The organism is Lysinibacillus sp. Y5S-8, assembly GCF_036894365.1.
Lineage (GTDB): Bacteria > Bacillota > Bacilli > Bacillales_A > Planococcaceae > Lysinibacillus > Lysinibacillus fusiformis_D.
In genome coordinates this window covers 120,001-177,671 of sequence record NZ_CP145889.1, presented here as the reverse complement: position 1 = coordinate 177,671, position 57,671 = coordinate 120,001, and the positions used below count along the sequence as shown (strand labels likewise).

Below are 57,671 nucleotides of genomic sequence, written 5' to 3'. Positions count from 1 at the left end.
TGCTGTTTCGTCATAGCAAGCCATGTAGAGGGATTTGTTACTACAACCCCGCTGTCCTTTAAAATATCCTCAACAAATTGAAAAAGTCGCAAATTAGTATGAACAGTGTCTTCGGATTGGAGTGAGCATGTATCTCTTGTAGATGGAAATGGCAGTAATACTAAACATAGTGCGGATAAAAAATAAAAAATAAATGAGAACATAATAATCGTTTTGGACATAGATAAATATCCATATTTACGATACGTATAAATAAGCCATGGAATAAAAAGTACAAATGATAAAATAATCGTTATAAAAAACGCTATTAAAATGGAATCTGTGTAAGTTGACATATAAGCACCTCTCTCTTTAAAATGCCCGTTTTTATGAACACTAAAACTAAGTTTAGTTCTCCAACACAACATATTTATTTCAGTAAGCTTACATAATCCTTAATTCAATCAAATATGGCTGATACGTACGAGGAGTAGTTAATCTAAAGAAATCATGTCCTGTGGCAGCTACTACAGCAAAATAAAAAACAGGTAAAGAATATACTCTCTACCTGCTCCTATTTATTATAATTTAGCAATTTCTTCTTTACAGAATGTCAGAATTTCCTCTAGTTCATCATCCTCTAAAGCAAAATCTAAGTATTCACCTTCAGCCTTTTCCAGAATGAAGTAATTTAAAATAAATGGCGATTCGCCCTTTTCACCGATGAGAACACGAATTTCAATGCCAGCTTCGTGATATAATTCGTCCTCTTCATCAATTTCTACATCCAAAATAAATTCATAGCGCTTACCCTCAATAATATTTGTAGGGTCTAAAATTTCTTCCATTGTGAATTGTGTAATTTCCATTGTTCTAGCTCCTTTTTCTTTAGCTGTTCCTTTTTATATTAAATCAATTTCAGCATGGGTCAACTAGAAAAGCCATATACACTTGTAAGTAATTATGCCAGAATAAAATGGAATTGTTTTAGAATTAAGAATCCCTACATAAAAAGGAGGCTTTTTCATGAAAAAGCTATTATATTATCAAGACGTTATGTTACACGAGTTTAATGCTACTCTTGTAAGCAAAGGAATGGATGAAGCTGGTCGTCATTATGTTGTCCTATCCAATACCGCATTCTATCCAACTGGTGGCGGACAGCCTCACGATACAGGCACTTTGGATAATGTAGATGTCATAGATGTTGAAAAAGTGGATGATGAAATTCGTCACTATATTCAAGGTGATCCATCAACTTTAGACGGTGTAGTACGTGGCAAAATCAATTGGTCAAGACGATTCGATCATATGCAGCAGCATGCTGGACAGCATATTTTAACAGCGGCATTTATAGAGCTTTTTGATGCACAGACTGTAAGCTTTCACCTAGGTAGTGAGCAGGTCACAATTGATATTGCTGTAGATACGCTGACTGAACAGCAGCTTGCAGCGGCGGAAGCAAGAGCCAATGACATCATCTTAGAAAATCGTCCAATTCAAACAACATGGATTACAGAAAATGAGCTTGTTAACTATAATCTTCGGAAAGAAGTTGCTGTAACCGGGGACATTCGACTGGTCATTATCCCTGATTTTGATTATAACGGCTGTGGTGGCACTCATCCAACATCCACAGGGCAGGTCAGTGCTATTAAAGTACTAAGCACTGAAAAAATGAAAGGCAATGTGCGCGTTTCTTTTGTCTGTGGACAACGTGTTTTAGCCGAGCTTGCCATGCGGAAAAAAGTATTAGCAGATGTTGCTCGACAATTAAGTGTTCCAGAGATTGAGGCTGCTACAGCACTTACAAAAGTTCTTTCTGTCCAAAAAATGACAGAGAAAGCACTTGCTACTGCGAAAGAGGAGTTACTAACATACGAAGCAAAGGCACTAGTGGCTAATAGTGAAGGTGTAGTAACGGCTGCTTTTAATCAACGAACAATGCAGGAGCTACAAAAAATCGCTCGTCTGATTATCTCTGAACAGTCAGATGCTATGACCTTACTAGTTTCTGAAAATGAAGGCAAACTACAATTTGTTGCAGCAAAAGGTAAAAATGTTACCAAAAGCATGAAAGATATTGCCGCGAAGGCATTACCTCTTATTAATGGTAAAGGCGGCGGAAGTGACCAAATGGTCCAAGGCGGTGGCGATTGTATGATTTCCAAAGAAGAACTACTGCTAGCTATGGAAAAAGCTTAATTCTACTATGAAAAAGGAGCCGTCATTATGAGACAGCTCCTCCTTTTTAATACTTAAATTTTTGAATGGCTCCATATAAACGTTTCGCCATTTCTGATAGTTTTTCAGTTTGACCGTTCATGGTTTCTACTGTATTCAACTGTTCTGTTGTTGCATCTGTTACCTCATGCACATAATCACTTGCTGCATGTGCTGTTGCTGCCATTTCTTCCATAGATGCTGAAACTTCCTCTGTATTTGCAGACATTTGTTCAGCTGAAGCGTTCATTTCTTCAATTTGACCTGCTATCTCACCCACCGCTCGAACCATTTCCTCAAAACGTTCACCAACTGCCTCAATAGAAGCTAATCCGCGTTCAACATGAACTTCGCCCGATTCTGCCGCCTTTACTACCTCTAATGTGTAGGATTGAACGCTTTCAATTAATACATTAATTTTGGTAGCTGACTCTGCTGTCTGCTCCGAAAGCTTGCGAACTTCATCCGCTACAACAGCAAATCCTTTACCTGCCTCTCCTGCACGAGCTGCTTCGATGGAGGCATTCAATGCTAATAAATTTGTTTGATCGGAAATATCTGTAATCATTTTAGAAATTAAACTAATTTCCTCTGACTCTCTTTCTAGCTTGTGAATAATTGTCAGCTCAGCTGTCGTCCCCTCCTGAATCTCATTCATACGGCGAATAGATTGCTGGACAGCTTCATTGCTCTCACTAATTTTCTGGGAAATAAAATCTGTATTGCAGGCAATAGCTGAGGCTACTTCGGCAACATTTTGTATACCCATAGCCATTTGTTCCATTGCAGTGGCACTTTCTTCTGCCATCACGGTTTGACTCTGTGCCCCCCTGTCTACTTCACAGATTGCACTAGCTATTTGCTGAGAATGCTTTGTCACAGCAGTGACATCTCCCATTAAATCACACGAGGCTTCATTCACAGCAGTTGCTTCCTGACTCACTTTCGCTACCATTTCTCGCATATTATCAGTCATGCGATCTAATGCACGCGCCATTGTCCCCATCTCATCAATACGCTTTAAATACTTCTCTGGGATCTCCTGTGTAAAGTCACCTTCTGATAAGCCTTCACTAATACGAAGCACATGACGAAGTGGTCTACTGACCGAACGTGAAATAGCAAATGAGATGAATAGCCCTAGTATCGAAACAATGATGGTCGTGACAATAAAGTTCGTCTTAAGCTTAGAAAGCCCTGAGAACATCTCATTTTCTAATGCAATAACCCCCATTTTCCAACCATTATCAAGGGTATGGTAGCCCATTAAGTTTGTACCAGCATCCTCTGTTTCGAACGAAAAATAGCCACTTTCATTGGCAATCATTTCTTTTGCAGCTAATGCCCTGCCCGTCATAACACCTGTTTCTTCCGCTTCTTCGATTGGATTATTTTGCTCCTTCACATAGGAATGATTATTATGTCCAATAATCGTTCCTTTAGCATCCAGCATAAATGCATAGCCACTGTCTCCAACCTTAATGTCCTCAACAATATTAGATAAATAATAACCATCAATACGAGCCAATAATAGTGCTGTTTCACCTGTAGCTGTAGTAATTGGTGAAACGATTAAAATAACTGGCTCTCCGGTTACACGGCTAATCGTTATTTCAGACATTACAGACTTGCCAGTAAAACCTTCTTTTACATAATCACGATCGCCTAATTCAGCAGTTGTATCATCTAAATAATGGGCTACCCCATCAGCTTTTATAATGCCAAAACCTAAGTAGTTCTTATTATTAGCAAGGCGTTTTGACAAATATTGTTTTGGTTTTTCAAAATCCATACTACGAACTGCCTCTTGCTCTGCGATTGCTTCTACCTCTACCAGTGTTAGTTGGAAGTGTTCTTCTATGTATTGTGAAACATCCTCTGCTCTAGATACTAAATTGGATTCCACTTGCTCATTCATTGCATTCGTACTATTGATCCAAGTTGATAGTCCAAGTGTGCCGCAAGTCACAAAAACAAGAGCAATAATTGCAATAATTAATTTACCACCAATACCTTTTATCCACATATCCTTTTTCTCACTTCTTCCGTTTTTAGCTATATTATTCGAATATTTATGCATAACTTCAGAGTAAAGTCACAAAAAGTAGAAGTCAACAAAAGTTTTCCAATATGATTAATAAATGTATAATAATACCATTTTCACTATCTATATAGTGCTAACAATTTTCTACAAATTTTTTAATTCATAGATATAGTTTGCTATAGAAAGACAGAATACTCGCTACATTGGATGAAATTAAAACATTTTCCAATAAAAATTGATTATAATTCACAATTTTTGCTGATTATTAACAATAGGATCGGTTTAAAACATTTTGAGGGGAGGATTCCTATGAGTTCAGACAAAAACAATGTTTCTCGTCGAGACTTTTTGAAAACAACAGGTATTGCTGCTGGTACATTAGTCGGTGGTGGATTAATAGGAGGGCTAGTAGGCTACAACATCCAAGGTAAAGGGACTTCCACTCTGGAGCATGGTGGGCATGAAACGAATGAGGCTACTGGTTCACCTAAGGCTAAGATGTTTTTTAGAAATGAAAAAGATTTTAGTATCTTATCAAAGGCTACAGAGCGTATCTTCCCAGAAGATGATTTAGGGCCCGGCGCTATAGGCTTAGATGTTCCCTATTTTATCGATCATCAACTGGCAGGAAATTATGGGAGTAACTCTAAAGAATATATGCAAGCTCCATTTGACGTAGGTGCCCCTACACAAGGCTATCAAAGTCGTTTAACACGAGCAGAAATTTTCAGGCAGGGCATTCAAAAATTAGAGGACGAAGCTCAAAAGCGTTATCAAAAGAGCTTTAATGATTTAGAAGGTAAACAGATGGATGAAATTTTAACAGCCTTTCAAAAGGGTGACATAGAAATGGTTGGGGTGACATCCGCATTCTTCTTTACGCTGCTACGTGCGGCTACATTAGAGGGTGCCTATTCTGACCCTATGTATGGCGGAAATCGTAATATGGATGGCTGGCGCATGAAAGGCTTCCCTGGCCACCAAATGGCTTATATTGCACAAATAGAAGATGCGAAATTCCAAAAAATTGAGCCTAATCCATTAGGCAATCATTAAGGGGGGTTAGAAAATGGCTAAAACATTACCTAGTGTAGACGTTGTAACAGTTGGCGTAGGTTGGACAGGCGGTATCGTTGCTGCTGAATGTGCCAAAGCCGGCTTAAAGGTGGTCGGTTTAGAGCGTGGTCAAAAGCGTGGTACCGAAGATTATTTAAATGTTCACGATGAATACCGTTATGCCATTCGATATGATTTGATGCAAAATCTATCTAAAGAAACGGTAAGCTTTCGAAATGACCGCAATATGAAGGCATTACCAATGCGACAGCTTGGCTCCTTCCTACTTGGAGAGGGTCTTGGAGGATCAGGGACGCACTGGAATGGTATGACTTATCGATTTTTACCCTATGATTTTCAAATAAAAACATTAACAGATAAACGTTATGGACCAAACAAGCTTGGACCAGATTATCTAATACAGGATTGGGGTTTAACATACGATCAACTAGAGCCCTATTTCGATAAATTTGAAAAAACAGCAGGTATTTCAGGTGATGATAAAAATCCATTTAGCGGCAAGCGTTCAAATCCCTATCCTACACCACCTATGAAAAAAACACCTATGCTTACGCAGTTTGAAAAAGCGGCACAAAGCTTAAAGCTAACACCTTATATGGTGCCATCTGCCAACGTATCCGAGGTTTATAAAAATCCTGATGGTGAAACGATCAATGCTTGTCAATATTGTGGTTTCTGTGAACGGTTTGGCTGTGAATATGGCGCAAAATCCTCTGCAGAAATTACAGTCGTCCCTACCGCTTTAAAGACAGGAAACTTTGATTTACGCTTCAATTCCAATGTTGTCGAAATTTTAAAGCAGGGCAATAAGGCTACTGGTGTAAGATATATCGATACTGTGTCGGGAGAAGAATTTATTCAGCCTGCTAATGCGGTTGTATTGACTAGCTATGTCTTTAATAATGCCAAGTTATTAATGGTCTCAGACATCGGTGAACGATATGATCCTACTACTGGTAAAGGCACACTTGGCAGAAACTATTGCTATCAAATCTTACCTGGTGCTGCGGGGTTCTTCGATGAACAATACAATACATTTATGGGCGCAGGTTCATTAGGCATGTGTATAGACGACTTCAATGGGGATAATTTTGACCATAGTGATTTAGATTTTATTCACGGAGGAAACATTGCTCTTACACAGACAGGTACTCGACCAATCGGTTCCAATCCAACACCACCAGATACGCCTACTTGGGGACCTGAATTTAAAAAGCAGTCTATTTATTACTATACACGCTCATTCGGTATTGGTGCGCAAGGAGCATCTATGCCACATAAGCAAAACTATTTATCACTGGACCCTACCTATAAAGATGCTTATGGCTTGCCATTAATACAATTAACATACAATTTTACTGAGCAGGATCGTGCACTTCATAAATATATTTCCGCAAGAGCAGCTGACATTATGAAAGAGATGGGTGCAAAAACAATTGTTCCTAACGCTGAAATTACCGACTACAATATCGTACCTTACCAAACAACGCATAACACAGGTGGAACAGTCATGAGTTCAACGCCAGAGCAAGGTGTCGTGAATAATTACCTACAGCATTGGGATGTTGATAATTTGTTCGCGGTAAGTGCGGGCAACTTTGCACACAATAGCGGCTACAATCCAACAGGTACATTAGGAGCACTTGCTTATCGTTGTGCAGAGGGAGTTATTAAATATAGTCAATCAGGCGGTTCTTTAGTGTAAAAAACTTAAATTTAAAGGAGGTAAAGCTTATGGGAGGTCTTGGAGCAATTGGAGTACCTGGATTAATCATTATTTTGGTCATTGTGTTAATTGTATTTGGTCCCAAGAAATTGCCAGAAATCGGCGGAGCAGTTGGCAAAACGTTTGCAGAATTTAAAAAGTCTACTAAAGGGCTTATGGATGATGAGGACGATTCCGAGAAAAAGGTCGAAAAAAAATCTGATGCTTCGTAGGAGGGGTTCCTATGGATCCATATGAAGACGGAAAAAGAAAATATTTAAGCCCTCTTGATAAACCACAAGCTGAGCTTCCATCACCCGTGGAGGCTTTAGCTGAAATACCTGTAGTAGCAATTGAAGAAGATCATGTAGCAGATGAACCTCTGATACCTGTTACCTCATTATTGGAACATCTTTCTGAGCTGCGTAAGCAAATTATAAAAGGGCTAACAATTTTCATTTTATTTTTTATTGTAGTCTTTTCGACTATAAATATTTGGTTTCCATTCATAACTCGAGGTCATTCTCTCGTTATTTTAGGGCCGCTTGAGGTTGTTAAATTTTATATGACTATTTCTACTACTTTAGCATTTGGTCTTGCAATGCCTTTTCTCGTTCATTTTCTGTGGAGCTTTGTAAAGCCTGGCTTAAAGGAAGAGGAAAGTCGATTTTTAGGTCTCTATGCACCGATTATGCTAGTTCTTTTTTTAATAGGAATAGCTTTTGGCTACTTTGTTGTCAATCCACTTAGCTATACCTTCTTAGTAAGTATCGGAGCTACCAATTTCGATGTTATGGTATCAGCTAGTGAATATATGCATTTTTTAATCATGACCACCGTACCGCTCGGTTTATTATTCGAGTTACCCATTGTTGCTCTCTTTTTATCAGCCATTGGTGTACTAACTGCTGAATCCATGAAAAAAATACGAGGCTGGTCTTATATCGCAATGGGCGTAGGCTCTGCTGTTATCACGCCACCCGATTTTATCAGTCAGCTACTCGTATTAATACCTATGATTATTTTGTATGAAATTAGTATCTATCTTGTGAGACGTACAGAACGTAAACAAATTGAAAGCACTGCGTAAAGTTTAACGCAGTGCTTATTTTTTCTTTAATTCCATCACAATAATTTCCGGAAGATTAAAAATGCGATATGGTACTGAGCTATTACCTAGCCCACGACTAACCACCATTTCAGTCGACCCTGCTTCGTAGACACCAGCTGTATATTTTGGAAACAGCCCCTGTCCTGGCGCAACAAGTCCACCAAGTCCAGGAATACGAACTTGCCCACCATGCGCATGTCCCGAAAATACTAAGTCCATGTGATACTTTACATACGTATTAAACACCTCAGGTCGATGTGCCAGTAACAGCTTAAACATATCGTTTGGTAAATAAGCTGTTGCTATGTCTAGCATGTCTTCCGTGGATCTACCCATTAACGGATCCTCAATTCCAACAATCGCCAAGCGCTCCCCGTTGCGCTCTAGTACGGTCGATTCATTGGCCAGTATATGTACCCCTAACGATGACAGCGCCTCATAAATTTCATCAACCTTATTCGTCGCTACTTCATGGTTGCCCAGTACATAATAAACATCCGCTATTTCAACTAGTCCTTTCACTGCCTGTAGACTTTGCTTTAAATCGTAGCGATTGCTATCTATCACATCACCTGTGATAAAGATATAGTCAGGATTTGTATCCTTAACCTTTGCAATCAGCTTTTGCTGATTGTCACCAAAGAGGGCATCATGTAAATCCGATACCTGTACAATGCGTAGCCCTTCAAAGCTGGCAGGCACTTTTTCTGATTCGAACACATGCTTACTTACGACTAGCCAGTGATTGTTTACGTACAAAAAAATGACTATAAACACAACAAAGAATACACTATATAATAATTTTTTCAATCGCAATCGCTCACTTTGCGGCTACTTTGTTCAGAGAAAACTCTGACTTCCTTATTATAAGCAAAAAACAGAGTGATTGTAAGCATATGCACTATAAATACATAAAATGCACAAAATCCATCTAAATCAGACTCGTCACAATAGGTATTTACGCACATCTCAACTAATGTTATTTAACTTTCACATGATATACTGCTGCTATAATTACATGTTTTTACCTTCGCTTCACTACTTAGTTCAATTCAATCAGATTGAAACGTGTCATCTTATCAAAACAACAAAAATCTGCAAAAGGTGCAGATTTTTATTGTTTCCTATTCATTTATTTGAAAGCGAGAGAATATCTTCCAGACTAATTCATTACGGTCTCCCACACCTACTTTTTGAAAGATTAGCTTTAAATGATCTTGTACAGTGTAGCTAGAAATGCCAAGATTATGTGCAATCACCTTTGTTGGTATGCCCCTCATCATTTCCACTACTACCTCTTTTTCTCTAGGTGTGAGTTGATAAGCAGTTAGTAAAAAAGCCAACATCTCTTTAGGAGACGCCTCATTTAATAAAATGGCTATTTGCTGCTGAAAATCGGTTGTCATAAGAAAAGAAGCTTGGATTGTAATATATCCTTTGTCATAGATAGGCACTAGTAAGGAAATAGGTGTATTGCCTTTTTCAGCCTGTAACTTAGCGCAGGATGCCTGTATGGGCTTGGGTAATTGCCCATCCGACAAGCCTTCATTACTTCTTAAAAGTGTTAGTATTTGAGAAGCCTTCGTACTCATAGATAAAATATGATAATCCTTATCTAAAATAACGATGCCACTCTCTCCTGCTTCTGTTGACAGCCGCTCTTCAATAATCGAATGGTAAAACGCCTTTAATGCCTCTCCCATCACTGGCATGAGTATTTTTACTTGTTCTAGCTCATCATCTTGAAAGAAGGGCTGTGCATTTTTCATCTTTTTAAAAAGAGTTAAAAAGCCATAGCATTGCCCCCCATACATTAATGCAGCTCGAATTTCATCACGAAAGCCGTTGGGCACTAATATCTCCCTATAACGCAAGCTCTGACTACTTGCATCACTTAATCGCCCTATACATTGGCCACTTTCCACTAGCTTTCTATAGTTATTCACATCTTCAAATGCATATTCTAAAGTCATTATTTGTTGATGAACATCCTCGATTGATTGCTCTGTTACAGCACCGATCGAAAAAAGGGTTTGCGTATCTGTCACTGAACAGCAATATGCATCAAAATCAATGAATTTCCGTAATTCTTCTACCATCATTTGTCGATATTGAAATGAATTTTGACTATTTTTTATACATCTCTCTGATATCCTTTGCCAATCATGACGATTTCTCATAAAACTCCTCCCCCCAGAATTATGGGATAGCACATTCTCCATAAGTATTTATAATTGAGAATAATTCTTAATTATATTGTACAACACGGAGGTATAAAAATGAAAAATCCACTACATGATTGGCACAGTCCCATTGTATCTACTTATCAAAATACCATTCGACAAAAAATTATAGGCTATGACCTCATCTATAACATGATGACAGATATACTTCGTGGTCACCCTGTCATTGATAACACTTTAGTAGTAGGGGCTGGCGGAGGTCAGGAACTTCTTACTCTAGGAGAAGCCTTCCCTTCCTCACATTTTACAGCCGTTGATACTTCAACAATCATGCGACAGGCTGCTGATCAGCGCATACAGCAGCTTGATCAAGACCTTCATATTGATTGGTATGAGGAGGATGTACTTTCCCTCAGATTCCACCATCCATATGATGTTGCTACCTGCCATTTGGTTTTACATTTTATAAAGGATCTCGAACAAAAAAAAGCACTACTGCAAAAATTGGCAACAAGCTTACAGAATGGGGGCGTCTTATTCATTTCTTCTATCAATGCTGATATGACAGACATAATATGCCAACAGCAACTCAAGTATTGGCGAAATTCCATGTACCAAAATGATGTTTCCGAAGAAAATTGGTTACGTTTTGAGCAGTCCTTTGACTCAACTATTTATCCAATTAAACTTGAATTATTGATTGACTTACTGCATGAGGTTGGCTTCACAAAGATTGTTCCCTATTTTAAATCATATTTAGTCGATGCATTAGTAGCCACGAAGGAAGAGGTAAATAAATGAGCAGAGAAAATATTTTAATTGTCGGAGGCTATGGTGAAGTCGGTAGTAAAATGGCAACTATGCTACTCACAAGCTATCCAAACAAAATATGGATTGCAGGTCGAAGCTTTGAAAAGGCAAAACAATTTTGCGCACAGCACCATCATCTTGCTAAGCCTATCCAAATGGATGTGTCCAAGACCGTAAACGCTCAGCAATTAGCCAATGTAGCACTTGTCATTATGTGTCTAGAGCAAAAAGATACTGCATTTGCACATCTCTGCTTGAAAGAAGGGATTATGTATATCGATATTACGGCAAGCTATGCCTTCCTAAAAAAATTAGAGGAACTCCATCCAATAGCTATACAGAATAATGCAACAGCCGTTTTTAGTGTTGGTATGGCACCTGGATTGACTAATTTAATGGCTATGCATGCTGCACAGCAATTAGCCTCCATCGAGAAACTCCATATTTCTATCCTACTAGGAGCAGGTGATACACATGGAAACGCGGCTATTCTCTGGATATTACACCAACTAAACATTCCGTTTTATAGTTATAAAAATAAAAAAACCACTAATTTTACTAATAGGAGAAAAGTTCCGTTTAAGGAGCTTGGAAAACGTAGTGTGTACCAATTCAACTTCTCAGACCAACATACATTAGCAAAGCATTTCCCTACTATTCCAATCATGACAAGATTGGGCTTTGATGTAGAGTCACTCAATTGGTTCGTATCCTTTTTGCAAAAAAGCCGAATTGCAAAATTGTTAAAATTCAACAAAATACAAACAACGCTCGCTTCTCTCATTCAAAAAATAAAAATTGGCTCAGAGGTATGTGGCATTCACGTAGAAGCCATTGGGGAAAAACATCATAAAGAAGCAGTCTTTACATTAGACTTTCTTGACCGTGATGAATCTCTTGTGACAGCAAAAGTTGCAACGGCGATTGCTAAAGAACTCCTGAACAACAAGCATCCCTTTGGAACTTATCATATTGAGGAACTGTTTACACTAGAAACATTACAAGCTCAATTCACATTTTCTTCCCAATAAAAAAGCATTTAGCACTCGCCTATACGGGAGAGCTAAATGCCTCTTATTATTTATAAAACTTTTTCCAAAAAATCCTTTGCACGCTGTGTTGATGGTGCTGTAAAAAACAGTTCTGGTGGAGCATCCTCAATGAGCTTACCACCATCAAGGAAAAGAATACGATCAGCAACCTCACGAGCAAAGCCCATCTCATGTGTCACAATCAACATGGTCATACCTGAATCTGCGAGGCTTTTCATAACTGCTAATACCTCTTTTACCATTTCAGGATCAAGTGCTGATGTAGGCTCATCAAATAATATAACTTTAGGGTCCATCGCAAGTGCTCGCGCAATGGCAACACGTTGCTTTTGTCCCCCAGATAATCGGTTTGGATATTCCTGGCGCTTCTCAAACAGTCCTACTTTCTTCAGTAGTTCTTCTGCTTTGTTGATAGCAGCTGTTTTATCTAACCCCTTCACATTGATTGGAGCATATGTTAAATTTTCTAGCACTGTTTTATGAGGGAAGAGATGAAAATGCTGAAATACCATTCCTACTTCGGCACGTATTTTCATAATATTTGTCCCTTTATCTGTAAGGACATCCCCTGCGATTGTTACCTTTCCACTCGTGGGGATTTCTAATAAGTTTAAGCAACGAAGGAATGTCGATTTACCAGATCCTGATGGTCCAATAATGGCGATTACTTCTTGTTCTTTGATTTCTGTAGAAATACCCTTTAGTACTTCATTTTGCCCATATGATTTGTGTAAATCTTCAATTTTAATCACTTTTTCTCATTCCTTTCTCGATTCGTTTACCAAGGAACGTTAAAACAAGCGTCATAAGGTAATAAATTACTCCCGCAAAAAGTAATGGCTCAAGATAACGGTATGTTGAACCTCCTACAATATAGGCACGACGCATAATATCTAATGCACTGATTACCGTCACAACGGCTGTTTCTTTATTTAATGTAATAAATTCATTAACTAAAGATGGTAAAATATTTTTTACTGCTTGTGGAATAATAATATCCTTCATCATTTTTGCATATGGAATACCAAGTGCTTGTGCCGCTTCCATTTGTCCTTTATCCACTGCATTAATACCCGCACGGATAATTTCTGAAATATAAGCACCAGAGTTTAAACCAAAAGCAATAATCGCTGTAGGAATTGGTTCAATTTGAATATCCAGTAATTGTGGTACTGCATAATAAATAATCAATAATTGTAATACAAGTGGTGTACCACGGAAAATCGACGTATAGAAATCAGCAAACCAACGTAAAACATTGACCTTACCAATTTTACATAATGCTAGTAGTATACCTACGATAAAACCGATGATGGATGCACCGATTGCAATTTGAAGTGTAACACCTATCCCTTTTAAAATATAAGGAATAGAGGGAACAATCGCCGTAAAATCTAAATTCACAGCGCTCCCTCCTTTCTTTTTCATCTTGATACAGCTATTGTTTTTTGTACAGAAGGTGAAACGTCGAGTATAGAAAACTCTCTCCTCTATAGGGGGAGAAGAAAAGCACAAGCGATAGCCCAAATAAGAGCTATCGCACGCTTTAATTATTCAACTTTTTCTAACCATTTTTCTTCTAACTCTTGAATTTTTCCTTCTTCTGCTAATTCTTTTAGTGCTTTGTTAATTTTATCTTTCAAATCGCTGCCCTTTGGAACTGCGATTGCTTTGAAATCTTCTGGTTGCTCTTCTACAGGAAAGGCTTCTAATTGGTCATTTGTTTTTAAATAACCTTTCGCAACGCCACCCTCTAAAATACCTGCGTCTAAGCGTTTAGACATCATATCTTGAATAATCTCAGGGATACGTGTACGTCCTTCTACTGCTACATCTACTTTTTTTGCAATATCATTACCTAAATTTTCTTGAATAGATGCTGTTTGTACACCAATCTTTTTTCCAGCCAAGTCAGCTTCTTTTTTAATGCCGCTATCCTTTTTAACAATGATTACTTGCTCTGTTTCATTGTATTGATCAGAGAAATCAACCACTTTTTCACGATCTGGGTTTGGCGTCATACCCGAAATAACTACATCAATTTTCCCTGCTTGTAATGCTGGTACTAAACTGTTGAAGTCCATATCTTGCACTTGCATGTCAACGCCTATTTTTTCTCCAACTAATTTGATTAAATCAATATCAAATCCAATAATTTCTTCGCCTTTAGCTGCATCAACATATTCAAATGGAGCATAGTCAGCTGAAGTACCAACCTTTAATACTTGCTTGTTCCCTGTATCAGTATTAGATCCTGTATCGCTTGCATTATTATCTTTAGTGCCGCATGCTGCAAGTACACCTATAACAAGTACAAGCATTACCATGAATAACTTGTTCTTCATAATCATTGATCTCCTTTTATTTATAATTTATTGTGTATGAGAATTCATTTCTCGAAAATAGTTGATTGGATATTTATTCATACTTAAGAATAAAAAATCTATCTGCTAATTAAGATATACTCTTTTGAAATAATAATCAAGATAAACTAAAAATATTTTAGCTAATTATTATATGCATAATTTTCAGATAAGTCAATTTATTTATATTTTAATTACTCTTTACTATACTATTTTCCGAAAGCACAACAATTATCCCATAAATATTGAATTAAAAATAAATAAAAAAAGACCCCCAATGAAATGGAGGTCCTCCAATTTATTTTTCCTCAGGAAACAACTTTGTCTTTAGCTCGTCCTCTCCAGAGCCCTCTGCTAATGGAACATGCGAACGATAAGCTGCGCGGCAGATTAAATGTCCAGCAACTGGTGCTGTTACAAAGACGAAAAGAATACCTAAAATGAGGCGTACACTGACAAAACCATCATGCACCCAAAAATAGATAAACGTACCTAATAAACAAGTTAACACTGATAATGTAGAGCTTTTCGTAGCAGCATGTGATCGTGTATACACATCTGGTAAGCGAATCATGCCAAATGCGCTAATAACGCTCACAATTGAACCTATCAAAATAAGGATGACGGCCGCCCATTCAATCATTTGATTTACGTTCAACAATCACACCTCTTTCAATATATTTGGTAAAGGCAATTGTACCAATAAACGCTAAAATACCTAAAATAAGAATGGCCTCCAAATATGCCTTCGTCTTTAAAATAATCGATACAATCGCAATGGCCGATAATAGATTTACACCAATTGTATCGAGAGCTATAGCTCGATCAGGCATTGATGGACCACGGATGACTCTATACAGCGACAGCGCAATGGAAATACTAAAAAAAGCAAGCGCTAGCAGTAGAACATTGGTAATCATTAGCGTGTCACCTCCATTATTGCTTGTTCAAATTTCCCAATTGAGCGTATGACAGCATCCTTAGACTGCTCAATGTCCATGGCATGAATATAAAAGACATCGCCCTCTTCTGATACTTCCATGACTACAGAGCCAGGTGTTAGCGTTAGCAGTAAGGCAAGAGCTGTAATCTCCCAATCGCCCTTAAGTACCGTTTTATACGTGAAAATACCAGGCGTAATGTTAAGCCTTGGAGTAGTTATTTGTCTTATAACGCTATAACTTGATAAAAATAGCTCCCAGTTAAACAGCCATAATAATTTTAAGATTGAAAAGACACGTCGCAAGTAAAATTGGGTGCCATAAAAGCGATGCATCGCATATAAAATACCCATACCTACAATAAAGCCCATTAAAAATGTCGAAAAATGTGGTGTCACTTCATCCTGTAAAAGTAACCAAAGTGTTGCGATAAATAAATTTAAGATAAACTGCATCGCCATTATTTATTCACCTCACCTTGCCATAAATCACCATCTAAAACAGCATCAATATAAATAGATGGTGTATAAAGTGTTTCCGCTGCATCTGTTACAAAAGGTGCCAATTTTTCAGCCCCAATACCTAAACCGAGTGTACATGCAGCTAATAGTGTTAATGGTAGTAGAATACGTTTTGGTAAAGGTTTTTCATCCTCTATACTAATGATGGTTTCTCCAAAAAAGGAAGAAAGAAATATTCGTAGCAGTGAATACAAAACAATTAAACTAGAGAAAAATCCTAGACCTAATAGAACAAAATTGCCACCTTCTATCGCACCTTGTCCAATTAAAACTTTTCCTAGAAAACCGCTTAATGGCGGTATACCAGCTAAAGAACACATAGCTACAAAGAATAACCATCCAAAAAAAGGATAATTTCGTATAAGTCCACTCATTTTATCTATTACCGTTTCTCCAGTGACATAAATCATCATACCAATTGCTAAAAACAGCATAGCCTTGGCTACCATATCATGCATTAAATAGTAGACAACGCCTTGCAAGGCTGATTCTGTACCAATCGCTAGACCAGCTACTATAAAGCCAACACCAATCAGCACATTGTAGGAGGCTATCGTTCTGACATCTCGTCCTGAAAGAGCGCCGATACAGCCTGCTATAATCGTGACTCCAGCCATTATGCCGAGTGCCATGTGTGTGACTTCCGTATTGTTAGGGAAAAGCAATGTAAAAGTACGTACAAGTGCATAGATTCCTACCTTTGTTAATAAAGCAGCGAATAAAGCAGCAATAGCAGTTGGTGGTACACTATAGGAGCCCGGCAACCAGAAGAATAATAAAAGTCCAGCCTTCAAGCTGAAGACAATTAAGAAAATAAGCGCCACTGTTGTAATAAGGGGATTAGTTCCTGCCTCCATCACACGAACAGATATATGGGCCATGTTTAATGTACCAACTGTGCCATATAGGAAAGCTAACGCCACTAAGAAAATCCAAGAGGCCACAATATTGATGAGCACGTATTTCAATGCTTCACGCAGTTGAATTTTCTCGCCACCTAAGCTAATAAGTGCATAGGAAGCAAGCAGCATTACTTCAAAACATACAAATAAGTTAAAAATATCGCCCGTCAAAAATGAGCCGTTAACGCCCGCTACCATGAGTAAGGTAAATGGATAAAAATACATTTTTTCATACCTTAACTCCATCGTAAAAATTGCATACAGTATACAAATAACAGCCACAAGATTAGCAACTAGCACTAATAATGTTGCAAATGAATCTGCCACAAATGAAATACCAAATGGCGGAGCCCAGCCACTAAAATCAATTCGCAATATACCTTGATGTTGAATCTCTAACAATAAAATAATGCTAATAATAACAATAAAGCTTAATGTCAATAAGCTGATGATACGTTGTAACATCACATGCTCTTTTAAAAAAACCAGTAAAATAGCTGTAATTACCGGTACAATTAATGGTAAGACAATTATATTACTCATCCGGCGTACCTCTCAATTCATCAAAATTCCCTGAACCATTTGTCTTGTACGCACGATAGCCTAAAACTAAAACAAATGCAGTAACAGCAAAGCTAATCACAATAGCTGTTAAAATTAACGCTTGTGGTAACGCATCTGTATAAGGGCCCTCTGATTCCCCTAATAATGGTACAGCTCCTTTTTTAAGACCTCCCATTGTCAGAATCAGTAAGTGGGCAGCATGTGATAAAACAGCAGTGCCTAATATAACACGCAATAACTGTTTCGAGAGGATTAAGTACGTTGCAACAGCTACTAATATACCTACTAAAACAAGTATTAAAGACTCCATTGGCTACTCATCCTCACTTATACTTAAAATAATTGTCACGACAACACCCACCACCGTTAAAGCTACACCCGCTTCAAAAATGGTTACGGTTGAAAAACCCATTTTCCCAAATATCGGCACATCAATATACGTATAGGCCTGTGTTAGAAACGGCACATCGAAAAACAACGAACCTATTGCAGTTCCAGTTGCAAGCAATACGCCTAATGCTGCAACCTTTTTAAAGTCAAATGGCATTCCTTTATGCACAGTTTCAATATCGTAGGCTAGGTATAATAAAACAATGCCAGAAGCTAACACGAGGCCACCTATAAAGCCACCACCTGGCGCGTGATGTCCAGCAAAGAACAAATACACGCCAAGTGTTAAAATAATGAACACGACTGTCTTTGTGACCGTCCTTAATATCACATCATTAATTTTCACGATCTGCTTCCTCCTTTCGTGGCTTAAGCTTTGTCAACATATAGACCCCTAAGCCAGCAATCAGAAGAACAACAACCTCTAACATCGTATCAAAGGCACGGAAATCCCCTAGAATTGTATTGACAATATTGGAACCCCCAGCCAATTCATAGGAATCATTGAAGTAAGTGGACACTGGTTCAAAGCGATCGTAGTGTACGACTGCCAATCCAACCATTGTTACGGTTGCCCCAACAAAAATGGAGATCATCGCTTTTGACCATTGAACCCTTTTGCGAGGAGCTTCCGGCATTAGATCTGGTAAATATTTAAAGCACAACAGGAATAAAGCCGTTGTTACCGATTCAACAACTAATTGTGTTAAAGCTAGATCTGGTGCACGGAAAATGACAAAGAAGAAGGCAATGGAATAACCTAATACACCATTTAACAGCATAGCTGTCACACGACCTTTTGCAAAAATCATCCAAACTGCTGCAAAAATCATGACAAATACAAGAATTAGCTCATAGTATTCAACAGTAGAGTCCATGTCAAAATGAAAGGTCATTGCGTCTGACCAAATAAAATAACCAGCAATAAGTGCAACGAAAAATACATATATATAGACAAAATAATGTGTTAAATTACCTGTCATATATTTACTAGTGAGCTTCTTAGAGCCGCTTTCACTCATCTCAATTATTCGATTGTAATACGTATTAAACGTATACTTTTGTGAAAATAGGCGATAAAGTGGCTTCCAGCTTTTTAATGTTTTGAATAAGATTATCCCAATAATAATGACACCTAGCGTCATTATTAATTCCGCATTGATGCCATGCCACGCATGGACATGTGGTGTTAATTCACTTGTTGTTGGGAATGTAGGATAAATACTTGCCATAGCAGGCTCTAAAATATAGTGACCTAGCACATTTGGGAAGAAAAAGATACCTATTACCAACAAGCATAAGATTATTGGTGAAATTAACATGCCAAACGGAGCTTCGTGTGGTTTTTTATCCATCTTCTCTGGCTGTAGTTTACCCAAAAATGTACGGCTAATTAATATCAAACTGTAAACAAATGTGAAGATACTCGCCACCCATGCTACTAATGGGAAAAACAGCCCTACATCAGCAATTGAGAATGCCTCTACATCTCGAATAGCCAATACCGCTGCAAAAAACATTTCCTTACTTAAGAAACCATTAAATGGCGGTAATCCTGCCATCGAGAAGCTACCGATAACTGCGATTGTAAATGTTATAGGCATTAAAGACATTAGGCCACCTAAACGGCGAATATCGCGAGTTCCTACTTCATGATCGACAATTCCAACCATCATGAATAAGGCTCCCTTAAATGTTGAGTGATTCACAAGGTGAAATAACGCCGCAAAGCTTGCTTGTGTATAGAGAATAGAATTTTCTGCATAGCCATAATAATGACCAACAGATCCAAGACCAAATAGACTCATAATTAAGCCCAGCTGACTCACTGTTGAAAAAGCTAATAAAGCTTTTAAATCCATTTGACGAACAGCATTAAAGGAACCCCAGAATAGTGTAATTAGACCAACGACACTGACTAGCCAGAACCAAATGGCTTCTCCCCCAAAGACTGGTGAAAAACGAGCGACTAAATAAATTCCTGCCTTAACCATTGTCGCTGAGTGTAAGTAAGCACTAACAGGAGTTGGTGCTTCCATTGCATCCGGTAACCAAATATGAAATGGGAATTGAGCAGATTTTGTAAAAGCTCCTAGTAAAATTAAAATTAGCGCTGGCGTAAACAGAGAATGATCACGTATTACTTCTACATTAGCTACAATTTCACGAATACTAAATGTTTGAGAGGCCACGTAAAGCATTAAGAAGCCTGCAAGCATCGATAGACCACCAAAGACTGTAATCATCATCGCCTTTTTAGCTCCTGCGCGTGATGCTTTTCTATGATGCCAAAAAGCAATTAATAGGAATGATGACACACTTGTTAGTTCCCAAAATGTGTATAATACCATTAGGTTATCTGAAAAAACAACGCCAAGCATAGCGCCCATGAATAGTAATAAATAGCAGTAAAAATGATGAAGAGATTCTTTCGTTGATAAATAAAAAATAGAATATAAAATGACTAAACTACCTACTCCTGTAATCAGTAAACCAAAAATCATACTGAGTCCATCAAGGTAAGTTGTGAAATTTATATTAAAAGAGGGAATCCACTCATATGTATGGATAAATGTTTTACCCTCGGCAAGTTGAGGAATATAGCGCGCGAGTAAAAGAAACAAGATAAGTGGAACAGATAAAACAAACCAGCCAAGATGTGTGACACGCCTTAGTCGCCTATAAAGCAATGGGATTAGTGCAGCACAAACAATTGGCAAAAGTATTGCGATGAGAACAGTAACCAAATGAAAACCTCCTACTATCAAAATCATCTAGCAAATTTTTGTGGTGATTGGAATGGTAAGTGCTAAGACTCTAGAAATTTGTTCAAGCTAAGTAACATATCAGATCTATTCTTGAAATTTTTTAAATGGAATGTGGTGGGGTGTGAAAAAGTGCCTTGTCGTTTATCAAAAATGGTTATTTTAGTTATTTAGTCACTTCTAACCCGATGCAAGCCTAAATAACTTGTGGAAAATCAGATAATTTATACAGTTGCAGCTTAGGTTATATCAGTACAATGAAGACACTTGACTATCTATTTAACACACTGCATAATAGTGTGGCATATGAAAGCAATTTTGCTCAGATGCACATAATGCATAAATTAAATAATTTTAAATTATTGATTTAAGCTTAATCCTTCAAGGGTTTTCCAATATATTTCCGTTAACTTTTATACGTTTTTAAGTATACAATATAAATGAGCATAATGCACTGTAACAGCATCAATTTTAGCTGTTTTAGGATAATTTTTTCGATACAACAGTGAAATTAACAAAATACCAACAGATAAGAGGTGTACATTTTTTATGAAGCATGTAAAAGGGCGTTTGGATGAAAGTATATTAGTTTGTGTTTACTACGGCTTAAATGGCGAACGTTTAATACGTCGTGGTCATAAGATGGCCACAATGCTAGATTGTCCACTCTATATTCTTTCAGTCGATTCGCAACCCCTTGATGCATTTGACGCAGAAAAATCTAGTTATATAGAGCAATGGAAGAAGCTATCAGATGAACTTGAGGTTGAAAAATTCATTTTGCAAGATAATGAAAAACGCCCCATTCAAAAAGTTATTGCAGAAGTCGCAAAGAGTTATGGTATTTCGCAAATTATCGTAGGGCAAAGCGCACAAAGTCGTTGGGAGGAAATCACTAAAGGTTCTTTCCTAAACGTACTGTTAAAAGAAGTTCCTTTTGTAGACTTTCATATTGTGGCTGTTCAACGTCCAACAGACGATGATGCAAATGAAACATATGAAAAAGGAGTGCGTGCTTACTTAATTAAAGAGCAGGATCACTTTAAAGTAGCATTTACTTGCCCTAAATATGTATCCATCGAAGGTATATTTTTCAAGGAAATTGGCACGGACTTTGACAATGGCATCTTTAAATTTACTTACAATGATAAAATGCATGAAGTTCATATTTCAGAGGGTTACGTGATCGATCAAGAGAAGTTGCCAGCAGAATTTTTAGCTCCATTAAGACAATAAAAAGACGCGTACCTCTTAAAGAGGACGCGTTTTTTAAACTGCAGTGGATGCTGGTTTATCCTTCGGTAAAAAGAAGGCAATCAACAATAATAACGGTAATAAGGAAACGACCATCATAGTAAAATCAATCCCTTTATGATCCATTAAAATGCCGATAACCATCGCGCCTATTGCTCCCATACCAAAAGCAAAGCCCGTTGTTAAGCCAGCCATTGTACCAATTTTTGTTGGTACTAGCTCTTGAGCATAGACCACCGTTACGGAGAAGCTAATCATAATCAATGTACCGATAATGACTAAAAATATCATAGCGGCCCATAATGGTACATAGGGCAATGCTAAACAAAATGGCATTGGCACTACAACAGAAAGAATAATGACATTCTTTCTACCAATACGATCTGATAAAGAGCCTCCGAAAAATGTACCTACTACCCCAAATGCCATGAAGGTGAATATTAATATTTGTCCTAGTCGCAGGCTGACATCATAGTGATCCATCAAATAAAACACATAAAAGCTTGTTATATTTGTTGTATAAAATGATCGTGCAAAAATAATTGTAAATAATAATGTTAACGCAATTCCTACTTGTTTCTTTGTTAAAGGAGGCAATGTTGAGATTAGTACACGTTTTTTCTTCGCTATACGCTCTTGCTCCAATTGTTTTTTATACCATGTAGCTATTTTACTCAATAAAATGATACCGAACGTTGCAACGACTAATACGATTGCAGCACCACGCTGCCCGAAAATATCAAAGATGTACGCACTAATTAACGGTGCAAGAGCTTGTCCTGAATTTCCCCCTACTTGATAGATAGACTGAGCAAGTCCTCTTTTAGAACCAGCTGCCATAAATGAAACTCGCGATCCCTCAGGGTGAAATATAGCTGAACCAAAGCCGATAAATAATACCGCAATAATAATAATCCAATACTGTGTTGTAAACGCGATAATGGCGATACCTATAAAAGAACTAATCATACCTATTGGTAAAGCATAGGGCATTGGTTTTTTATCACTGATAAAGCCTACAGCAGGCTGTAATGCAGAAGCAAATATGTTTAAAACAAAAGAAATCATACCAATTTGTGTAAAGGTCAAACCTAATTCACTCTTAAATATCGGAAACATCGCTGGGATAACAGCTTGCATCGTATCATTGATAAGGTGAGCAACACCGATTGCAACCATAATTGGATAGATTGGATTTGTTAAATTTAATTGTTTATTCATGTTGCCACCTCGCTCATATTTTGTTTATACAGGATTGTCGCATACTATCGACCATTTTGCACAAGCTATAGTTCGACAGCTGTAAAAGGAGTTGATATATGCATGGAAAGCTTTATTCATGCTCACTTTTGGGAAATGATTCTTCGAACAACACTTTCTTTTTTTGCATTACTCATTCTGGCACGTATACTTGGGAAAAAACAATTGGGCCAGTTAACATTCTTCCACTATATTACAGGTATTACATTTGGTTCGATTGCTTCAGAAATAGCCTCACAGGAAGAAACACCTTTTTTAGATGGTATGATATCCCTCGTTTGGTGGAGTGCTTTAACCTATTTGATGACCGTCATTACCATTAAATCTAAAAAAGCTCGTGTTCTCATCGATGATAAACCTACCATCGTTATTCAAAAGGGGCTCATATTAGAATCAGCTCTACAAAAAAATCGTCTTCATTTAGATGAGCTAACAATGATGCTACGTGAACAAGCCATTTTTTCTGTACAGGATGTTGAATATGCTATGTTAGAAACAAATGGTAAACTCAGTGTTTTACAAAAAACTTCTGAGCAGGTGGCTACAAAGCAGGATGTGAAAGCGGATGTATCACCACCTACTTATCTGCCTACAGAAGTCATTTCGGATGGTCAACTTATTACAGAAAATATAGTTGAGCTTGAGCTAACAGAAGATTGGGTATTGAAAAAATTGAAAAAACAAAATGTGCAATCAGTAGAAGAAGTTTATTTTGCTCAAGTCCAAACAAATGGATCCTTATACATTAGCCTAAAAGACAAGTCGAGACATTCAAGCCCTTAATTGTTTGTCTCGTTTCTTTGTTAGTCGATCTTTACTATATCTAATGGTGTAATGATACCTAGTAATTTTTGATGTGGTTCGCCATGCTCTGTTATTAGTAAGGCCTCGAAGCGCCTTCCCCTTTCGACCCCTTGTTTAAAAATCTCCTCAGCCTCATAGATCGTTAATGATCTACTGATAAATTTGTAATTTACTCTATTTTTCTCATGCCTTAAAATATCATGCAACGTAGGAATCCTTTTTGGTAGATGGTCACCACCCATTTTTGAAGCAAGCCAATTGGTAATTCCTACTGTCGTGATAAGCCCTTTAAATTGCTTATTATAATAAACGGGGAACTGCGTAAATTTGCGTTGGCGTATTACTTTTAGCACATGTTTCAATGAATCGTTTTCCTGAAAAACCAGTACTCTTTTACGGAACATTTGTCCCACCAGCGTTGGCTTAGCAAGGGTAGCATCTATGTATTCAATTCTTTCTACAACATCGGTATGTGGTTCTGCAATGACATAATGTAAGGAAGTACGATGATGCACAATAGCATTACGTAAGTCGGCATATGAGCGTAAATCATCCTCATATTTCTTCACCAAGACATCCTTTTTCTTTGCTTGATCAATCAGTCGATAAAAAGCCATAAAATCCTTGGCTCCTACAATATCTCGTAATCTATGATCTATTCGATTAAACGCTGTCAGGAAACGATCGGAGTTTTCAGTCCCCACTTTTCATGTACCTTCTTTCTCTATTCATCTATATATTTTCCGAGTTATTTGACAAATTTCGAGTTACACCCATTATATTCCTAAGTTATAGAGATTCCAAGAATGTAGTTTTTAAATATATAAATGAATTAACAATTCCCCCTTGAAAATGACGTAACATTATTTTATATACTAGCTGTAACAGAGAGGGGTATTAGTTATTTTGCTGACGATTCACCATGTTTCCAAGCAAACTGGCATTACTGTTCGCACATTATGAGGAGATTGAACTGTTACTTCCAACAGCAAAGGCGGAGGGTGGACAGAGGATTTACGATGAAAATGCCACAACAAATCGTATTTTTAAAGGCATTAGGATTCAAATTAAAAGAAATTCAAACTCTAATAAATAATTCATGGGCGTGGCAATCAAGTTAACTTTTATAGCGGAGGAACAAAAGAAATGACAACAGATGGTGAGTGCCTTACTTGGATTAAAGAACGCTTCGGCTATTGAGGGAGGGCTAAAAGAGTTCCTTATCCAGAAATTCATCCAGCTTTCGAATCAATAACGAGATAAAAAGCAAGCTTTCCGACAGCAAATTTTTGTAGCTGCCGAAATAGATCGCATTAACTTGGTGATGATTACACCAGGAATCATTCTACTTGTTATCCTTCTTCTATTCCGTCGATTTATGAATCAACCGTTAAGAAAAATCCAAACACTTTTTGATCAAAGTACAAGTTCTGCTCTTTCTTGGATTATGTTCTTTGTCAGGCTAATACTGCTTATAAATGGTGGGATGATTTAAAAATAAAAAACGGTAAAAACTCATCGTAAACTGGTTTTTACCGTTTTATCTTTTTTAGATTTTTGCCATAGACGCATTTCTTTTCATCATCGCGATCCCAATGCTAATACAGATAATTGTTAATGCCACAGTGATTATTAGGCTCCACCAATAGTCTGACATGTCCATTGCTCCTCGTACTAGCAAAATTCCATAGCTCGCTAGTTTCCAAGGAGATATTGTCCAAAAGATTCCCACTATCATATCTACGATTTGCCCTACAAAGATCACCGTAAATGTACATGTAGTAGCTATAACCGTTTTAAAACTAGCACTCATCAGTAATGAGACAGCTATTACAAATAACAGCCAAATATAGTACGTACAAAAACTAATTAGTAGTGTTCCAATGTCCAAAGTTCCATATAATATGCTTGTGTAATATACACTTGCAGCAAAGCCAGCTAAAATACTTACAAAACAAACTGTGCCTATAACAATAAACTTACTCATAAAGTAGGCGCCATATGAAATGGGGCGTGCATATAAGAGGGTAGCCATGCCACTTGCTCGTTCTTTACTAATAGCCCCTACAAATGAAGCCATCATCACCAGTAAGCCTATTGTTTGAAACTGTCCAATAGAAGCTTGGAGTAAATCAACTGGCACTAATTCTGGCATCAGCATTTCAAAGCCCTCAGGTACATTCCCAACAGCATTTAATATATCCATCATATAATAGCTTGTTAGTGGATCATTCATTCCAAGCAAAGCAAACACGAGAGGTATCCATAAAAATTTCCAGCTCCTCCATGCTTCTCTATATTCCTTTTGCAGAAGTACTTTGAATCCACTCATGCTTTTTTCGCCACCTTCATGAAAATTTCTTCCAGAGATGCTGTTTGTCGCTCCACTTTTCGGATGGTATAAGGACATGCACTTAAGCGTTGTAGCAGCTCCTTCATCGTTGGCTCCTCATTCACAACCTCGATATACACATAACAACCTATTATAGTATAGGATGGATCCGCAAAAAGCTTCGCCTCTTCTTCAGTGCCAAATTCAATTACATAGTTTTGCTCATCAAAACGTTGCCGTACCTCTCGTAATGTACCCTGTTCTACTAGCTTTCCATTTTGCAAAAATAATAGCTGGTCTGTCATTTCTTCCGCATCATTTAAAATATGCGTTGAATATAAAATGGTTGTCTCTTGTTGTAAACCTTTTAATAAATCGAGCACTTCTCTGCGTCCAACGGGATCTAATGCTGAAACAGGTTCATCTAATAGCAGTAATTTAGGCTTATGCACAATTGCCTGGGAAATACCAAGACGTTGCTTCATTCCCCCAGAAAAAGTGGCTATTTTTTTATGTAGCGCATCCCCCAACCCTACGAACTCTAATGTTTTTTGTGCTTCTAATTTAGCTTTTTTGACTGCTACACCATTCAACCTAGCAGCCATTTCTGTAAACTCTAATGCACTTAGCCATGGATGAAACTGCGGATATTGAGGTAAAAACCCTATATTCGCACGTAAATCTCCATTTAACATCCTTACACTTCCAGCAGTCGGTTTTAAAAGCCCTGTTAACATAGATAAAGTTGTTGTCTTGCCAGCTCCATTTGGTCCAATTAAAGCCGTTGAAGTCTTTTCTTCTAACACGAAATGAATATTATCTACAACTGTGTGCTCTGCAAATTGCTTGGTCAAACCTGTAACTTGAAGTAATGTTGTCATGACTGCTTTCTCCCTACTATAAAGTACGCAATGGACCCTAATAGATTGGCAAATAGAATGATAAATACCCATAAAATTTTAGGACCATTTGTGGCATGGATTTTACGCAGATCAATAAGTGCTACGATCATTAATATAATTTGAACGATGATGAGCGGTGCGATAACCGCCCATGGAACCTTTGCTAATTCCTCCATCATACAGATCACCTCATCATTTGTTATACATTAACTATAACAACTTTGTTCTAATATGTATAGAACAAAATAAAATTTAATAAAAAAGATGCACCCTAATAGGTACATCTTTTTTTATTTATATAGTTGTTGCAATGCATCTTCCATTTTTGGGCGAATGGATACTTGTGGACGAGCTTTTTTAACTGCTGCTTCTGCTTCCTCTAATGAATTGGCCATTCCCAGCTCCATTAATACGGCTGCGGCGGCAACACCTGCACGTCCGCTACCACTTCCACAGTGAATATATACTTTTTGCCCGTCCTCGAAGGCTGATGCAATTTCTTTCGCTACTTGTTGAATAGATGGTGCTACCTCAATCTCTTCATCTGCAATTGGCAAATGTTTATAAGAATAAGGAACTGTTTGCTGCTCTTGTGTGGAAAGCCCTTGAACGCGAACATCTATCACAATATTTACGGATTCTTGTGCAAATGCAGTCTCAGCGTCTTTTGCACCACCAAAGAATAGTCGATCTTCTACTAAAACATCGTAGTTCTTTTCCATATTCTCCACATCCCACATGTTTATTTCAGTAAATGCTTAATGTCCTCATAATATGGTAGGGCAGTTAATGCACCTGCTTTTGTGGCAGCAAAAGCTCCTAATTTATTGCCGAAGCTTGTACAGCGCACGAGTTCTTCTTGCGTTGTAGGTAAGCCATTATAATGGACATCACGTAGTACGCCTGCCATAAATGCATCACCCGCACCTGTCGTATCTACAGGTACTACCTTCTCCGTGGGCACATGGAGAACCTCACCATTAAGTACAGCATAAGTACCATTTTCTCCTACTGTGATTAAGATAATAGGCACTAAATAGCTATTGAGATGTGCAATGCCCTCTTCTAAGGTAGTTGTCTCTGTCAGGAAGAATAATTCATCATCCGTAACCTTTAAAATATCAACATCCTCAAAAAATGATGTAATCGTCTCTCGACAAATTTCCTCACTGCTCCAACGTAACGGGCGAATATTGGCATCCATTGCAATAATTGCACCCTTGTCCTTTGCCATTTCTACAGCAGCTCGCGTTGTAGCAAGTGCTGTTGGATGGAACATAGTACCTGAACATACTGTTAAAGCAGAAGCATGTTTAAAAGCTGCTTCATTTAGCTGTGATGGTTCCACTTGTAAATCGGGTGTTTCATCAACATAATCTTTAAAAATCCGCTCACACGCTTCTGTAAGATGCACATATACACCACTTACTCGCTTTGCTGGATTAAATACGGCATAATCCAGTTGTACACCCTCTTGGGCAAGCCCATCTCGCACAAATTGAGAGCCTTCGTCATCCCCTGTAATAGTAATTAATGCCGACGGTGCCCCAATTCGGCTAATACCAGCTGCAACATTTACCGTTGCACCACCCATATATTTAGTAAATGATGTGTTTGTTACATCATCAGCAATATAGTCAATAAAAGCATCTCCATAGACTAATATAAAATCCTTCTCTTGCTTTGTCATGATTGTCCTCCAAAATGTCTAGTCATTATAGATTAACACGAAAATTGTCATTCTATCAATGACGCCGGGGCGTCATTGCGTCCAAATATTTTCGAGCTGACGAGTAGAAGTGAATCTATAACTGTCCGTCCTGTCCTGTGACAACAGTTAACTGATCTGCATCATACAAGCCTCTTTTCAAAATCTTTGATATCAGCTAGAGACATTGTTTTAATATAGTGTTTTGTTGAACACCTGCTGAATTAAGATAATGGGTTTTACTTTTGTTAGTGGGCTATAAAATTTGAGTCAATCTCTATCTTTGTTATACTTGCCTATAGAAAGGTAGGGATTATCAAGATGAGTATTACAATTCGACAAGCGCAACCACATGATGCCCATGCCGTTGTGCCTCTTATTATCGATGCAATTGGTGATATTGCTAATCGCTTAACTGGCGAGAAATCAGATGAAGCTGTTATACAAGAACTGACAATTCTTTTTCAACGTGACGACAATCGACATTCTTATTTAAATACCTTTGTCGCTACTGAAGGAGAGCAAATATTAGGGATTCTCGTTTATTATCACGGTGCACAAGCTGTTCACATGGATGCTAACCTTGTTAAATGGCTAGAAGCAAAAAACGCTACATCCATTGTCATTGATCAAGAAGCACATGAAGATGAGGCCTATATCGATACTGTTTGCGTAGCACCAGAAGCACGAGGTAAAGGAATTGGAACATTGCTATTACAATTTGCCGAAGAGCTAACAAAGCAGCGCGACTATACAAAATTATCATTAAATGTTGAAACCCAAAAAGAAGATGCTCGCCGACTTTATGAGCGTTTGGGCTTTGTTATTACAGAGCCATGGTCTATAATCGATGAGCCATTCCATCACATGGTGAAACAGTTTTAGGAAGTGAAATATTTATATATGAAAACAAATTTTATTTACCCTCTTTTGATTGTCATTGCTTCTAGTAGCTACGGTATATTGTCAACGATTGTCAAAGTAGCTATGCAGCATGGCTTTACAACATCAGAGGCAGTATCAAGTCAGTATATAATTGGCTTTTTACTCGTTGTAGCCATTTTTATTTTTACAGACAGAAAATTACCAAGTCCATCCAAAAAAGGCTTGCTTATTTTAATTTGTGCTGGAATTTTTACTGGGACGACAGGAATAGTGTATGGAGAATCTTTAAAATATCTACCCGCTTCTCTTGCGGTAGTCATGCTATTCCAATTTACATGGATTGGTCTGCTAATTGATTGTGCCCTACACAAAAGATTACCAAGTCGACCTGAAGTAATTTCGATCATTATCTTATTTGCAGGAACTATTTTAGCTGCTGGTGTATTAAATGTAGATTTAAGTGGCATCCCTATCCAAGGGTGGCTATTTGGCTTTGCAGCAGCCTTTACCTTTGCTTGCTTCATTCAATTCAATTCGCGGCCTGTCGAGGGTGTTACTACGACTTCTCGGGTATTAATCGTTTCCTTCGTAGCCCTTATTATGATTAGTATTTTCCTTAGCCCTGAGGTTATTTGGAATGGCCAATTATTCATGCAAGGCTTATGGAAATTTGGACTAGCACTAGGTCTTTTCGGTATCATTTTACCAATTTACTTATTTTCAATCGCTATTCCTAAAGTCGGTGGTGCGCTAGCTTCCATTTTAAGTGCCATCGAATTACCAGTTGCCGTTACAGTTTCGGTTATTGTTCTACATGAACCTTTAACCGCTGTACAAATCGTAGGGATTATTCTCGTTATTGCTGGTATGATGCTGCCGACCATTATTGCACAACGGCAACAAAAAGACAGCTTATTAGAAGCTCATTCATAAATCGACAAAAAACTCCTTAAAAATGGAATGATTCCTTTTTAAGGAGTTTTTTCGAATTTTGCTGAAATGACATTGCTTACTGTTAAGTACTTAGCTATGATGAAGGCAAATGTAATTTTTTAATAATTCTAACATTAATCTTATCCTTTCGTATTATACTGCAATATGCAAGTACCTTACTTTATGAAAGGAGAAGATGATGAGAAAAACCCGCATTCTTGGTTTTTTCCTTGTGTTGATGTTTTTGGCTTTAGCTGCTTGTAATGGCAATAATAAGCAAAATTCTACAGATGGTGCAGCAAATAAAGACAAAACATCTAATGGTGATAAAACAGAAGTGGCAGCAACGACACCTTCAGGAAAGCTTGTCATTTACACAGGTCGTGATGAAGAAATGGTGCAAAATGTGATCGATCAGTTTAATGAAAAATACCCAGACATTGAGGTCGAGTTTTTAACGATGGGGGCACAGCAAATTTTAGAGCGACTCCGCGGTGAAAAGGCCAATCCACAAGCAGATTTTTGGTGGGGTGGGACGCAATCCGCTCTCATTGTTGGAGCAAATGAAGACTTATTGCATGCTTGGCAGCCTAGCTTTATCGGTGCCATTGATGCCTCACACAAAGATGCAGATGGACGTTGGTTTGGTGAGATGTTGCTACCAGAAGTCATTATGATTAATAGTGATTTACTGACAAAAGAAACAGGGCCTCAGGACTGGGATGACCTATTAGATCCTAAATGGAAGGATCAAATTCTAATTAGAGGTGTGCTTGCGTCAGGTACAATGCGCACAATTTATTCCTCTATGATTGTACGACAGGGAGACGATTCACCTGATAAAGGCTATGAATGGTTATTACAATTAGACGCTAATACAAAGGAGTACACACAAGATCCTAATGCCTTATATTTAAAGCTAACACGACAAGAAGGTAGTGTTTCTTTATGGAACTTGCAAGATATTTTATTAAAGAAATATACGACTGATTATCCTTTTGATTATATTTATCCAAAAAGTGGTGCACCCATTTTAGTAGATGGTGTAGCCGTTGTAAACAATGCGAAAAACTTAGAAAATGCAAAACTATTTGTAGAGTTCTTATTTGAAAAAGAAATGGTGACACAATTAGCGAATGATTATTATCAAATTCCTACACGTTCTGATATCGATAAAGCTTCCATGCCAGAATGGTATCAGGAATTAGATTTAAAAACGTTCGATATTGATTGGCAGCTAATGTCTGACAAAGAAGCTGAATGGATGGAATATTGGGATAACAATGTAAAAGGGCGCGGCAAATAATAAAATAGGTAAAAATTCGACTTATACTGCGAATTTTTACCTTCCTGTATCATCTGCATTCTTTGCTAGAGAGGAGTTTATGATTGAGAAGTGTCAAAATTGAAAATGTCTCAAAGCAATTTGGTCAAGTGTATGGCGTGAATGATATAAATCTTGAAATAAAAGCAGGGGAATTTTTTACTTTTCTCGGTCCTAGCGGCTGTGGCAAAACAACCACTTTAAGGATGATTGCAGGCTTTTATTACCCTTCTAAAGGTAAAATTCTTTTTGACGATCGAGATGTCACTCGACTTCAGCCCAATAAACGCAATATCGGTATGGTATTTCAAAATTATGCTCTTTTTCCTCATATGACGGTTGATGAAAATATTGCCTTTGGTTTACAAGTGCGGAAATTTTCAAAGACCGAAATTCAATACAAGGTTGATCGCATTAGAGGACAAGTACATCTAGCAGCTTATGGTCACAGAAAAATAAATGAACTATCTGGTGGACAACAACAACGGGTTGCTTTAGCTAGAGCGCTTGTAATTGAGCCAGATATTTTATTACTGGATGAACCTCTATCCAATCTAGATGCTAAATTGCGTGAGGAAACACGTATTGAAATCAAACGAATTCAATCTGAGCTTGGCGTTACAACGATTTACGTTACCCATGATCAGATGGAGGCAATGGCTATGTCGGATCGAATCATGGTCATGGAGAATGGTTTGATCAAGCAAATTGGGACTCCTCAAGAAATTTATCATCAGCCTGAAGATCGTTTTGTAGCTAACTTTATTGGTGAAACCAATTTAATCGAAGGCACTATACAAGACATTAATGGTGAAAATGTACAGGTGAGAACCTTAAATGGACATCTTTTAACTGGGCGAAAGCAACAAAGCTCCCCCTCTTTAACGCATATGATTGGAGACAAAGTGTTTATTTCTATTCGACCGGAGTCTATTCAACTAGGTACTGGTGATAATACGTTAACAGGAAAAATTACATTTGTTGAATTTACAGGTATTAGCGTCAATTACATTGTAGATTTTACGGCATTTTCACTTAAAGTAATGATTATTAATTCTTATGACCAAATAAAGAAAATCGGTGAAGACATTACAATCAATATGGCTCATGATTCACTGTACTTATTAGGGGAATAGGAGGAAGCCAATATGGGAAAACAGTCTGTCAATGCCTCTCAGGAAAGCGCGTGGACACGAATTTTTCAATCCAATTGGTTTGTTTATATTTTAATATCGCCATTATTTTTAGTATTGTTCGCCTATGTGGTTTACCCCTTCTATCAAACATTTATCCAAAGCTTTGCTGGTGATGAGGCTTTCTTTCACTATAAAAAATTTTTTGATCTGGCGAGCCCAGCAAACTTAGAGGCTTTATGGACCAGTATTTATATTTCGATCATCAGTGTTATTTGCTGTGCAGTCGTTGGGGTTACGATGGCCTTTTTACTGGAACGCTATAATTTCCCAGGAAGGCGTACACTGTCTATTTTAGTATTAGTTCCTATGGCACTTCCTCCTCTAGTGGGTGTACTTTCTTTTTCATTTTTATATGGCGATAGCGGGATTTTCCCCCGAATCTTTCAGCATCTATTCGGATTAGACCATGTACCGTTTGCATTGAAAGGCATTTGGGGAGTCATCGTCGTTCATACCTTCACAATGTATACGTACTTCTACTTAACAGCTTCAGCTGCTATTAAGGGGCTCGATCCTGCTTTAGAAGAGGCTGCAACCAGTCTAGGTGCAGGGCGTATTCGCGTATGGACAAAGGTTATTTTACCAATGCTGACACCTTCCATTGTCGCCTCGTCCTTATTAGTGTTTATGATCTCAATGGCTTCCTATACAGCACCTTTAATGTTTGGTGTAGAGCGCACCATGACGATGCAAATATATTTATCACGTACAAATGGCAATCTTGAGATGGCTGCAACACAGTCGATGATTTTATCCTTTGTATCTATTACCTTTTTAATCATCATGCGTTGGTATCAGAATCAGCGAAATTATCAAAATCTCAGTAAGGGTATCAGTGTTCATCGTTCCGAGGTATCCTCTAAAAAAATTAAAGTTATGGCAACAATCGCATCCTTTGTTGGGACATTAATATTAATATTGCCGATATTAGTTCTGATATTGATATCTTTTTCTGTTGATGGTGCTTGGAAAACGCAAATTCTCCCGACCGACTATACGATCGATCATTATATTGCTCTTTTTACTGATGAGCGTACATGGCGGCCTATTTGGAATTCCATTCAAATGGGTGTCATAGCAACAATCGGAAATATCATTTTTGGTGTTGCTGCTGCTTATGCTATGGTTCGGTTAAACTTTAAAGGGAAAACATTGCTCGATATTTTGATTATGGTACCTTGGGCTTTACCTGGTACTGTTGTAGCGGTCAATTTAATCGCTGCCTTTAGTACAGAAAGTATTTTTAGTTTCAATCAAGTATTGATCGGTACATTTTGGATTTTGCCATTAGCGTATTTTATTCGACATTTACCACTTGTTTTTCGATCTACTTCCGCCTCTCTTGTACAACTAGATCAATCGATTGAAGAGGCTTCACGTGGCTTAGGCGCCAATTGGTGGTATACATTTAGACGGATTGTCGTACCGTTAACATTCACCGGAATTTTAGCAGGGACACTCTTAGCTCTCGTGCAAAGCTTTGGTGAGTTTGTTGCATCCATTCTAATATACAGTACATCCACTATTCCATTGTCTGTAGCGATATTCCAAAAATTATATGCATTTAAATTTGGGACCGCCTGTGCTTATGGTGTCTTACAAATTTGCTTAATTTTAGTTGTTCTTATTATTTCTGAAAAACTATCAAAAGGCAGTGCTGGTACAGCCATCTAGCTGCCAATCTATTAGGGGGCCATTACAATGTTTGAAGATTTTCGCAACAAAACGCAGCGGGAAGATGGGATGATATTCCCTTCTAACATCTATCGGAAAATTGTCTTACAGCCAGCTTATGATGAGGCGAAGAAAAATTTTTTAACAATCATGCTACAAATTAATATTGCTCATTTAAAAATGTTAGAAGAACAAGGACTCGTAAAAAAAGATGAAGCGAAACAAATTGGGATAGCTCTAAAAAAAATAGATTTAAATTATTATCGTTTAGAGGATTACAGTCCCCAATATGAGGATTTATTTTTCCGCATTGAAAATAAACTAATCGAGCTTGCTGGTGATGTTGCTGGAAATCTTCACATTGGCAGAAGTAGGAATGATATGGGGATCGCCATCTATCGTATGACCTTAAGGAAAAAACTATTATTATTAATGAACGAGTTACTAACATTACGTGATGATTTAATCGCTGCTGCAGAGGAACATATAGACACCATCATGATTGGCTACACGCATACACAGCAGGCTCAGCCCACAACCTTTGCCCATTATTTAAAAGCTGTTATTGACCAGCTTGAGCGTGATTTTGAGCGGATGCAGCATGTCTATAAAACTGTCAATCGCAGTAGTATGGGGGCGGCTGCCTTAACAACGACAGGCTTTAATATTAGTAGAGAACGGATGCGTGATTTACTGGCATTTGATGATATTATCGAAAATGCATGGGATGCTGTTGCAGGCGCAGATTATATTGCTGAAGCGGCAAGTATTGTACAGCTTGCTGCACTCAATCTCGGCCGTACATCTCAGGATTTTTTATTATGGGCTACCCAGGAATTTAATGCATTTACACTCGCAAGTCCATATGTCCAGATAAGTTCCATAATGCCTCAAAAACGTAACCCTGTTTCCGTAGAGCATACACGCTCATTACTATCTGCGGTTGTTGGAGATGCAAGTACAGTATTACAAATGGTACATAATACACCGTTCGGAGATATCGTCGACACTGAAGATGATATGCAGCCCTATTTATGGCGTGCCATTGACCGTTTAAATGGTATTTACAAGTTATTTGGTTCTCTTGTTGTCACAATGGATGTTAATAAAAAGAAATTAAGAAACCGTGCAGAGAATAGCTTTGCCAATGTTACAGAGCTCGCAGATACATTAGTGCGTTCAGAGGCGATTTCATTCCGCCAAGCACATAGTATTGTTAGCAAATGTATTAAAGTTCTACTTGCCCATGGCGAAGAATCACTAGCAAGCCTTACATGGGGCCTTGCCAATACACAATCTAAATTGATTACGGGAAAGGAATTAGCTATTTCAGAAGAAGACTTTTATAAAACATTAAAGCCAGAATCTTTTGTTGGTGTGCGAACATTGCTAGGTGGCCCAGCTCCAGCCACAATGAAAGCAGCGCTCGAACGTTCAAAAATGAATGCTCAAAACCTTTATGAATGGGTCCGCTTAAAGGAAAATTCTATTATAGAAGCGGAAAAGGAATTAACAGCCTTTCTTGAGGAATGGAATCAATGAAGGATTGGTTATTGATTATTGACGGTGGAGCAACAAAAACAGCATGTGCGGTCGTTCATGCTGAATCTGGTGACATTCACTATTCTACAACAATGCAAGGCTCGAATTATCAAGCCATTGGTGTCGAATCAGCTACAGCAAGATTACAAGGACTTTTAGCAAATGTAGAAACATTTTTGCAAAAGTACCCCCATTCTCAAATTGCTGTAGCTACCTTTGCGTTAGCTGGCATTGATTCTCCTAAGGATCATGCCACAGTAACGGCCATTGTTCAAAATGCCCTAAAGGCCACACAGCTACAAATCAAGACGCTAATTATTGAAAATGATGCGGAAGCTACACTACTTGGTGTGACTGCTGGACAGGCTGGTGCATTACTCATTGCCGGAACAGGAGCCATCGCCTATGCCTATGATGGGCAACGAATTGTACGTGCAGGAGGTTGGGGACATCGAGCTGGTGATGAGGGAAGTGGATATTGGCTAGGGCAGGAGGTAGTAAGAGCTGTATTTAAAATGGAGGACGGTCGTGGTGAACCAACAATCTTAAAAGAAGCCGTCTATCATTTTTTAAATATACAGGATGTAACAGAGCTTGCGGAATGGTTATTCCATCCATCCTATACGAATGCACAGCTGGCCAAGATGAGCTCATTTGTAGCAAAGGCAGTCGAGCAAGAAGATGCTTGCGCCATACAAATATCACTACAGGCTGCCTATGAATTAGTTCTTCTAGCAAGCGCTGTAGTGAAAAAAATGGGCTATCAGAATGGACCATTTACACTTTATTGTAATGGTGGTGCCATCAAGCATAATCCACTCATTTTAAAGACTTTTACGGAGGAAATCACCTTACTATATCCACAAATTGATATTAAACTTTGTCAGCATCAGCCTATTACTTATTTGATTGAACGTACAAAAAGGGCATATGACTATTTATAAGTCATTGCCCTTTTCATAGTGTAAAAAAACAAAACCATCTATTTTGTGAAAGAATGAAGATGGATTTCCGTTGCAGGCTACTTGCTTTCCCGTGGGCTAGTGCCGAGCCGCTTCGTGTTTAGAGGCTCGCCTGTCTGGCGGGAATCGAGTAGCCTTCCGCTCCACAAAAGATTATCTTTTTAGCAAAAATATTCAAATAAAGGGAAGGTGTTCACTACTCATTTATTGAGAGGTGTGTAACTAATCACTTCTCCACATTGAAAATAAGAGCCTATCCTTTCTCTATTTATACAAATAATGGGCTGTTTTGATCGCTACGGCTAGTATAAAAGGGAAGGAAAAGACACTTTTTCCACATGGATCAAGCGTCACAGGTGAGACCCCTGGAGCCAATGCTGAACTGCACCCTGGAAAGGACGCTGGCGGAACGGAAATTAACCCCTCGCCTTTCAAAATAGCTGTTTGTGCCGTTGACATCACCTTTTTTATGTTAAATTAGAGAGCCATTCTCTTCAATTCATTCGTTGTGAAATAGAGGAAGCCATCCTTCACAAATATATCCTTTGTATCTTCCCTATTTAGTACCTGTTCTCCACTACCGTCTGGACGAATTTTTGTTAAATACGCCCCCCGAGAGTAATTACTAAAGTATAGCCACCCATCCGAGTAAACGATGTATTGTGCACGAGTATTTGTGACACGCTTTATTTTACCAGTCTTTATATCAAGCACATACAACTTATTGTCATCAGAGATATTACTAAAATATAATTGATCGCCAGCCTGTGCTGGGAAGTCTATATCATGATAATAACTATACATTGTGCTTGTTGCCTTTGGATAATCCTCAGCAATCCACGTGTGATCTTTCGCCATTGTACGATCATCTACTAAAAAGTATTGGTAACGAATGGCACCTTTGCGATCTGGTACTGGATCATTCCATGTCGTATCAAGGTGATACCACTGTCCATCCAGCTTGACCAAATTCCACGCATGTCCCTCTTGGCCGACATAGCCCACAATATATTTTGTTTCAATTCCCAGTTTTTGAAGCATCGAGTGAGCTAGTAAAGCATAGCCCTGACATACTCCCCCATGCTCGGCAAGTACGGTATAGGCACTATGTGGACTAGAATTTGTTTGATCTGTATAGGCAGTATTAGCGACAATATAGTCATTGACTGCTCGTACCTTTTCTACTTCTGTCATAGAGTCTTTACTGATTTTGCTGATGATTTCTTGGACATTCATCTCGACAAAAGCAGCCTGTTCTGGCGTCATTAAATAGCTCTGCTCTCCAAAAATAGTTGCCTTATTTCGCCCATATTCATAACGAATTGAATGCTTACTAACATGACCATAAACATAATCATCTCGTTCAATAGCATTGTTGTAGGCCTCTTCCACAATTTGTTCAATTCGTTGTGTATTACCTTTATATTGAATTTCAAACTTCGGTGAAAAACTACTATAATATGCATACATGGCATCAGCCATCTCTTTGGCATTTGTCACGACTAGCTTCGTTTCTGGTTTCTGAATTGGCGGCGCTTTAGGTGCTACCTCCGCTTCATGTATATCTTCTATAGGTATGGCTGTTTCTATGGAGGCATCGTCTGAAAGTCTAGCAGTAACATCTACGATTTTCTCCTTTGTTGAAAGAAGCATTGTTTCTATTTCGTCATTATTTGTCCAATCCAGCACCTGCTGAACGACTGCCTTACCAGCCATATAAATGGGATCAATAAAAATAATAATAATGGCAATAATAGCTAATTTCTTCCACAAATTCCTCACCTCCAACCGTCTTCTTTTCATTATATACAAAAAAAGCACAAAGAACTCACTTAAGGGTCCAATTGTGCTTGTTAATATTTGTTTGTTGACTTAATTAATCTTTAGTTTATATTCTTTAGTATTCATAGTATACAGCAAATCATTGTCATTGATCTTTAAATTCGTTACTGGCTGCTTAACCAACACTTCAGCTTTTAATGTTTTCAAATTCAACTTTGTCAAATACCCACCGTTACTGTAGTCACTATAGTATAGATAATCATTAGTTCCAGTAATATACAATGCACGTTTATCTAATACCTTTGTCTTTTTACCACTAGTCATATCCAGCTTATACAGTTTATCGTTATCTGCCGTATTGCTAAAATAAACAGCATTATTTAACTGATACGCAAAATGAACATTGTGCATATAACTGTATTTTGTGCTTGTAGCAGTAGGATAATGGGCTTTAACCCAAGTGTGATCTTTGTTAAGCTGACTATCCGTCACTAAAAAATAGTCATATGAAGCAGCACCAACACGATTTGGCAAAGGATCATTCCATGTTGTATCTAAATGATACCATTTTCCATCTACCTTTACTAAATTCCAAGCATGTGCCTCGTTTCCATTCACATAACCTACAACATATTTTGTCTCTAACCCAGTTTGCTCTAACAAGGATTGTGCAGCTAATGCATAACCTTGACATACAGCTTGTCCTTCAAAAAATAAAGCATAGGCACTATGTGGGCTTGCCTTTGTTTTTGTTCCATACATTGTATTCGATACAATATAATCGTTAATAGCCTTTACTTTTTGGAACTCTGTCATAGAAGGTTTGATAATATTTTTCAGTATTTGATTAATCTTTTTTTGTACAGCTACTTCTTGTGTTTGATTCGTCAGGTACTTCACTTTATACGTTACATTTCCGAGAGAATCTGCAGAAACCGTCATACTTTCTAAATGTCCACTTGCATAAACAGCTTGTTGTTTAGCCTTTTCAAACGCATCCATCATTTCTTTTTTGAAATCACCCATCGGGCCTGTATACGTAAATTTTATTTCCGTCTCGAAATTTTGCATTTGCTTAGCAAGCTCTTTTGTCAATTGATCCCAAGTAACTACTGTTGAGTCAGCTACCACAGGATAAATTGGGGAAGTAATTTCTGTTTGTTTTGCATAGGCAGCAGTTGGGCTTAACATCAATAAAGTTGCTCCACATAACAACCATTTTTTCATCACTAATCACCTTCCCTTTGAATCTTTTGTTACTATTTAGCATAACAAAGAAAGTACCTACTAAGCTATCATACAAGTTCACTAACTAAGACTTTCATCTAAAAATATATCAACACTTACATGATATAAAATACCTAAAAACTAAATATAATTCTCGAATATAACTATTTTTTTGCAAAAAAATAAAACTCACCCCATTTATAGTGAGTTTTATTTGGATTCAGCTACTATTTTTTGTTCCGAAAATCGAGGTAATTATCTACTTTTCACAACCAAATTAACGGCTTCCTGAATGGCTTCATTCATTTTTTCGTCATCACCTTCAGCATTTTGGACACATTCTAATAAGTTTGTACTGACAATAACACCAACTGTACGATCTACAGCAGAGCGTACAGCCGATAGCTGTGTAATGACTGCCTTACAGTCCTTACCTTCCTCCATCATCTTCAAAATACCACGTAGCTGGCCTTCCATCCGTTTCACACGATTTTTCACTTGATCTGAATATTCCATAAACATTGCTCCTTCTTTCTATACTCGCTACGTCCTCATGAGTAATCGTTATTCTTTATCCTAGCTCATTATTTCAAATTTAAACCTAGCCATTCCTTGGTTTTAAATAATTCATCAGCATTCTTGTGATTATAGTGCTTGCATTGGTTATTTCATCGTACTGGATAATTGTATTTTTCTTTAAACGTAATTGACCAATCTCTACCTCAAAAATTGGACACTTTCTTTTCAGTGCCGCAACTAGCATATTTGTATCATAATCATAGCGTTCGCCTTTCACCTTCATCAGCCAAGGCAACTCATTTATCGATATATATCGCAAACCCGTTTGTGTATCCATTAATTTTCGATGATACAGTAACTCAAAAAATAGGCTTGTTGCACGATTTCCCCAATAAGAAAGAAATGAACTATCGGCAGAATGGAAATTACGTACCCCTAGCACAATACCTTCTGAAAACACCTTTGTCATCGTTAAGACAAGCTTAACATCTTGCAGTGCATGCTGCCCATGTGCTCCCACTGTAAGGACGCCATGACACTTCCCTTTTTGCTCTCGGATAAATGCAAAGGCTGTCTTCAATGCACCACCTTTTCCAATATTGCGATCATGCTGCAATACTTGACAACGATCAATTTTATTTAGATCTTCAAAAATATCTTTATATCTTTGATCACTCCCATCATTGACAATGACAATTTGTGTAATGGTCGTTGCTAATAATTGATGTACATAGGTAATGAGTGATTGTTGTGGATTATATGCTGGAATAATAGCTGCAATATTTTTCATTTCGATCCCCCACCTATAGGCTGACGGGCTCTCCGTAGCTACGAATTTCCCTTATATCAAATAGTATCATGTCACAGCAACAATTCAACTGATGAATCCCATTAAAACTTATCAATAATATAGATTTTTCTCCGATATATGTACAAAGAGATTTAGAAGAGGGGCTTTCAACTGGCTCGCAGAAAATTAGACGCAATGATGCTGAGGCATCATTGATGAAAGAGGTGAGGGTGATTGTTATGCATTACGAAATTCTTGAAGAACAATGTCAGAAATTAAAGCAGCTGTCCTTCACAAAATTAGCAAAAAACCTACAGGATGCAAGTTTGCTCGCTATTTCAAACCCAGCTGCAACTTTACAAAAGTCTTTGCTTGTATTAGAAGAAATTCTTTATGAGATTTATCGGCTAGAAATGCGTACGGAACCTAAGACGAAAAATATCCGTACACTATTAAATAATCGAAGTTTTGTAGCGCAAATTCACCCTCGTCGGATTTATTTATTAATGAATTTAGTTCATAAAATGACAAGTCATAATAGTAACGACATTGTGGAAGCCAAAGCGGCAAAAATTGTTTTGGATTATCTTAGCGATATTGTGGAATGGTTTATGAAACGCTATGATCGTAGTTTCAAGTCAGCAATTCTAACTCCTCACACTACAGAGCTTCCAACCATATTGGATAAGAACATACTCCAGCACAATCAATCACCAGAGGCTTATACACATGCAGCTAACTGGTTTGAAAGGGCAGCGCAAAACGGTGATGCCAGTGCACAATATAATTTAGGAACTCTTTACAATCACGGGCGAGGGGTGAAAAGGGACTATAAACTTGCGAAAATATGGTATGAACGAGCGGCCGCACAAAATGACGCAAATGCCCACTATAGTCTAGGCGTACTCTTTCATTTAGGGCATGGGGTTGGACAAGATTATAAGGAAGCCGTGCACCATTATCAAATTGCGGCAGATCTCGGAAATGCAGATGCGCAATATAATTTAGGTGTCCTTTATAATCAAGGGCTAGGCATGTCGCAAAACTTTCATGAAGCGGCTAAATGGTATACTTTAGCAGCCAACCAAGGCAATACAAGTGCTCAAAACAATTTAGGCTTCCTTTATCATAATGGCACAGGTGTCGAGCAAAGCTACGCAGAGGCCATCGCTTATTTCGAAATGGCTGCCTTAGCGGGCGATGCCAGTGCACAGTATAATCTCGGCTATATGTACCTTAAAGGTCGTGGTATTGCTCAAAACCTTGAAGAAGCGGCGAGATGGTTTCATATGGCTGCTTTACAAGATCATGTGAACGCAGAGTTTCAATTGGCTATGCTCTACAATACGGGGCAAGGGATTACGAAGGATCATCTAGAAGCCTTAAAATGGTTCAAGCTAGCGGCACATAAGGGACATTTAAATGCACAGTACTGTCTCGGCCTGCTATATGAAAAAGAACAGGATCTTGTTTCAGCGGAAAAATGGCTGCTACGAGCAGCTGACAATGGTCATATTAGTGCCGGCTTCGAACTAGGTCGTCTATATGTCTATCAGCAAAAACAACCTGCTAAAGCTATGTCATACTTTAAAGTTGCTGCTAACAAAGGCTATGCAGATGCTCAGTATGAGCTTGGTCTATTACTGACATCAGGAGCTGATGTGCCTATAAATTATACAGAAGCTGTAAAATGGTGGCGAGCCGCAACGGATCAGTCACATATTCAAGCTGAGTATCAATTAGGCTTACTGTATGAGCAGGGATTAGGGATTGCTATGGATCTTGAAGAAGCACGCAGATGTTATCGACTAGCTGCTATTCAGGGCCATGCAGGTGCTCAATATCAACTTGGTAATTTATTTGATAAAGGTAAAGGTGTTAAACAGGATTACACGGAGGCAGCTAAATGGATTGAACAGGCTGCGTCACAAGGGCATATAAAGGCACAATATCAACTAGCTCAAATGCACATTCATGGACAGGGTGTACCGAAGGATTTTGCAAAGGCTGCCCAGCTTTATCGATTGGCCGCTAATCAAGGACATCAAAAGGCTCAATTCCAGCTTGGTATGCTCTACAAAAAAGGACATGGAGTTGCACAAGATTATCAAGAGGCTGAAAAATGGCTGAAAAAATCGCTTGAAGATATTAAATAGACAGTTTAAAACCTACCGTATCATGAATTGTGATATGGTAGGTTTTTCTCTTGCTTCAGCATTCATCTCCTTTTTCTATAGTGGGAGATAAATATTTTTTCTCAACAGATTTTTACAGGCAAAATCGAAAAATTTTGGATACACTGTTTATCTGCGCGATAGAAATGCGTAATTGATTAACTTTTTATATAGTCTTGTTGATGAATCATGAATGTTACTATAATAAATAAGGCAAAGCTGATTAATAGCGTAGTTCCACCTACAATAAAGAAGATTAATGTAAATGTACTACCAAAATTAAATGGATTTATATTGTAAAACCACATGCCAACTGTTAAACCCAAAACACCAAGAATAGCTGTCCAACCGTGAATGGCTACTAATTTTTGTGATTTCACTTTGAAGGCTCGATAAAAAATGCCCCATGCAAACATACTTAGCCAGCCGACAAGTAAAATATGTGCATGGATTGGTCTATATTCATAACTACCTGATCCTGACATATGTGAACCTAAATACGTACCGATGAAAGCAAAAATAGCCGCTAATCGAATAAGACGTATACTCCACTTCTGTTCCATACGAAAACTCCCCCTAAGCTTGTTTCAACTAAGTAGCAGTTTAACGTGTGAACATGAACTTTACATGAACTCCTTATGACAAGACTGGTAAATGAATATAAACCTTTGTACCGACATGCATCGTACTTTCCATCTGAATAGTACCTCCGTGTAGCTCTACAATTTGTTTGACAATTGCTAGCCCTAGACCTGTTCCTTGCTTTGTCCTGGAGACATCTGCGCGATAAAAGCGGTCATATACTTTGGCTAATTGATCTGTCGTCATCCCCATCCCATTGTCCTCCACAAGGATTTCAAGTGAAGTAGATTTTTTCTGTAATTGTAGATGTATTTGTCCACCCTCTACATTATATTTAATAGCATTCGTCAGCAAATTATCCCACACATTTTGTAAAAGTCCTGCATCACCAGCATAACTAATTGGCTCTAGCTTGTAGGCTATTTGAAGCTGTGCCTCTTCTATTTGCCAGCGATATTTTCGCACAGTCTCCCTCAATTGTTCGTCTAATTGGTACGGCTCACGTTTTACGATTCTTGTCGATTGGTCGAGAGATGTTAGTAATAATAATTGCTTGGTTAATGTAGATAAGCGCTTTGTTTCCAACTCAATGATCGCTGCATACTCCTGTCTTTCCTGCTCAGTCAGCAGCGGATTTTTCAGGAGGTCAACATAGCCTTGAATATTTAACAAAGGCGACTGGAAATCATGTGATACATTACTAATAAATTCCTTTCGTATACGATCATTTTCTTGTAATTTCTCGGTCATCCTATTAAAGCTTACAGCTAATTGACCAATTTCATCTGCACTATCAATATCTAACACCGTATCAAACTTTTCATGTGCAAGCTGTTGAGTTGCCGCCGTTAGCTTTGTAATCGGACGAATTAATGCTTTAGCAAACAATAGCATTGCTAGTAAACTTAGTACTGTCATAACCAACATTAACCCTGCAAGTATCGTATGCACTTCCGAAAATAATAAGCGAATATCAGGTCTTATAAATAATGCATATGGCTTGTTTTCATACGTAAATGGCACACCAACTGTATTAATCAATTCATTAGCGAAAAATCCTGTCACAAAGGTTTCTTTAGGGAAGTCTCGCATACCATGATAGGTTTCTCCTTGTAAAACGCGGTCAACAACAGATGCTGACAATGTTTTATCACGATAGTCTCCACCAAAAAAATACCCTTCCTCGCCTGATGTTACATATATTTGATAGCCAATTTCACCCAGTGTCTTCAAATAATTATTTAAATCCTCTGGCTTCGCTGTTTCAATATAATGAACGATATCCTGTGCTATGTTTACGTTTTTTGCATCATTCTTTTCTTTTACCACTTGATGATAATACGTATTCGTTGCTAAAAAACCAATACATAGGCTACCAATCATCACTAGCATCGTCGTCACAACAAATTTACTGTATAAAGTTTTCATGTTGTCTCCTCTAGCTTATAGCCAACCCCTCTTACGGTTGTGATTTCAACAGCCGTGTCATAGCGATTTAATCTTTCGCGAATCCGCTTCACATGAGTATTCAACGTCTGTTCATCTCCTTCATAGTCATAGCCCCATACTTGCTCCATAATATAGCTTCGCGTAAATACTTGGTGAGGGCGTGATGCCAATAAAGCAAGTAGTTCAAATTCCTTTAAAGGTAATATAAGTGTATCCTCTCCTATGACAACTTCAAAGCTTCGACGATCAATCACTAATTTGCCTACTTGGAAAGTTACTTGATTTTTCTTATCCAATCTCCGTAAAATAGCTGCTATACGAAACAATAATTCCTTTGGCTCAAAAGGCTTTACAACATAATCATCTGATCCTGCTAAAAAGCCACGCTCTTTATCCTCAAGCTCGCCTTTCGCTGTTAATAATAAAACAGGAATGTCATAATCTTGCGTTAACGTCTCGGTTAATGTAAAACCATCCATCCCCGGCATCATCACATCGACAACAGCTAAATCAGGCAGATTCCCTTCTAGTAAGGCTAATGCCTGCTGCGCATTTTCTGCACATAGTACCTGATAGCCTTCCCTTGTGAGATAAATAGTAACTAGCTGTAAAATATGAGCATCGTCATCGACAACAAGAATTTTCATCTGCCTACCTCCAATCAATAAGAAAAAAACTCGCTCACATGGAACGAATTTTTCATCACAAATTACTATTATTTTATAACGAGAATATGGAAATCAACAGTAATAAAAGAAAAGGCAAACCAATAACAATATAACCTCTTGGATTTGCAAGGTTCATGGTCCAACCTACTCCAAAACGTTTCTCTACAAAAACGGAAGGGTCCTGTCGATTCATATAAATTAAGCCGCCTTTCCAATAACGATCTTCATCTACATCCATTACCTGTGAATCAACATTATCTTCATAACGCACTCTATGTTTACGCTTTTTCAAAATATAAATAAATAGTGAACCTAACACAACAGCTAGAAATAAAATAAATACTGGTAATAGCTTATAGCCAACAATCATGGAAGGATAAATATTGCTTAGTTGTAAAACCGTTAATAGAATGGTTAAGGCATAGCTCATCAGCAATATTTGCCAACTCATGTATTTTCGAGTCTTTAGCTGATCCTCCAACGATTCAGCTTTGCGATTTACAGCTAATTTAATAGCAGAACGTTTAATAGAATCGGTAATTCCCCACATCATACATTGCATCATTAGCATAACAAGCGGCAGCGAAATAGCCGTAAAATAAGTCTTGTTTCTCCAAGCATCTGCTTCTCCACTTGGTCCCCAATGTACGGCTATATCATTTGGCATTAGGTCGTAATGGAGCAATGTGTAAATGATTAAAAACACTGCTATCCCTATAGGTACAGCAAAAAATGTCCAAGGAATCATTGCATCACGGCTTCGAGCAGTTAAATCAACCGCTCGTACTTGTTTAATATTTACGCCCCACTGCTCCTGCCTTTTCAACGTTGATACCTTGTGATGATTTATCCAGTACAGCACCATACTTACGGTAAGCATACTAAACAAACAGCTTAGTAAAACGATACTTTGAGTCGATTCGGAAGAAGCTAGACGATTGTAGCACATCAACATAATGATTAGAAATACTATGCCTGAGCCTCCTACCAATTGAACATACTGTTTTTTCAGCTTAGCTAATGCGAGATGCTTAATATGCTGATCAGGTACAGTAACCCCAAAAACAATAGTCTCTCTTACAATATAAGGAACCACCATTTGCATAGCTAATGTCATGATGTAGATTGTTGTAAAAACACCCAGTAGCATCTTGCTACACTCCCTCTGCTGGAATTTGCAAATCAGCGAATACCTTTTTCATCATGTGCTCAATTTGTTCTACTGTTGCGCCGAGCACCATTCCTTCTGCTACAACAGGCTTTAAATTCTTTTCGATTTGTCGTAGCTGCTCAGGTGACAAAGCTCTCTCCTCAGTTGAACTAATAATAGCTCCAGATTTCGGTCGAATAACAATAATTCCTTTCGCCTCTAATTCATGATAGCTCTTATTAACAGTATGCATATTCACACCTAAATCAGCAGCTAATCCTCGCACAGATGGTAGGGTATCGCCTGGTTTCATTTCACCTCTTGCAATACCTTCAATAATTTGACGTGTCACCTGCTCATAGATCGGTACGTCTGATTGTGGCTCTATTTGAATAAACATGTTTATCAGCTCCAAATTTGTTATATAACTAATATAACAAATTTACTGCAATAATGCATGAGGTACAAGCTTATTAAATTGGGGAATTTTTAATTGTTTCAATAAATTTTTGCACAAGCTTATTTTGTTTCTCGTTATTTCTCGTACAAATAGCGATTTTATGTTTAATAGCATGTATATCCTTTACATAAACCCTTGCCAATTGGCCACTCTCTACATACTCTCGAACTGCAAGGGAAGAAATAAAGTTTGCACCATAGCCTGCCATGACCGAGCGAATTGTTTCATTGATGCCATTAAATTGGAGGGCAATTTTCGGTGGTTTCACTTGGTATGTTTGACATAACGAAAACAGATGCTCTCTCATCGAGCTCCCTTCTTCCCTCATAATAAAAGGCTCCCGAAACATTTCAACCAATGTAATGGATTGATGTGCAAAGCGATGATTTGGAGACACAACAAACCATAACTCATCCTCATATAATTCATCCCACTCGATTTCTTTCGGCCTTTCAGACATTCCTCCACCATATATCGCAATATCCGCTTTATAGTTTATTAGTTGTTCAAAAGCGTCCTTCGTATTGGTTGTTGTAATCATTAAATCCACCTGTTCATTTGCAGCCTTGAAAGTAGCTGCCCATTTTGGAATTAAAAAATTGGCAGGCAGATAGGTAGCCACAATATGTAAATTCCCTGCTTTCGCCAAACGGTAATTTTCGATAAATGTTTCAATATGCTGTTCAAGAGCAATAAAATTTTGAGCTTTCTCTGCTAGAGCTTTACCAACTTCTGTGAGTACTACACCACGCCCTTGTTGCTTAAACAATTGGACTCCCAGTTCATGTTCAAATCGCTTCATTTGGCTTGAAACGGCAGGTTGGCTAATACACAGGATCTCTGCAGCTTTAGTGAAGCTACCTGTAGTAGCAACCTGATAAAATAATTTTAAGCTATGACTGTTGATGATTTCACCCCTATTCATAATATAAAGTTATGTATAAATAATAATAATATATTTTTATTATGATTTATTCTATCATACACTTTATTGGCAAGCTTGCACTTTAAAATATAGGGAAATGAGGACTGTATCATGACAGAGTTAAATGTTTGGAAAAATGTAGATGACTATTTTATGGATAAGCTTCTACCAGAAAACGAACACCTTGATGCTGTACTACAGGCTAATAAAGAAGCAGGTATTCCAGAGATAGATGTATCCCCTACTCAAGGGAAACTATTATATTTACTAGCTAAAATAAAAGGAGCAGCAACTATTTTAGAAATTGGCACACTTGGTGGCTATAGCAGTATTTGCTTAGCCCAGGCTCTTCCTAAAGAAGGGAAAGTAGTGACTTTAGAAATTAATGAAGAGTATGCCTTAGTCGCTCAACAAAATATAGAGAGGTCTGGCTATAAGGAACAGGTTGAGATCATTTTAGGAAATGCCTTAGATTCATTACCAAACTTGAAAAAAGCAGGCCACTTATTTGACTTTATTTTTATTGATGCCGATAAGCCTAATAACCCCGCTTACTTGAAGTGGGCGTTAAAACTAGCTCATCCAGGCGCCATCATCATCGCGGATAATGTAGTTCGTAATGGTGCGGTAACTGATGAAATTAGTAAAGATGAACGTGTCAGAGGCGTACAGCAATTTATAGATTTACTAAAAGAGGAACCTAGAATTGAAGCAACAGCTATACAAACAGTTGGTGTGAAGGGGTATGACGGCTTCATACTAGCCATTGTAAACTAAGGCGGAAAAATCCGCGTAAACTGCTGCAGCAGCTACGCGGATTTATTTCAAAAAAGATGCCCTACAGCTCCCCATCTAAGCTAATAAGACATCTTTTCACCCCTTAAAACCTCTTAACTTTTATTTAGACCCCTTTTAATTCGATCATGCTTATCTCTTTACATTTAACGGGGGAACAGACCCCGTCACGTTATGTTAGTAGAATTAGGAAAGTTGAGTATGTTAATAGTAGATTTTATCTTATGCTAATTTTTCATACCCTGGAAGTGTCAAGAATTCCGCGAACTCATCTTGCTCAATTAAAGATTTAAACAGTTCAGCAGCTTCTTCATAGCGACCACTGTTATAGGCTTGTTCCCCAACAGCCTCTTTAATTTTCACAAGCTCTTCTTCCAATATTTCTAAGACAAACGCTAACGTAATGCCACGTCCATCATCTAAAATACCTTTAGGATGACGAATCCATTGCCATACTTGTGTTCGAGAGATTTCTGCTGTTGCAGCATCCTCCATCAAGTTATTTATAGGTGCAGCACCGTTACCCCGAAGCCATGAAGCAATATACTGTACACCAACACTGCAGTTAATACGAAGACCTTCAAGCGTAATTGTCCCTTCTGGTACAGCTACTAAATCTTCTGCCTTTACATATACATCTTCGCGTTTTTTATGAATTTGGTTAGGAGTTGTCATAATAGCATCAAATTGCTCCATTGCAGTTGCCACCATACCTGGATGTGCTACCCAAGTACCATCATGTCCCTCTGTTGCCTCACGACGTTTATCTTTTGCAACCTTTGCAAATGCCACCGCATTCGCCTCACTATCATTTTTAACAGGAATTTGTGCAGCCATACCGCCCATTGCTGGTGCATTTCGCTTATGACATGTCTGTATACATAAAGACGTATAAGCCTTCATGAAAGGTACAGTCATCGTTACTTGGCCACGATCTGGTAAAATAACGTCAGCTTGATTGCGAAGACGTTTAATATAACTGAAAATATAATCCCAACGGCCACAATTCAGACCAGCTGAATGTTCGCGTAGCTCATATAAAATTTCATCCATCTCAAACGCTGCTAAAATCGTTTCAATCAAAACAGTAGCTTTTATAGTCCCTTGTGGGATGCCAATATAATTTTGGGCAAACACAAAGATATCATTCCATAGACGAGCCTCTAAATGACTTTCAAGCTTCGGTAAATAGAAGTATGGCCCAGTACCTTGTGCTAGTGCATTTTTGGCATTATGGAATAGATATAACCCAAAATCAAAGAAACTCCCTGAGATCGGCTCTCCATCAACAAGCACATGCTTCTCAAGCAGATGTAAGCCTCGCGGTCGAACTAACAGCACTGCTGTTTCAGTATTTAATGTATACGTTTTACCATTGGAGGCTTGCGTAAACTCAATCGTCTTATTAATAGCATCACGCATATTAATTTGACCACCAATCATATTTTCCCACGTTGGAGAGGATGCATCCTCAAAGCAAGCCATAAACATTTTTGCACCAGAGTTTAAAGCATTAATCACCATTTTTCGATCAACAGGACCTGTAATCTCGACACGGCGATCTTGCAAGTCCTTTGGAAGTGGTGCAATTGTCCAATCACCTTCACGAATACCTTTAGTCTCTGGTAAGAAATCCAGTTTCTCTCCTGCATCAAGACGATTTTGTCTTTCCTGGCGAGCGTTCAACAGCTCCTTACGACGAGCATCAAAATTTTCATGCAGGGCAAGAACAAACTCAAGAGCTTCAGGTGTTAAAACTTCCTTCGTTTGCTCATTTTGTTCTCCAACAATTTTAAGCTTACCTGTCGTTGCTTGTTCCATTAGTTGTTTACCCACCTTTGCTATTTTAGTTTCGTCATCCTCCGCCTTAGGAGGAGCGGAGGAGACTACTCTATGATTATGAATTTAGGAAAACACGTAGTTAAATCAAGACTTATACAAACTGTTCAGTTTCAGTTGAACCTGCCATTGCCGTTGTAGAAGAAGTACCTCCAGAGATAACTTGAGAAATTTCATCAAAGTATCCAGTACCTACCTCACGTTGGTGGCGCGTAGCTGTATAGCCTTTTGATTCTGAAGCAAACTCAGCTTGCTGCAGCTTAGAATATGCAGCCATACCATTATCTTTATAATCGTGTGCAAGCTCAAACATAGAGTGGTTTAGTGCATGGAAACCTGCTAATGTTACAAACTGGAATTTATAACCTAGCTTACCAAGCTCACGTTGATACTCTGCGATTTCCTCTTCTGAAAGGTTTGCTTTCCAGTTGAATGATGGTGAACAGTTGTATGCAAGCATTTTACCAGGGAACTCTGCATGAATAGCCTCAGCAAATTCACGAGCTTCTTCTAGTGATGGTTTAGAAGTTTCACACCAAATTAAGTCTGCATATGGTGCATAAGCTAAACCACGAGCAATTGCTTGTTTAATACCTGCTTTTGTACGGAAGAAACCTTCAGGTGTACGTTCACCAGTTATGAACTCCGCATCACGTGGATCAATATCTGAAGTAACCATATCCGCAGCATCGGCATCTGTACGCGCAATTAAAATTGTATCTACGCCCATAACGTCTGTTGCTAAACGAGCAGCCACTAAGTTACGAACAGCGTTTTGCGTTGGCAATAAAACTTTACCGCCTAGATGTCCACATTTCTTTTCTGAAGCTAATTGATCTTCTAAGTGCACACCAGCTGCACCAGCTTCAATCATGCCTTTTACAAGCTCAAATACGTTTAGAGGACCACCAAAACCTGCTTCAGCATCTGCTACGATTGGTGCGAACCAGTCAAATTGATCGACACGTCCTTCAGCATGATCAATTTGATCGGCACGTTGAAGTGCTTGGTTGATTCTTTTTACTACTGCTGGTACAGAGTTGGCAGGATATAACGATTGGTCAGGATACATTTGACCAGAAAGATTTGCATCCGCAGCCACTTGCCAGCCTGATAGATAGATAGCCTTTAACCCAGCCTTTACTTGTTGTACCGCCTGATTACCTGTTAATGCCCCCAATGCATTAATAAATGGTTCTTCACGTAACGAATTCCAAAGTCGAGTAGCACCTTTTTGCGCCAATGTTTGTTCAATTACCACAGTGCCCTGCAATTTAACAACCTCTTCAGCTGAATATGTGCGTTCAATACCAGCCCAGCGTGGGTTTTCAGCCCATTGTTTTTCTAAAGCTTCGATTCTTTCTTGACGAGTTGACATATTGAAATTCCACCTTCCCCTTTGTGTACAATATACTCTGTTAAAAAACTTTTAATTAACTGTTCCATAACAGGTTTATTTGTTGTAAATTAATATATAACAGAGTGTTTGAATTTTCATTATTTTTGGATAAAAGACCATTTTTTCGGGATGAAACTACTTTTTTGAGCGATAAAATTTGGAAGACTGTTTACAAACAAGGGGGATATTCACAATGAATAATGAGTTAAAATCTTTTGGAAATGATATTTCACAACAATATATTTTAATGTTGCAGGACTGGGTTCCTGCCAATTCATCCATTGCAATTGCTGTTGAACATTCTTATATTTATTTTCACTCAGGTCATCAAGATATTCAGTTAAAGATAGATCAACAAGTAATGCCTGGGAGTATTGCAGAGCAAGTGTTACGCACTCACAAAAAAACAGATGCCATATTAGATAATTCTTTATTCGATACGCCCTATTATGGCATTGGCTATCCCATATCCATTCAAGATAAGCCAGCTGCATTAGTTGTTATCTTACCATCCACATTCACTATGAAAAAAGCAGAGCCATTCCAATTTTTAACGGGGAAACAAGAGGAGGAGTGGAATCCAGTAGCAATAAGCAAAATATCTCATATAGAAAGTCTGCAGAAAAAAACTTGGTTTTATGTAGATAAAGAACAGTTTAAAACGGGGGTTACACTAAAAGAGCTGCAATTAAGGTTGCCATCATACTTTATTCGTATTCATAGATCCTATATTGTAAATATACATTTCATAAAAAAAATGGCCAGAGATATAACATCAAATTTTATTATTACATTAACCGATGGAAGTGAATTGCCAGTGAGTCAATCCTATATCAATAATCTTCGAAGTGCTCTTGAATTTTAAGTGCGAAGACTGTCTTTTATCTGGATTTAACAATTATTTTTGTAACGAAAGCAAAGAATCACTCCTCTATAGGGGATAATCATTGCTTATTTTGTTGCTATTTTTAGCAGATGTTCACATGCGATGAATCAAGCTAAATCATCAAGCGGATGTCACAGATTTTGAAGAGGAATTTTTCTAATGAGCTCGAAAAATCTAACTAGAAGAACCAAAAAAGACCAGAGAAATTATTCTCTGGTCTTTCACAATTGCCTAGCGACGTCCTACTCTCACAGGGGGAAGCCCCCAACTACCATCGGCGCTAAAGAGCTTAACTTCCGTGTTCGGTATGGGAACGGGTGTGACCTCTTTGCCATCATCACTAGACTATGGTCGGCTTTCAATATACATCGCATTTCTTCGTCAGCTTCTGTCGTTCAGTCAGTCACGTACTTGAGTACGCTCCTTCCCTCTCTCCATTGCTTCCTCGAACTACTCGTATCTTGAAACCCTTCATAAAAGAAATTGTTCTTTCAAAACTGGATAAATGGTTCATTGAATGTTTCAAACGTTTTTGGTTAAGTCCTCGATCGATTAGTATTCGTCAGCTCCATGTGTCACCACACTTCCACCTCGAACCTATCTACCTCATCGTCTTTGAGGGATCTTACTTACTTGCGTAATGGGAAATCTCATCTTGAGGGGGGCTTCATGCTTAGATGCTTTCAGCACTTATCCCGTCCACACATAGCTACCCAGCGATGCCTTTGGCAAGACAACTGGTACACCAGCGGTGTGTCCATCCCGGTCCTCTCGTACTAAGGACAGCTCCTCTCAAATTTCCTACGCCCACGACGGATAGGGACCGAACTGTCTCACGACGTTCTGAACCCAGCTCGCGTACCGCTTTAATGGGCGAACAGCCCAACCCTTGGGACCGACTACAGCCCCAGGATGCGATGAGCCGACATCGAGGTGCCAAACCTCCCCGTCGATGTGGACTCTTGGGGGAGATAAGCCTGTTATCCCCGGGGTAGCTTTTATCCGTTGAGCGATGGCCCTTCCATGCGGAACCACCGGATCACTAAGCCCGTCTTTCGACCCTGCTCGACTTGTAGGTCTCGCAGTCAAGCTCCCTTGTGCCTTTACACTCTACGAATGATTTCCAACCATTCTGAGGGAACCTTTGGGCGCCTCCGTTACCTTTTAGGAGGCGACCGCCCCAGTCAAACTGTCCGCCTGACACTGTCTCCTGCCCCGCTAAGGGGCATGGGTTAGAATTTCAATACAACCAGGGTAGTATCCCACCGACGCCTCCTTCGAAGCTGGCGCTCCGAGATCTCTGGCTCCTACCTATCCTGTACAAGTTGTACCAAAATTCAATATCAGGCTACAGTAAAGCTCCACGGGGTCTTTCCGTCCTGTCGCGGGTAACCTGCATCTTCACAGGTACTATAATTTCACCGAGTCTCTCGTTGAGACAGTGCCCAGATCGTTACGCCTTTCGTGCGGGTCGGAACTTACCCGACAAGGAATTTCGCTACCTTAGGACCGTTATAGTTACGGCCGCCGTTTACTGGGGCTTCAATTCGCAGCTTCGCTTGCGCTAACCACTCCTCTTAACCTTCCAGCACCGGGCAGGCGTCAGCCCCTATACGTCACCTTACGGTTTTGCAGAGACCTGTGTTTTTGCTAAACAGTCGCCTGGGCCTATTCACTGCGGCTCTCATGCGCTTGCACGCTCAAGAGCACCCCTTCTCCCGAAGTTACGGGGTCATTTTGCCGAGTTCCTTAACGAGAGTTCTCTCGCACACCTTAGGATTCTCTCCTCGACTACCTGTGTCGGTTTGCGGTACGGGCACCTCTCACCTCGATAGAGGCTTTTCTTGGCAGTGTGAAATCAGGAACTTCGTCCATACGGACTCGCCATCACAGCTCAACGTTACAGTGTGCGGATTTGCCTACACACACGCCTTACTGCTTGGACGCGCATAACCAACAGCGCGCTTACCCTATCCTACTGCGTCCCCCCATTTCTCAAACGGTGAGGAGGTGGTACAGGAATATCAACCTGTTGTCCATCGCCTACGCCTATCGGCCTCGGCTTAGGTCCCGACTAACCCTGAGCGGACGAGCCTTCCTCAGGAAACCTTAGTCATACGGTGGACGGGATTCTCACCCGTCTTTCGCTACTCATACCGGCATTCTCACTTCTAAGCGCTCCACCAGTCCTTCCGGTCTGACTTCAACGCACTTAGAACGCTCTCCTACCACTGACATCGTAGATGTCAATCCACAGCTTCGGTGAATCGTTTAGCCCCGATACATTTTCGGCGCAGCGTCACTCGACCAGTGAGCTATTACGCACTCTTTAAATGATGGCTGCTTCTAAGCCAACATCCTGGTTGTCTGTGCAACGCCACATCCTTTTCCACTTAACGATTACTTTGGGACCTTAGCTGGTGGTCTGGGCTGTTTCCCTTTTGACTACGGATCTTATCACTCGCAGTCTGACTCCCGTGCATAAATATCTGGCATTCGGAGTTTGTCTGAATTCGGTAAACCGGGATGGCCCCCTAGTCCAAACAGTGCTCTACCTCCAGTATTCTCATCACGAGGCTAGCCCTAAAGCTATTTCGGAGAGAACCAGCTATCTCCAAGTTCGATTGGAATTTCTCCGCTACCCACACCTCATCCCCGCACTTTTCAACGTGCGTGGGTTCGGGCCTCCAGTAAGTGTTACCTTACCTTCACCCTGGACATGGGTAGATCACCTGGTTTCGGGTCTACGACCACGTACTATTTCGCCCTATTCAGACTCGCTTTCGCTGCGGCTCCGCCTTCTAAAGCTTAACCTCGCACGTAATCGTAACTCGCCGGTTCATTCTACAAAAGGCACGCTATCACCCATTAACGGGCTCTAACTACTTGTAGGCACACGGTTTCAGGATCTCTTTCACTCCCCTTCCGGGGTGCTTTTCACCTTTCCCTCACGGTACTGGTTCACTATCGGTCACTAGGTAGTATTTAGCCTTGGGAGATGGTCCTCCCAGATTCCGACGGAATTTCACGTGTTCCGCCGTACTCAGGATCCACTCAGGAGAGAACGAACTTTCGACTACAGGGCTTTTACCTGCTCTGGCGGACCTTTCCAAGTCGCTTCATCTAACTCGCTCTTTTGTAACTCCGTATTGAGTGTCCTACAACCCCAAGAGGCAAGCCTCTTGGTTTGGGCTCTTCCCGTTTCGCTCGCCGCTACTCAGGGAATCGATTTTTCTTTCTCTTCCTCCAGGTACTTAGATGTTTCAGTTCCCTGGGTCTGCCTTCAAGACGCTATGTATTCACGTCAAGATACTACGCGATTAAACGTAGTGGGTTCCCCCATTCGGAAATCTCCGGATCAAAGCTCACTTACAGCTCCCCGAAGCATATCGGTGTTAGTGCCGTCCTTCTTCGGCTCCTAGTGCCAAGGCATTCGCCGTGCGCCCTTAATAACTTAACCTATCAGCTTTCAATACACATCACATTTCGTTGTCAGCTTCACTCGTTCAATCAGTCACGTACTCAAGTACGCTCCTTCATTCACTCGATTGCTTCCTAGAACTGCTCGTGTCTTGAAACCTTTTAATGTTATTAAGCCTATAAAAAAACTTAAAAAAATA

54 protein-coding genes and 2 rRNA genes (1 of these 56 running past the window's edge) are annotated in these 57,671 nt (G+C 38.8%); 20 read left to right on the top strand and 36 right to left on the bottom strand.

Translation table 11 applies throughout. From position 1 onward, the window contains the following. Both V6670_RS00900 and V6670_RS00895 read right to left on the bottom strand, forming a co-directional pair. Positions 1 to 335, bottom strand: partial view of a VanZ family protein gene (locus tag V6670_RS00900; RefSeq protein WP_338652245.1) — the 5' end (the start) only. The gene continues 811 nt to the left of window position 1, outside the view; 335 of the gene's 1,146 nt are visible here — the first part of the coding sequence; it begins with the start codon at positions 333 to 335; the stop codon falls past the left edge of the window. Positions 336 to 560: 225 nt separating this feature from the next. Then, complete coding sequence (locus tag V6670_RS00895) at positions 561 to 848, bottom strand: DUF6509 family protein (RefSeq protein WP_058843749.1); 288 nt, start codon at positions 846 to 848, stop codon at positions 561 to 563. Positions 849 to 1,005: 157 nt separating this feature from the next. Between V6670_RS00895 and V6670_RS00890 the strand changes: the two genes are divergently transcribed. Then, positions 1,006 to 2,184: a DHHA1 domain-containing protein gene (locus V6670_RS00890; protein ID WP_338652244.1), complete on the top strand. Its 1,179-nt coding sequence runs from the start codon at positions 1,006 to 1,008 to the stop codon at positions 2,182 to 2,184. Positions 2,185 to 2,230: 46 nt separating this feature from the next. Here V6670_RS00890 and V6670_RS00885 read toward each other — a convergent pair whose 3' ends face one another. Further along, positions 2,231 to 4,282, bottom strand: coding sequence for a methyl-accepting chemotaxis protein (locus V6670_RS00885; protein WP_338652243.1), 2,052 nt, complete (start codon positions 4,280 to 4,282; stop codon positions 2,231 to 2,233). A gap of 273 nt (positions 4,283 to 4,555) precedes the next feature. Between V6670_RS00885 and V6670_RS00880 the strand changes: the two genes are divergently transcribed. The 4 genes from V6670_RS00880 to tatC are packed head-to-tail and all read left to right on the top strand — an operon-like array spanning position 4,556 to position 8,118. Then, entirely contained in the window at positions 4,556 to 5,302 is a 747-nt protein-coding gene (locus V6670_RS00880) for a gluconate 2-dehydrogenase subunit 3 family protein (RefSeq protein ID WP_338652242.1), read from the top strand. A 13-nt stretch (positions 5,303 to 5,315) separates the two neighbouring features. Next, positions 5,316 to 7,028 (top strand): GMC family oxidoreductase, encoded by a 1,713-nt coding sequence (locus tag V6670_RS00875; RefSeq protein ID WP_036125775.1) that lies wholly within the window; start codon positions 5,316 to 5,318, stop codon positions 7,026 to 7,028. A 29-nt stretch (positions 7,029 to 7,057) separates the two neighbouring features. Continuing rightward, the gene (tatA, locus tag V6670_RS00870) at positions 7,058 to 7,261 is read left to right on the top strand and encodes a twin-arginine translocase TatA/TatE family subunit (RefSeq protein ID WP_036125774.1); all 204 of its coding nucleotides are present in this window, start codon (positions 7,058 to 7,060) and stop codon (positions 7,259 to 7,261) included. A gap of 11 nt (positions 7,262 to 7,272) precedes the next feature. After that, positions 7,273 to 8,118, top strand: coding sequence for a twin-arginine translocase subunit TatC (gene tatC, locus V6670_RS00865; RefSeq protein WP_141905257.1), 846 nt, complete (start codon positions 7,273 to 7,275; stop codon positions 8,116 to 8,118). A gap of 15 nt (positions 8,119 to 8,133) precedes the next feature. On the opposite strand, the gene V6670_RS00860 is transcribed toward tatC, so the two are convergent. Both V6670_RS00860 and V6670_RS00855 read right to left on the bottom strand, forming a co-directional pair. After that, the gene (locus V6670_RS00860) at positions 8,134 to 8,949 is read right to left on the bottom strand and encodes a metallophosphoesterase (protein WP_141905256.1); all 816 of its coding nucleotides are present in this window, start codon (positions 8,947 to 8,949) and stop codon (positions 8,134 to 8,136) included. 314 nt (positions 8,950 to 9,263) lie between these two features. Beyond that, positions 9,264 to 10,319, bottom strand: a complete 1,056-nt coding sequence (locus V6670_RS00855) for a helix-turn-helix transcriptional regulator (protein WP_338652241.1) — start codon at positions 10,317 to 10,319, stop codon at positions 9,264 to 9,266. Positions 10,320 to 10,418: 99 nt separating this feature from the next. On the opposite strand from V6670_RS00855, the gene V6670_RS00850 reads away from it, so the two are divergent. Then, positions 10,419 to 11,123 (top strand): class I SAM-dependent methyltransferase, encoded by a 705-nt coding sequence (locus tag V6670_RS00850; protein WP_338652240.1) that lies wholly within the window; start codon positions 10,419 to 10,421, stop codon positions 11,121 to 11,123. Next, positions 11,120 to 12,163, top strand: a complete 1,044-nt coding sequence (locus V6670_RS00845; protein WP_338652239.1) for a saccharopine dehydrogenase NADP-binding domain-containing protein — start codon at positions 11,120 to 11,122, stop codon at positions 12,161 to 12,163. Before V6670_RS00850 ends, V6670_RS00845 begins: the two co-directional genes overlap by 4 nt. 50 nt (positions 12,164 to 12,213) lie before the next feature. On the opposite strand, the gene V6670_RS00840 is transcribed toward V6670_RS00845, so the two are convergent. From V6670_RS00840 to V6670_RS00795, 10 genes are all read right to left on the bottom strand, one after another. Next, on the bottom strand, positions 12,214 to 12,936 hold the full coding sequence (locus V6670_RS00840; RefSeq protein WP_036125761.1) for an amino acid ABC transporter ATP-binding protein: 723 nt from the start codon (positions 12,934 to 12,936) through the stop codon (positions 12,214 to 12,216). Next, positions 12,929 to 13,588: an amino acid ABC transporter permease gene (locus V6670_RS00835; RefSeq protein WP_036125759.1), complete on the bottom strand. Its 660-nt coding sequence runs from the start codon at positions 13,586 to 13,588 to the stop codon at positions 12,929 to 12,931. Before V6670_RS00835 ends, V6670_RS00840 begins: the two co-directional genes overlap by 8 nt. A gap of 146 nt (positions 13,589 to 13,734) precedes the next feature. Beyond that, positions 13,735 to 14,529: a transporter substrate-binding domain-containing protein gene (locus V6670_RS00830; protein WP_036125757.1), complete on the bottom strand. Its 795-nt coding sequence runs from the start codon at positions 14,527 to 14,529 to the stop codon at positions 13,735 to 13,737. Positions 14,530 to 14,845: 316 nt separating this feature from the next. Continuing rightward, positions 14,846 to 15,205 (bottom strand): Na+/H+ antiporter subunit G, encoded by a 360-nt coding sequence (locus V6670_RS00825; protein ID WP_036125106.1) that lies wholly within the window; start codon positions 15,203 to 15,205, stop codon positions 14,846 to 14,848. After that, on the bottom strand, positions 15,183 to 15,467 hold the full coding sequence (locus V6670_RS00820) for a Na(+)/H(+) antiporter subunit F1 (RefSeq protein ID WP_058843768.1): 285 nt from the start codon (positions 15,465 to 15,467) through the stop codon (positions 15,183 to 15,185). The genes V6670_RS00825 and V6670_RS00820 overlap by 23 nt, the downstream gene beginning before the upstream one ends. Next, the gene (locus V6670_RS00815) at positions 15,467 to 15,949 is read right to left on the bottom strand and encodes a Na+/H+ antiporter subunit E (RefSeq protein ID WP_036125100.1); all 483 of its coding nucleotides are present in this window, start codon (positions 15,947 to 15,949) and stop codon (positions 15,467 to 15,469) included. The genes V6670_RS00820 and V6670_RS00815 overlap by 1 nt, the downstream gene beginning before the upstream one ends. After that, the gene (locus V6670_RS00810; RefSeq protein WP_036125097.1) at positions 15,949 to 17,454 is read right to left on the bottom strand and encodes a Na+/H+ antiporter subunit D; all 1,506 of its coding nucleotides are present in this window, start codon (positions 17,452 to 17,454) and stop codon (positions 15,949 to 15,951) included. The genes V6670_RS00815 and V6670_RS00810 overlap by 1 nt, the downstream gene beginning before the upstream one ends. Further along, positions 17,447 to 17,785, bottom strand: a complete 339-nt coding sequence (locus V6670_RS00805; RefSeq protein WP_036125094.1) for a Na(+)/H(+) antiporter subunit C — start codon at positions 17,783 to 17,785, stop codon at positions 17,447 to 17,449. The genes V6670_RS00810 and V6670_RS00805 overlap by 8 nt, the downstream gene beginning before the upstream one ends. A gap of 3 nt (positions 17,786 to 17,788) precedes the next feature. Next, positions 17,789 to 18,211: a Na(+)/H(+) antiporter subunit B gene (locus tag V6670_RS00800; protein WP_036125091.1), complete on the bottom strand. Its 423-nt coding sequence runs from the start codon at positions 18,209 to 18,211 to the stop codon at positions 17,789 to 17,791. Continuing rightward, positions 18,201 to 20,612, bottom strand: a complete 2,412-nt coding sequence (locus V6670_RS00795) for a Na+/H+ antiporter subunit A (protein ID WP_338652238.1) — start codon at positions 20,610 to 20,612, stop codon at positions 18,201 to 18,203. The genes V6670_RS00800 and V6670_RS00795 overlap by 11 nt, the downstream gene beginning before the upstream one ends. 567 nt (positions 20,613 to 21,179) lie before the next feature. Between V6670_RS00795 and V6670_RS00790 the strand changes: the two genes are divergently transcribed. Beyond that, entirely contained in the window at positions 21,180 to 21,866 is a 687-nt protein-coding gene (locus V6670_RS00790; RefSeq protein WP_036125087.1) for a histidine kinase, read from the top strand. 33 nt (positions 21,867 to 21,899) lie between these two features. Here V6670_RS00790 and V6670_RS00785 read toward each other — a convergent pair whose 3' ends face one another. After that, the gene (locus tag V6670_RS00785) at positions 21,900 to 23,105 is read right to left on the bottom strand and encodes an MFS transporter (protein WP_036125084.1); all 1,206 of its coding nucleotides are present in this window, start codon (positions 23,103 to 23,105) and stop codon (positions 21,900 to 21,902) included. A 102-nt stretch (positions 23,106 to 23,207) separates the two neighbouring features. Between V6670_RS00785 and V6670_RS00780 the strand changes: the two genes are divergently transcribed. Next, positions 23,208 to 23,927, top strand: coding sequence for a DUF421 domain-containing protein (locus tag V6670_RS00780; protein WP_080717103.1), 720 nt, complete (start codon positions 23,208 to 23,210; stop codon positions 23,925 to 23,927). Between the two features lie 20 nt (positions 23,928 to 23,947). On the opposite strand, the gene V6670_RS00775 is transcribed toward V6670_RS00780, so the two are convergent. Continuing rightward, positions 23,948 to 24,652, bottom strand: a complete 705-nt coding sequence (locus V6670_RS00775) for a CBS domain-containing protein (RefSeq protein WP_141905251.1) — start codon at positions 24,650 to 24,652, stop codon at positions 23,948 to 23,950. A gap of 218 nt (positions 24,653 to 24,870) precedes the next feature. Between V6670_RS00775 and V6670_RS00770 the strand changes: the two genes are divergently transcribed. Continuing rightward, positions 24,871 to 25,044, top strand: coding sequence for a hypothetical protein (locus tag V6670_RS00770; RefSeq protein WP_338652237.1), 174 nt, complete (start codon positions 24,871 to 24,873; stop codon positions 25,042 to 25,044). A gap of 453 nt (positions 25,045 to 25,497) precedes the next feature. Here V6670_RS00770 and V6670_RS00765 read toward each other — a convergent pair whose 3' ends face one another. The 5 genes from V6670_RS00765 to V6670_RS00745 all read right to left on the bottom strand — a co-directional run bounded on the left by V6670_RS00765 (position 25,498) and on the right by V6670_RS00745 (position 28,872). Further along, positions 25,498 to 26,280 (bottom strand): ABC transporter permease subunit, encoded by a 783-nt coding sequence (locus V6670_RS00765; RefSeq protein WP_338652236.1) that lies wholly within the window; start codon positions 26,278 to 26,280, stop codon positions 25,498 to 25,500. Next, the gene (locus V6670_RS00760) at positions 26,277 to 27,161 is read right to left on the bottom strand and encodes an ABC transporter ATP-binding protein (RefSeq protein WP_141905249.1); all 885 of its coding nucleotides are present in this window, start codon (positions 27,159 to 27,161) and stop codon (positions 26,277 to 26,279) included. The genes V6670_RS00765 and V6670_RS00760 overlap by 4 nt, the downstream gene beginning before the upstream one ends. Beyond that, positions 27,158 to 27,361: a PLD nuclease N-terminal domain-containing protein gene (locus tag V6670_RS00755; RefSeq protein WP_004233126.1), complete on the bottom strand. Its 204-nt coding sequence runs from the start codon at positions 27,359 to 27,361 to the stop codon at positions 27,158 to 27,160. Before V6670_RS00755 ends, V6670_RS00760 begins: the two co-directional genes overlap by 4 nt. A 111-nt stretch (positions 27,362 to 27,472) precedes the next feature. After that, positions 27,473 to 27,904 carry a dual specificity protein phosphatase family protein gene (locus V6670_RS00750; RefSeq protein ID WP_141905248.1) on the bottom strand — a complete coding sequence of 144 codons (432 nt, stop codon included), beginning with the start codon at positions 27,902 to 27,904 and terminating at the stop codon, positions 27,473 to 27,475. A gap of 20 nt (positions 27,905 to 27,924) precedes the next feature. Beyond that, complete coding sequence (locus V6670_RS00745; protein ID WP_036124949.1) at positions 27,925 to 28,872, bottom strand: carbohydrate kinase; 948 nt, start codon at positions 28,870 to 28,872, stop codon at positions 27,925 to 27,927. A gap of 339 nt (positions 28,873 to 29,211) precedes the next feature. On the opposite strand from V6670_RS00745, the gene V6670_RS00740 reads away from it, so the two are divergent. The 7 genes from V6670_RS00740 (at position 29,212) to V6670_RS00710 (ending at position 37,388) form a co-directional block, all read left to right on the top strand. Next, a complete protein-coding gene (locus V6670_RS00740; RefSeq protein WP_338652235.1) occupies positions 29,212 to 29,775 on the top strand; it encodes a GNAT family N-acetyltransferase in 564 nt (187 codons plus the stop codon). A gap of 18 nt (positions 29,776 to 29,793) precedes the next feature. Next, on the top strand, positions 29,794 to 30,708 hold the full coding sequence (locus V6670_RS00735) for a DMT family transporter (protein ID WP_036124953.1): 915 nt from the start codon (positions 29,794 to 29,796) through the stop codon (positions 30,706 to 30,708). Positions 30,709 to 30,907: 199 nt separating this feature from the next. After that, positions 30,908 to 32,014 carry an extracellular solute-binding protein gene (locus V6670_RS00730; RefSeq protein WP_338654426.1) on the top strand — a complete coding sequence of 369 codons (1,107 nt, stop codon included), beginning with the start codon at positions 30,908 to 30,910 and terminating at the stop codon, positions 32,012 to 32,014. A gap of 83 nt (positions 32,015 to 32,097) precedes the next feature. After that, positions 32,098 to 33,168 (top strand): ABC transporter ATP-binding protein, encoded by a 1,071-nt coding sequence (locus V6670_RS00725; RefSeq protein WP_141905245.1) that lies wholly within the window; start codon positions 32,098 to 32,100, stop codon positions 33,166 to 33,168. Positions 33,169 to 33,180: 12 nt separating this feature from the next. After that, positions 33,181 to 34,902 carry an iron ABC transporter permease gene (locus tag V6670_RS00720; RefSeq protein WP_141905244.1) on the top strand — a complete coding sequence of 574 codons (1,722 nt, stop codon included), beginning with the start codon at positions 33,181 to 33,183 and terminating at the stop codon, positions 34,900 to 34,902. A 27-nt stretch (positions 34,903 to 34,929) separates the two neighbouring features. Then, positions 34,930 to 36,444, top strand: coding sequence for an argininosuccinate lyase (gene argH, locus V6670_RS00715; RefSeq protein ID WP_338652234.1), 1,515 nt, complete (start codon positions 34,930 to 34,932; stop codon positions 36,442 to 36,444). Beyond that, the gene (locus tag V6670_RS00710; RefSeq protein WP_141905242.1) at positions 36,441 to 37,388 is read left to right on the top strand and encodes a BadF/BadG/BcrA/BcrD ATPase family protein; all 948 of its coding nucleotides are present in this window, start codon (positions 36,441 to 36,443) and stop codon (positions 37,386 to 37,388) included. Before argH ends, V6670_RS00710 begins: the two co-directional genes overlap by 4 nt. A 495-nt stretch (positions 37,389 to 37,883) precedes the next feature. On the opposite strand, the gene V6670_RS00705 is transcribed toward V6670_RS00710, so the two are convergent. From V6670_RS00705 to V6670_RS00690, 4 genes are all read right to left on the bottom strand, one after another. After that, on the bottom strand, positions 37,884 to 39,188 hold the full coding sequence (locus V6670_RS00705) for a transglutaminase domain-containing protein (protein ID WP_338652233.1): 1,305 nt from the start codon (positions 39,186 to 39,188) through the stop codon (positions 37,884 to 37,886). Positions 39,189 to 39,278: 90 nt separating this feature from the next. Further along, positions 39,279 to 40,415 carry a transglutaminase domain-containing protein gene (locus V6670_RS00700; RefSeq protein WP_141905239.1) on the bottom strand — a complete coding sequence of 379 codons (1,137 nt, stop codon included), beginning with the start codon at positions 40,413 to 40,415 and terminating at the stop codon, positions 39,279 to 39,281. Positions 40,416 to 40,670: 255 nt separating this feature from the next. Further along, a complete protein-coding gene (locus V6670_RS00695) occupies positions 40,671 to 40,931 on the bottom strand; it encodes a metal-sensitive transcriptional regulator (protein ID WP_036125888.1) in 261 nt (86 codons plus the stop codon). A gap of 85 nt (positions 40,932 to 41,016) precedes the next feature. Continuing rightward, positions 41,017 to 41,724 (bottom strand): glycosyltransferase family 2 protein, encoded by a 708-nt coding sequence (locus V6670_RS00690; protein WP_058843778.1) that lies wholly within the window; start codon positions 41,722 to 41,724, stop codon positions 41,017 to 41,019. A gap of 239 nt (positions 41,725 to 41,963) precedes the next feature. Here V6670_RS00690 and V6670_RS00685 point away from each other — a divergent pair, with 239 nt between their 5' ends. Next, positions 41,964 to 43,880: a tetratricopeptide repeat protein gene (locus V6670_RS00685; RefSeq protein ID WP_338652232.1), complete on the top strand. Its 1,917-nt coding sequence runs from the start codon at positions 41,964 to 41,966 to the stop codon at positions 43,878 to 43,880. Between the two features lie 176 nt (positions 43,881 to 44,056). On the opposite strand, the gene V6670_RS00680 is transcribed toward V6670_RS00685, so the two are convergent. From V6670_RS00680 to V6670_RS00655, 6 genes are all read right to left on the bottom strand, one after another. Continuing rightward, positions 44,057 to 44,461, bottom strand: coding sequence for a hypothetical protein (locus V6670_RS00680; RefSeq protein WP_058843779.1), 405 nt, complete (start codon positions 44,459 to 44,461; stop codon positions 44,057 to 44,059). 73 nt (positions 44,462 to 44,534) lie between these two features. After that, positions 44,535 to 45,908: a HAMP domain-containing sensor histidine kinase gene (locus V6670_RS00675; protein WP_141905236.1), complete on the bottom strand. Its 1,374-nt coding sequence runs from the start codon at positions 45,906 to 45,908 to the stop codon at positions 44,535 to 44,537. Further along, positions 45,905 to 46,576 carry a response regulator transcription factor gene (locus tag V6670_RS00670; protein WP_141905235.1) on the bottom strand — a complete coding sequence of 224 codons (672 nt, stop codon included), beginning with the start codon at positions 46,574 to 46,576 and terminating at the stop codon, positions 45,905 to 45,907. Before V6670_RS00670 ends, V6670_RS00675 begins: the two co-directional genes overlap by 4 nt. A 73-nt stretch (positions 46,577 to 46,649) precedes the next feature. Beyond that, positions 46,650 to 47,747, bottom strand: a complete 1,098-nt coding sequence (locus tag V6670_RS00665) for a DUF5808 domain-containing protein (protein WP_058843781.1) — start codon at positions 47,745 to 47,747, stop codon at positions 46,650 to 46,652. 4 nt (positions 47,748 to 47,751) lie between these two features. Beyond that, positions 47,752 to 48,147 carry a GntR family transcriptional regulator gene (locus V6670_RS00660; RefSeq protein ID WP_036126599.1) on the bottom strand — a complete coding sequence of 132 codons (396 nt, stop codon included), beginning with the start codon at positions 48,145 to 48,147 and terminating at the stop codon, positions 47,752 to 47,754. A gap of 73 nt (positions 48,148 to 48,220) precedes the next feature. Beyond that, positions 48,221 to 49,114 carry a LysR family transcriptional regulator gene (locus tag V6670_RS00655; protein WP_338654423.1) on the bottom strand — a complete coding sequence of 298 codons (894 nt, stop codon included), beginning with the start codon at positions 49,112 to 49,114 and terminating at the stop codon, positions 48,221 to 48,223. A 129-nt stretch (positions 49,115 to 49,243) separates the two neighbouring features. Here V6670_RS00655 and V6670_RS00650 point away from each other — a divergent pair, with 129 nt between their 5' ends. Then, a complete protein-coding gene (locus V6670_RS00650; protein ID WP_338652231.1) occupies positions 49,244 to 49,909 on the top strand; it encodes an O-methyltransferase in 666 nt (221 codons plus the stop codon). A 240-nt stretch (positions 49,910 to 50,149) separates the two neighbouring features. Here V6670_RS00650 and aceB read toward each other — a convergent pair whose 3' ends face one another. Beyond that, positions 50,150 to 51,748: a malate synthase A gene (aceB, locus tag V6670_RS00645; protein ID WP_338652230.1), complete on the bottom strand. Its 1,599-nt coding sequence runs from the start codon at positions 51,746 to 51,748 to the stop codon at positions 50,150 to 50,152. A gap of 112 nt (positions 51,749 to 51,860) precedes the next feature. Further along, the gene (gene aceA, locus V6670_RS00640) at positions 51,861 to 53,144 is read right to left on the bottom strand and encodes an isocitrate lyase (RefSeq protein WP_338652229.1); all 1,284 of its coding nucleotides are present in this window, start codon (positions 53,142 to 53,144) and stop codon (positions 51,861 to 51,863) included. 214 nt (positions 53,145 to 53,358) lie between these two features. Between aceA and V6670_RS00635 the strand changes: the two genes are divergently transcribed. Continuing rightward, positions 53,359 to 54,030 (top strand): LytTR family DNA-binding domain-containing protein, encoded by a 672-nt coding sequence (locus tag V6670_RS00635; RefSeq protein WP_338652228.1) that lies wholly within the window; start codon positions 53,359 to 53,361, stop codon positions 54,028 to 54,030. A gap of 250 nt (positions 54,031 to 54,280) precedes the next feature. Here the strand turns inward: V6670_RS00635 and rrf are convergent. After that, positions 54,281 to 54,396, bottom strand: a 5S ribosomal RNA gene (rrf, locus tag V6670_RS00630). 187 nt (positions 54,397 to 54,583) lie between these two features. Continuing rightward, a 23S ribosomal RNA gene (locus V6670_RS00625) occupies positions 54,584 to 57,511 on the bottom strand. Between the last annotated feature and the right edge of the window lie 160 nt (positions 57,512 to 57,671).

Coding starts and splice junctions, on each gene's coding strand:
- tatC (WP_141905257.1), top strand. CDS start 7,273: ATGGATCCATATGAAGACGGAAAAAGAAAATATTTAAGCCCTCTTGAT.
- aceA (WP_338652229.1), bottom strand. CDS start 53,144: ATGTCAACTCGTCAAGAAAGAATCGAAGCTTTAGAAAAACAATGGGCT.
- V6670_RS00770 (WP_338652237.1), top strand. CDS start 24,871: ATGTTTCCAAGCAAACTGGCATTACTGTTCGCACATTATGAGGAGATT.
- V6670_RS00805 (WP_036125094.1), bottom strand. CDS start 17,785: ATGGAGTCTTTAATACTTGTTTTAGTAGGTATATTAGTAGCTGTTGCA.
- V6670_RS00680 (WP_058843779.1), bottom strand. CDS start 44,461: ATGGAACAGAAGTGGAGTATACGTCTTATTCGATTAGCGGCTATTTTT.
- V6670_RS00635 (WP_338652228.1), top strand. CDS start 53,359: ATGAATAATGAGTTAAAATCTTTTGGAAATGATATTTCACAACAATAT.
- V6670_RS00790 (WP_036125087.1), top strand. CDS start 21,180: ATGAAGCATGTAAAAGGGCGTTTGGATGAAAGTATATTAGTTTGTGTT.
- V6670_RS00660 (WP_036126599.1), bottom strand. CDS start 48,147: ATGTTTATTCAAATAGAGCCACAATCAGACGTACCGATCTATGAGCAG.
- V6670_RS00885 (WP_338652243.1), bottom strand. CDS start 4,282: ATGCATAAATATTCGAATAATATAGCTAAAAACGGAAGAAGTGAGAAA.
- V6670_RS00830 (WP_036125757.1), bottom strand. CDS start 14,529: ATGAAGAACAAGTTATTCATGGTAATGCTTGTACTTGTTATAGGTGTA.
- V6670_RS00895 (WP_058843749.1), bottom strand. CDS start 848: ATGGAAATTACACAATTCACAATGGAAGAAATTTTAGACCCTACAAAT.
- V6670_RS00735 (WP_036124953.1), top strand. CDS start 29,794: ATGAAAACAAATTTTATTTACCCTCTTTTGATTGTCATTGCTTCTAGT.
- V6670_RS00695 (WP_036125888.1), bottom strand. CDS start 40,931: ATGGAATATTCAGATCAAGTGAAAAATCGTGTGAAACGGATGGAAGGC.
- V6670_RS00685 (WP_338652232.1), top strand. CDS start 41,964: ATGCATTACGAAATTCTTGAAGAACAATGTCAGAAATTAAAGCAGCTG.
- argH (WP_338652234.1), top strand. CDS start 34,930: ATGTTTGAAGATTTTCGCAACAAAACGCAGCGGGAAGATGGGATGATA.
- V6670_RS00670 (WP_141905235.1), bottom strand. CDS start 46,576: ATGAAAATTCTTGTTGTCGATGACGATGCTCATATTTTACAGCTAGTT.
- V6670_RS00845 (WP_338652239.1), top strand. CDS start 11,120: ATGAGCAGAGAAAATATTTTAATTGTCGGAGGCTATGGTGAAGTCGGT.
- V6670_RS00875 (WP_036125775.1), top strand. CDS start 5,316: ATGGCTAAAACATTACCTAGTGTAGACGTTGTAACAGTTGGCGTAGGT.
- V6670_RS00890 (WP_338652244.1), top strand. CDS start 1,006: ATGAAAAAGCTATTATATTATCAAGACGTTATGTTACACGAGTTTAAT.
- V6670_RS00765 (WP_338652236.1), bottom strand. CDS start 26,280: ATGAGTGGATTCAAAGTACTTCTGCAAAAGGAATATAGAGAAGCATGG.
- V6670_RS00820 (WP_058843768.1), bottom strand. CDS start 15,467: ATGATTACCAATGTTCTACTGCTAGCGCTTGCTTTTTTTAGTATTTCC.
- V6670_RS00815 (WP_036125100.1), bottom strand. CDS start 15,949: ATGGCGATGCAGTTTATCTTAAATTTATTTATCGCAACACTTTGGTTA.
- V6670_RS00650 (WP_338652231.1), top strand. CDS start 49,244: ATGACAGAGTTAAATGTTTGGAAAAATGTAGATGACTATTTTATGGAT.
- V6670_RS00690 (WP_058843778.1), bottom strand. CDS start 41,724: ATGAAAAATATTGCAGCTATTATTCCAGCATATAATCCACAACAATCA.
- V6670_RS00755 (WP_004233126.1), bottom strand. CDS start 27,361: ATGATGGAGGAATTAGCAAAGGTTCCATGGGCGGTTATCGCACCGCTC.
- V6670_RS00745 (WP_036124949.1), bottom strand. CDS start 28,872: ATGACAAAGCAAGAGAAGGATTTTATATTAGTCTATGGAGATGCTTTT.
- V6670_RS00700 (WP_141905239.1), bottom strand. CDS start 40,415: ATGAAAAAATGGTTGTTATGTGGAGCAACTTTATTGATGTTAAGCCCA.
- V6670_RS00780 (WP_080717103.1), top strand. CDS start 23,208: ATGGAAAGCTTTATTCATGCTCACTTTTGGGAAATGATTCTTCGAACA.
- V6670_RS00850 (WP_338652240.1), top strand. CDS start 10,419: ATGAAAAATCCACTACATGATTGGCACAGTCCCATTGTATCTACTTAT.
- V6670_RS00880 (WP_338652242.1), top strand. CDS start 4,556: ATGAGTTCAGACAAAAACAATGTTTCTCGTCGAGACTTTTTGAAAACA.
- V6670_RS00710 (WP_141905242.1), top strand. CDS start 36,441: ATGAAGGATTGGTTATTGATTATTGACGGTGGAGCAACAAAAACAGCA.
- V6670_RS00740 (WP_338652235.1), top strand. CDS start 29,212: ATGAGTATTACAATTCGACAAGCGCAACCACATGATGCCCATGCCGTT.
- V6670_RS00730 (WP_338654426.1), top strand. CDS start 30,908: ATGAGAAAAACCCGCATTCTTGGTTTTTTCCTTGTGTTGATGTTTTTG.
- V6670_RS00810 (WP_036125097.1), bottom strand. CDS start 17,454: ATGAGTAATATAATTGTCTTACCATTAATTGTACCGGTAATTACAGCT.
- V6670_RS00760 (WP_141905249.1), bottom strand. CDS start 27,161: ATGACAACATTACTTCAAGTTACAGGTTTGACCAAGCAATTTGCAGAG.
- V6670_RS00785 (WP_036125084.1), bottom strand. CDS start 23,105: ATGAATAAACAATTAAATTTAACAAATCCAATCTATCCAATTATGGTT.
- V6670_RS00665 (WP_058843781.1), bottom strand. CDS start 47,747: ATGCTACTGGGTGTTTTTACAACAATCTACATCATGACATTAGCTATG.
- V6670_RS00720 (WP_141905244.1), top strand. CDS start 33,181: ATGGGAAAACAGTCTGTCAATGCCTCTCAGGAAAGCGCGTGGACACGA.
- aceB (WP_338652230.1), bottom strand. CDS start 51,748: ATGGAACAAGCAACGACAGGTAAGCTTAAAATTGTTGGAGAACAAAAT.
- V6670_RS00750 (WP_141905248.1), bottom strand. CDS start 27,904: ATGGAAAAGAACTACGATGTTTTAGTAGAAGATCGACTATTCTTTGGT.
- V6670_RS00855 (WP_338652241.1), bottom strand. CDS start 10,319: ATGAGAAATCGTCATGATTGGCAAAGGATATCAGAGAGATGTATAAAA.
- V6670_RS00675 (WP_141905236.1), bottom strand. CDS start 45,908: ATGAAAACTTTATACAGTAAATTTGTTGTGACGACGATGCTAGTGATG.
- tatA (WP_036125774.1), top strand. CDS start 7,058: ATGGGAGGTCTTGGAGCAATTGGAGTACCTGGATTAATCATTATTTTG.